At 72.9% G+C, this 56907-nt stretch carries 50 protein-coding genes, 1 pseudogene and 3 riboswitches (1 of these 54 only partly in view); of the genes and pseudogenes, 24 read left to right on the forward strand and 27 right to left on the reverse strand.

Features of this window, described 5'->3' with window-relative positions:
- Positions 1–365, forward strand: a 365-nt coding sequence (locus DMH12_RS10955) for a C40 family peptidase (protein WP_185832247.1), incomplete at its 5' end; no start/stop codon positions are given.
- Positions 366–369: 4 nt separating this feature from the next.
- Positions 370–1281, forward strand: coding sequence for a hypothetical protein (locus DMH12_RS10960; protein ID WP_125491377.1), 912 nt, complete (start codon positions 370–372; stop codon positions 1279–1281).
- On the opposite strand, the gene DMH12_RS10965 is transcribed toward DMH12_RS10960, so the two are convergent.
- Complete coding sequence (locus DMH12_RS10965) at positions 1270–2694, reverse strand: cation:dicarboxylate symporter family transporter (RefSeq protein WP_125491378.1); 1425 nt, start codon at positions 2692–2694, stop codon at positions 1270–1272. The two genes, DMH12_RS10960 and DMH12_RS10965, sit on opposite strands and share 12 nt — an antisense overlap.
- A 247-nt stretch (positions 2695–2941) precedes the next feature.
- On the opposite strand from DMH12_RS10965, the gene DMH12_RS10970 reads away from it, so the two are divergent.
- Positions 2942–4357 carry a M1 family metallopeptidase gene (locus DMH12_RS10970; protein WP_125491379.1) on the forward strand — a complete coding sequence of 472 codons (1416 nt, stop codon included), beginning with the start codon at positions 2942–2944 and terminating at the stop codon, positions 4355–4357.
- 15 nt (positions 4358–4372) lie between these two features.
- Here the strand turns inward: DMH12_RS10970 and DMH12_RS10975 are convergent, their stop codons facing one another.
- Positions 4373–5824 (reverse strand): aromatic amino acid ammonia-lyase, encoded by a 1452-nt coding sequence (locus DMH12_RS10975; protein WP_125491380.1) that lies wholly within the window; start codon positions 5822–5824, stop codon positions 4373–4375.
- A gap of 52 nt (positions 5825–5876) precedes the next feature.
- Between DMH12_RS10975 and DMH12_RS10980 the strand changes: the two genes are divergently transcribed.
- The 4 genes from DMH12_RS10980 (at position 5877) to DMH12_RS10995 (ending at position 11756) form a co-directional block, all read left to right on the forward strand.
- Positions 5877–6734, forward strand: coding sequence for a MurR/RpiR family transcriptional regulator (locus DMH12_RS10980; RefSeq protein WP_221763123.1), 858 nt, complete (start codon positions 5877–5879; stop codon positions 6732–6734).
- A complete protein-coding gene (locus tag DMH12_RS10985) occupies positions 6700–8070 on the forward strand; it encodes an MFS transporter (protein ID WP_125491381.1) in 1371 nt (456 codons plus the stop codon). Before DMH12_RS10980 ends, DMH12_RS10985 begins: the two co-directional genes overlap by 35 nt.
- A 148-nt stretch (positions 8071–8218) precedes the next feature.
- Positions 8219–9724 carry a peptide MFS transporter gene (locus DMH12_RS10990; protein WP_125491382.1) on the forward strand — a complete coding sequence of 502 codons (1506 nt, stop codon included), beginning with the start codon at positions 8219–8221 and terminating at the stop codon, positions 9722–9724.
- Positions 9725–9752: 28 nt separating this feature from the next.
- Positions 9753–11756 carry a CocE/NonD family hydrolase gene (locus DMH12_RS10995; protein WP_125491383.1) on the forward strand — a complete coding sequence of 668 codons (2004 nt, stop codon included), beginning with the start codon at positions 9753–9755 and terminating at the stop codon, positions 11754–11756.
- 33 nt (positions 11757–11789) lie between these two features.
- On the opposite strand, the gene DMH12_RS11000 is transcribed toward DMH12_RS10995, so the two are convergent.
- From DMH12_RS11000 to DMH12_RS11010, 3 genes are all read right to left on the reverse strand, one after another.
- Positions 11790–13154 (reverse strand): APC family permease, encoded by a 1365-nt coding sequence (locus DMH12_RS11000; protein ID WP_125491384.1) that lies wholly within the window; start codon positions 13152–13154, stop codon positions 11790–11792.
- 95 nt (positions 13155–13249) lie between these two features.
- The gene (locus DMH12_RS11005) at positions 13250–13474 is read right to left on the reverse strand and encodes an MbtH family protein (protein WP_125491385.1); all 225 of its coding nucleotides are present in this window, start codon (positions 13472–13474) and stop codon (positions 13250–13252) included.
- Positions 13475–13596: 122 nt separating this feature from the next.
- Positions 13597–15447 carry an RICIN domain-containing protein gene (locus DMH12_RS11010; RefSeq protein WP_260474175.1) on the reverse strand — a complete coding sequence of 617 codons (1851 nt, stop codon included), beginning with the start codon at positions 15445–15447 and terminating at the stop codon, positions 13597–13599.
- Positions 15448–15734: 287 nt separating this feature from the next.
- On the opposite strand from DMH12_RS11010, the gene DMH12_RS11015 reads away from it, so the two are divergent.
- The gene (locus tag DMH12_RS11015) at positions 15735–16388 is read left to right on the forward strand and encodes a TetR/AcrR family transcriptional regulator (RefSeq protein ID WP_125491387.1); all 654 of its coding nucleotides are present in this window, start codon (positions 15735–15737) and stop codon (positions 16386–16388) included.
- Between the two features lie 47 nt (positions 16389–16435).
- Here DMH12_RS11015 and DMH12_RS11020 read toward each other — a convergent pair whose 3' ends face one another.
- Entirely contained in the window at positions 16436–16831 is a 396-nt protein-coding gene (locus DMH12_RS11020) for a RidA family protein (protein ID WP_125491423.1), read from the reverse strand.
- A gap of 135 nt (positions 16832–16966) precedes the next feature.
- On the opposite strand from DMH12_RS11020, the gene DMH12_RS11025 reads away from it, so the two are divergent.
- Positions 16967–17938 (forward strand): YafY family protein, encoded by a 972-nt coding sequence (locus DMH12_RS11025; protein ID WP_125491388.1) that lies wholly within the window; start codon positions 16967–16969, stop codon positions 17936–17938.
- Positions 17939–17960: 22 nt separating this feature from the next.
- On the opposite strand, the gene DMH12_RS11030 is transcribed toward DMH12_RS11025, so the two are convergent.
- Both DMH12_RS11030 and DMH12_RS11035 read right to left on the reverse strand, forming a co-directional pair.
- Positions 17961–18494, reverse strand: coding sequence for a GNAT family N-acetyltransferase (locus DMH12_RS11030; protein WP_125491389.1), 534 nt, complete (start codon positions 18492–18494; stop codon positions 17961–17963).
- 67 nt (positions 18495–18561) lie between these two features.
- A complete protein-coding gene (locus tag DMH12_RS11035) occupies positions 18562–19248 on the reverse strand; it encodes an SDR family NAD(P)-dependent oxidoreductase (protein ID WP_125491390.1) in 687 nt (228 codons plus the stop codon).
- Between the two features lie 99 nt (positions 19249–19347).
- Here DMH12_RS11035 and DMH12_RS11040 point away from each other — a divergent pair, with 99 nt between their 5' ends.
- Positions 19348–19956 (forward strand): TetR/AcrR family transcriptional regulator, encoded by a 609-nt coding sequence (locus tag DMH12_RS11040; RefSeq protein ID WP_125491391.1) that lies wholly within the window; start codon positions 19348–19350, stop codon positions 19954–19956.
- A 33-nt stretch (positions 19957–19989) separates the two neighbouring features.
- Here the strand turns inward: DMH12_RS11040 and DMH12_RS11045 are convergent, their stop codons facing one another.
- A complete protein-coding gene (locus tag DMH12_RS11045) occupies positions 19990–20418 on the reverse strand; it encodes a pyridoxamine 5'-phosphate oxidase family protein (RefSeq protein ID WP_125491392.1) in 429 nt (142 codons plus the stop codon).
- A complete protein-coding gene (locus tag DMH12_RS11050; RefSeq protein ID WP_125491393.1) occupies positions 20418–21056 on the reverse strand; it encodes a TetR/AcrR family transcriptional regulator in 639 nt (212 codons plus the stop codon). The genes DMH12_RS11045 and DMH12_RS11050 overlap by 1 nt, the downstream gene beginning before the upstream one ends.
- Positions 21057–21182: 126 nt before the next feature.
- Here DMH12_RS11050 and DMH12_RS11055 point away from each other — a divergent pair, with 126 nt between their 5' ends.
- Positions 21183–22646 (forward strand): amidase, encoded by a 1464-nt coding sequence (locus DMH12_RS11055; RefSeq protein ID WP_125491394.1) that lies wholly within the window; start codon positions 21183–21185, stop codon positions 22644–22646.
- An 18-nt stretch (positions 22647–22664) separates the two neighbouring features.
- Here the strand turns inward: DMH12_RS11055 and DMH12_RS11060 are convergent, their stop codons facing one another.
- The gene (locus tag DMH12_RS11060) at positions 22665–23276 is read right to left on the reverse strand and encodes a DUF998 domain-containing protein (RefSeq protein WP_125491395.1); all 612 of its coding nucleotides are present in this window, start codon (positions 23274–23276) and stop codon (positions 22665–22667) included.
- Between the two features lie 29 nt (positions 23277–23305).
- Between DMH12_RS11060 and DMH12_RS11065 the strand changes: the two genes are divergently transcribed.
- Positions 23306–23515, forward strand: coding sequence for a hypothetical protein (locus DMH12_RS11065; RefSeq protein WP_122617925.1), 210 nt, complete (start codon positions 23306–23308; stop codon positions 23513–23515).
- A 45-nt stretch (positions 23516–23560) separates the two neighbouring features.
- The gene (locus tag DMH12_RS11070) at positions 23561–24160 is read left to right on the forward strand and encodes a dihydrofolate reductase family protein (protein WP_399187046.1); all 600 of its coding nucleotides are present in this window, start codon (positions 23561–23563) and stop codon (positions 24158–24160) included.
- Positions 24161–24221: 61 nt separating this feature from the next.
- On the opposite strand, the gene DMH12_RS11075 is transcribed toward DMH12_RS11070, so the two are convergent.
- Positions 24222–24863, reverse strand: a complete 642-nt coding sequence (locus DMH12_RS11075) for a superoxide dismutase (protein ID WP_125491424.1) — start codon at positions 24861–24863, stop codon at positions 24222–24224.
- A 298-nt stretch (positions 24864–25161) separates the two neighbouring features.
- On the reverse strand, positions 25162–28803 hold the full coding sequence (gene cobN / locus DMH12_RS11085; protein ID WP_125491397.1) for a cobaltochelatase subunit CobN: 3642 nt from the start codon (positions 28801–28803) through the stop codon (positions 25162–25164).
- A 29-nt stretch (positions 28804–28832) separates the two neighbouring features.
- Positions 28833–28981: riboswitch (cobalamin riboswitch) on the reverse strand.
- Between the two features lie 55 nt (positions 28982–29036).
- On the opposite strand from cobN, the gene cobG reads away from it, so the two are divergent.
- Genes cobG through DMH12_RS11100 form a run of 3 tightly spaced genes read left to right on the forward strand, consistent with a single transcriptional unit; the run spans position 29037 to position 32505 of the window.
- On the forward strand, positions 29037–30344 hold the full coding sequence (gene cobG / locus DMH12_RS11090) for a precorrin-3B synthase (protein WP_185832251.1): 1308 nt from the start codon (positions 29037–29039) through the stop codon (positions 30342–30344).
- A complete protein-coding gene (locus tag DMH12_RS11095; RefSeq protein WP_125491399.1) occupies positions 30341–31012 on the forward strand; it encodes a precorrin-8X methylmutase in 672 nt (223 codons plus the stop codon). Before cobG ends, DMH12_RS11095 begins: the two co-directional genes overlap by 4 nt.
- On the forward strand, positions 31009–32505 hold the full coding sequence (locus tag DMH12_RS11100; protein ID WP_125491400.1) for a precorrin-2 C(20)-methyltransferase: 1497 nt from the start codon (positions 31009–31011) through the stop codon (positions 32503–32505). Before DMH12_RS11095 ends, DMH12_RS11100 begins: the two co-directional genes overlap by 4 nt.
- Here the strand turns inward: DMH12_RS11100 and DMH12_RS11105 are convergent.
- Entirely contained in the window at positions 32490–33272 is a 783-nt protein-coding gene (locus DMH12_RS11105) for a cobalt-precorrin-6A reductase (RefSeq protein ID WP_125491401.1), read from the reverse strand. The two genes, DMH12_RS11100 and DMH12_RS11105, sit on opposite strands and share 16 nt — an antisense overlap.
- Before the next feature lie 59 nt (positions 33273–33331).
- Between DMH12_RS11105 and DMH12_RS11110 the strand changes: the two genes are divergently transcribed.
- Positions 33332–34450, forward strand: a complete 1119-nt coding sequence (locus DMH12_RS11110; RefSeq protein WP_125491402.1) for a cobalt-precorrin-5B (C(1))-methyltransferase — start codon at positions 33332–33334, stop codon at positions 34448–34450.
- Positions 34451–34466: 16 nt separating this feature from the next.
- Here DMH12_RS11110 and DMH12_RS11115 read toward each other — a convergent pair whose 3' ends face one another.
- From DMH12_RS11115 to cbiE, 3 genes are read right to left on the reverse strand one after another with little or no spacing between them, the layout of a single operon-like run.
- On the reverse strand, positions 34467–34841 hold the full coding sequence (locus DMH12_RS11115) for a glyoxalase superfamily protein (protein ID WP_125491403.1): 375 nt from the start codon (positions 34839–34841) through the stop codon (positions 34467–34469).
- The gene (gene cobM, locus DMH12_RS11120; RefSeq protein WP_125491404.1) at positions 34831–35580 is read right to left on the reverse strand and encodes a precorrin-4 C(11)-methyltransferase; all 750 of its coding nucleotides are present in this window, start codon (positions 35578–35580) and stop codon (positions 34831–34833) included. The genes DMH12_RS11115 and cobM overlap by 11 nt, the downstream gene beginning before the upstream one ends.
- Positions 35577–36833 (reverse strand): precorrin-6y C5,15-methyltransferase (decarboxylating) subunit CbiE, encoded by a 1257-nt coding sequence (gene cbiE, locus DMH12_RS11125; RefSeq protein WP_125491405.1) that lies wholly within the window; start codon positions 36831–36833, stop codon positions 35577–35579. Before cbiE ends, cobM begins: the two co-directional genes overlap by 4 nt.
- A 280-nt stretch (positions 36834–37113) precedes the next feature.
- Here cbiE and DMH12_RS11130 point away from each other — a divergent pair, with 280 nt between their 5' ends.
- Both DMH12_RS11130 and DMH12_RS11135 read left to right on the forward strand, forming a co-directional pair.
- The gene (locus DMH12_RS11130) at positions 37114–37686 is read left to right on the forward strand and encodes a GNAT family N-acetyltransferase (protein WP_125491406.1); all 573 of its coding nucleotides are present in this window, start codon (positions 37114–37116) and stop codon (positions 37684–37686) included.
- A 72-nt stretch (positions 37687–37758) separates the two neighbouring features.
- The gene (locus DMH12_RS11135; protein ID WP_260474177.1) at positions 37759–40407 is read left to right on the forward strand and encodes a SpoIIE family protein phosphatase/ATP-binding protein; all 2649 of its coding nucleotides are present in this window, start codon (positions 37759–37761) and stop codon (positions 40405–40407) included.
- Positions 40408–40416: 9 nt separating this feature from the next.
- Here DMH12_RS11135 and DMH12_RS11140 read toward each other — a convergent pair whose 3' ends face one another.
- Complete coding sequence (locus tag DMH12_RS11140) at positions 40417–41103, reverse strand: (2Fe-2S)-binding protein (RefSeq protein WP_125491408.1); 687 nt, start codon at positions 41101–41103, stop codon at positions 40417–40419.
- Between the two features lie 24 nt (positions 41104–41127).
- Positions 41128–41523 (reverse strand): (2Fe-2S) ferredoxin domain-containing protein, encoded by a 396-nt coding sequence (locus DMH12_RS11145; protein ID WP_185832248.1) that lies wholly within the window; start codon positions 41521–41523, stop codon positions 41128–41130.
- Between the two features lie 62 nt (positions 41524–41585).
- Positions 41586–41710, reverse strand: a riboswitch (cobalamin riboswitch).
- A 123-nt stretch (positions 41711–41833) separates the two neighbouring features.
- Positions 41834–42013, forward strand: a riboswitch (cobalamin riboswitch).
- Positions 42014–42050: 37 nt separating this feature from the next.
- On the opposite strand from DMH12_RS11145, the gene DMH12_RS11150 reads away from it, so the two are divergent.
- The 3 genes from DMH12_RS11150 to DMH12_RS11160 are packed head-to-tail and all read left to right on the forward strand — an operon-like array spanning position 42051 to position 44991.
- Positions 42051–43076, forward strand: a complete 1026-nt coding sequence (locus tag DMH12_RS11150) for an ABC transporter substrate-binding protein (RefSeq protein ID WP_185832252.1) — start codon at positions 42051–42053, stop codon at positions 43074–43076.
- A complete protein-coding gene (locus DMH12_RS11155) occupies positions 43073–44182 on the forward strand; it encodes an iron ABC transporter permease (protein WP_260474178.1) in 1110 nt (369 codons plus the stop codon). Before DMH12_RS11150 ends, DMH12_RS11155 begins: the two co-directional genes overlap by 4 nt.
- Entirely contained in the window at positions 44179–44991 is an 813-nt protein-coding gene (locus tag DMH12_RS11160; protein WP_125491410.1) for an ABC transporter ATP-binding protein, read from the forward strand. The genes DMH12_RS11155 and DMH12_RS11160 overlap by 4 nt, the downstream gene beginning before the upstream one ends.
- A 30-nt stretch (positions 44992–45021) precedes the next feature.
- Here the strand turns inward: DMH12_RS11160 and DMH12_RS11165 are convergent, their stop codons facing one another.
- Positions 45022–45435, reverse strand: a complete 414-nt coding sequence (locus DMH12_RS11165) for a DUF4190 domain-containing protein (protein WP_125491411.1) — start codon at positions 45433–45435, stop codon at positions 45022–45024.
- Between the two features lie 347 nt (positions 45436–45782).
- Between DMH12_RS11165 and sigK the strand changes: the two genes are divergently transcribed.
- Positions 45783–46370, forward strand: coding sequence for an ECF RNA polymerase sigma factor SigK (gene sigK, locus DMH12_RS11170; protein ID WP_125491412.1), 588 nt, complete (start codon positions 45783–45785; stop codon positions 46368–46370).
- Positions 46367–47140, forward strand: coding sequence for an anti-sigma factor (locus DMH12_RS11175; protein WP_125491413.1), 774 nt, complete (start codon positions 46367–46369; stop codon positions 47138–47140). The genes sigK and DMH12_RS11175 overlap by 4 nt, the downstream gene beginning before the upstream one ends.
- Here the strand turns inward: DMH12_RS11175 and sbnA are convergent.
- The 7 genes and pseudogenes from sbnA to DMH12_RS11205 all read right to left on the reverse strand — a co-directional run.
- Entirely contained in the window at positions 47121–48110 is a 990-nt protein-coding gene (sbnA, locus tag DMH12_RS11180; protein WP_125491414.1) for a 2,3-diaminopropionate biosynthesis protein SbnA, read from the reverse strand. The two genes, DMH12_RS11175 and sbnA, sit on opposite strands and share 20 nt — an antisense overlap.
- 42 nt (positions 48111–48152) lie before the next feature.
- Positions 48153–49223 (reverse strand): 2,3-diaminopropionate biosynthesis protein SbnB, encoded by a 1071-nt coding sequence (gene sbnB / locus DMH12_RS11185; RefSeq protein WP_125491415.1) that lies wholly within the window; start codon positions 49221–49223, stop codon positions 48153–48155.
- Entirely contained in the window at positions 49220–50251 is a 1032-nt protein-coding gene (locus tag DMH12_RS11190) for a TauD/TfdA family dioxygenase (RefSeq protein WP_125491416.1), read from the reverse strand. The genes sbnB and DMH12_RS11190 overlap by 4 nt, the downstream gene beginning before the upstream one ends.
- A 23-nt stretch (positions 50252–50274) precedes the next feature.
- Positions 50275–52743 carry an amino acid adenylation domain-containing protein gene (locus DMH12_RS11195; protein WP_125491417.1) on the reverse strand — a complete coding sequence of 823 codons (2469 nt, stop codon included), beginning with the start codon at positions 52741–52743 and terminating at the stop codon, positions 50275–50277.
- Positions 52743–55265: a Pls/PosA family non-ribosomal peptide synthetase gene (locus DMH12_RS11200; RefSeq protein ID WP_125491418.1), complete on the reverse strand. Its 2523-nt coding sequence runs from the start codon at positions 55263–55265 to the stop codon at positions 52743–52745. Before DMH12_RS11200 ends, DMH12_RS11195 begins: the two co-directional genes overlap by 1 nt.
- Positions 55266–55397: 132 nt before the next feature.
- Positions 55398–55841, reverse strand: coding sequence for an AbfB domain-containing protein (locus DMH12_RS40460; protein WP_399187058.1), 444 nt, complete (start codon positions 55839–55841; stop codon positions 55398–55400).
- Positions 55842–55895: 54 nt separating this feature from the next.
- A pseudogene (locus tag DMH12_RS11205) lies at positions 55896–56907 on the reverse strand (AbfB domain-containing protein) (its annotated part continues 1319 nt past the right edge of the window); the annotation flags it as partial.

A 56907-nucleotide genomic window follows, 5' to 3' on the forward strand; every position in this document is an offset into this window, starting at 1 on the left:
GGGCGAGCGTGAGCGGGGCGGCCGGGAAAGCGGTGGGCTTCGCGATGGCCCAGATCGGCAAACCGTACGTATGGGGAGCCGTGGGCCCTTCGTCGTACGACTGCTCGGGACTCACCTCCGCCGCGTGGGCGGCCGCCGGGCACCCCATTCCGCGTACCTCGCAGGCGCAGTGGCAGGGCCTGACCCGGGTCGGCCTCTCGTCCGCGCGCCCCGGTGACCTGATCATCTACTACAACGACGCCACGCACGTGGGCATGTACATCGGAGGCGGACAGATGGTCCACGCCCCACGGCCCGGACGCTCGATCACGACCGCGCCCGCCGCCTCCATGCCCATCCTCGGTGTGGTCCGACCCGGAGTCTGAGCGTATGCCCCACTCGCCGACACCCCGTGACAAGGGGAACCTGCCCGTCCTCAGCGCACCGCCGCTGATCCGACTCGACGCGTACGTCGCCGAGGACGGGTCGACGGTGGTCAACGGCCATCTGCTGGAGATGGGCGGCATGCGTCCGGCCAACGAGGCGATCCTCGACGCCATCGCCATGTTCGCCCGGACCCTGGGGGCCCCGGTGGCGGCGACCGTCATCGACCGCCCCGCCCAGCAGGTGGCGCGCCTGCGGGTCTACCCGGACGGCTCCAGCCGGACCATCGCCGAGGAGGAGGACCTGCCGCCCGGCCGCGAGCGCACCGCCGCGGAGGAGGAGGCGTTCCCCCCGCTCGCCCGCGTCGAGCGCATCATCCAGCACACGCAGCGCGAGGAGCTGCACGCCGCGTTCGTCCTCGCCAGCGCGCTGCGCGAGCACCTGTCGCTGCGACGGGGCGCGGAGGACGAACTCTCCCTGGAGGCACGGGCGATAGAGGCGTACATCGCCTACCTGCGGGGCGACTACATGATCTCCACCGTGCTCGCGCTGACCGTCGCGCGGATCCGCTGCCGCACCGACCTGAACCGGGCCGCACCCGAGGTCGCCCGGGCCACCGCGGCGTGGCAGCGGCTGTGGGACGAGGGCCAGGTCGCGACCCGGGGGCAGGAACTGCTCCGCATGTGGGAGCGGTTGTCGGCGGAGGGCCTGCTGCACGATCCGTCCCACCACGCCATGGCCCAGGCGGTCCGGACCCGGCTCGAACGGGGCAGCCGGTACGTGGAGAGCCCGGCCCCCGCCACGGCGGCGGCGCTGCCGGCGGCACCGTCTCCGGCCGCCCCCGAGGACAGGCCCCTCAAGCCCACCCGCCGGGGGCTGCGCCGCTTCACTCGCCGCCCCGGCCGCTCAGCCGGCTGAACCACCGCCTGCCGCGGGAGGCACCGGGGTGTCCTTGCCCGACGCGACGGTGGCCGGGGCGGGAGCCTCGCCGGTCACCGCCGCGGGCCGGGCGGGGCCCGCGTCCCGCTCCTCGACGAACTCGTGCTCGCCGTCGAGGACTTCGCGTGCGCGGGTGCGGTCCAGGGCACCCTCCCACTTGGACACGGCGAACACGGCGACGCAGTTGCCGAGCAGGTTGGTGGCCACGCGCATCGTGTCCATGATGCGGTCGACCCCGAGGAGCAGGGCCACGGCGCCCGCCGGGATGACCCCGAGCGCCGAGGCCGTCGCGGACAGGGCGAGGAAGGCCGAACCGGGCACCCCCGCCATCCCCTTGCTGGTGAGCATCAGGACGAGGACGACGGTGACCTGCTGGCCGAGCGTCAGGTCGACGCCGACGGCCTGGGCGATGAACAGGGTCGCGATCGAGAGGTAGATGGACGCGCCGTCGAGGTTGAAGGAGTAGCCGGTGGGCAGCACGAGGCCGACGGCGTCGTCGCGGCAGCCCGCGTGCCGGAGCTTCTGCATCATGCGGGGCATGACCGTCTCGCTGGAAGCGGTGCCCAGGGCCAGCAGCAGTTCCTCACGGGTGTAGCGCACGAACTTCCACAGGCTCACGCCGGTGAACAGCTTGAGCGCGAAGCCCAGCAGAAGCAGGAAGACCAGCGCGACGGCGTAGCAGACGCCGATCAGCTTGCCGTAGGTGGACAGGGCACCCAGGCCGTACTCCCCGACGAGGTGCGCGGTGGCGCCGAAAACGGCCAGCGGGGCGAGTTTCATGACGAAGCCGACGATCGCGAAGACGACTTCCTGCGCCTGCTCCACCGCCGGGAGGATGGCGGGCACCTTGGTGTGGCCCAGGTGCAGCACGGCGGCGCCGGCGAGGCAGGCGAGGACGAGTACCTGGAGGAGGGAGTTCTCGGCGAAGGCGCCGACGGCGCTGTCCGGCAGGGAGTGCAGCAGGAACTCGCTGGTGGACGGCAGTTCACCGCCGCCGGTCTCGGCGTCGACGGCCGAGGCGTCCAGCGATCCCGGGTCGACGTTCATTCCGCTGCCGGGGCGTACGAGGTTCCCGGCCACCAGTCCGACCGCGAGGGCGACCGTGGTGGCGACCTCGAACCAGATGAGCGCCTTCAGCCCGATGCGGCCGAAGGCCTTGAGATCCCCGGCCTTGGCGATGCCGGTGACCACCACGCAGAAGACCAGCGGGGCGATCATCGCCTTGATCAGCCGGATGAATCCGTCACCGAGCGGCTGGACGCTGCTGCCCACCTGTGGCCACAGGCCTCCGACGAGGACACCGGCGACCAGGGCACAGGCCACCTGTACGAACAGTGACGCCCGCAGAAAACGGCCGAGGCGACGCGCCAGGGACGGACTGGCATTCGACACGGAGCACACTCCCTTCCATGCAATTCCATCATGTGGAATCAAACTTTCACCGCGAGCCACTATCGAGGGCGTTCGGCCATCAGAGAAGGGTCCGAACCGCAGGTCGCCGGGACTTTGGCACAAGATCCAAACCCCAAGCGGGAGCAAGGGCCGCACTCACCGACACGGGCGGTCGAAACGGACAGCGCGGGATCGAAGCGCGCCAACCCGGTTCCCATGCGGCCGTGTTGTGGCACCATTCGCTGCCATGTCGCCGATAGCCGCGTGGTCGCACAGGTCCGGTCGTCCTCCGTTCGCTGTGCCGCCCGTGCTCGTCGTGTTCCTCGTGCTGTTCGCGCTGGTGGGTGCCGGCGGGACGAGCGCCGGCGCGGCGGACCGGACGGGGATGTCCGGAGATGCCGCGACGCCGGACCGGGCACGCTACGACGTGGACCTGCGCGCCGACGCCGACGGCGGTCACTGGACCGGGCGGCAGCGGGTGTCGTTCCAAAACGGGTCCGAACGACCGCTGCGCGAGGTGTACCTGCGCCTGTGGGGCAACGGCGAGGACGGGTGCGGCAGGGCCGGTGCGCCGTCGCCCGTCAGGGTCTCGGACGTGCGGGGCGGTTCGGCCGCGGGTCTCTCCGTGGACTGCACGGCCCTGCGCGTCACCCTGCCGAAGCCCCTCGTGCGCGGCGCGCGTGCCTCGCTCGGCTTCGACGTCTCCCTCACCGTCCCCGGCCGCAACGCCCGCTTCGGCCGCGAGGACGCCCACCGCTTCCTCGGCAACGCCCTGCCCGTGCTCGCCGTGCACGACGCCGAGGGGTGGCACCTCGACCCCTATGTGGCCGTCGGCGAGAGCTTCTACGCCCTGGCGAGCGACTTCCGGGTGCGTCTCGACCACCCGTCGGGCCTGAAGGTGCCGACGACCGGCCGCACCCGGACCGTGCCCTCGGGCGACCCCGGCCGGACGGTCACCCTCGCCGTCGCCGACCGGGTGCGCGACTTCGCCTGGGCGGCCGGGCCCTTCCGGACGGCCACGGACATCTCGCCGGGGGGCGTGCGCGTCACGTCGTACTGGGCCGAGGGCACCCCCGCCGCCGGCGTGCGCCTCACCCGCGAGGACGCCCTCGCGGCGATCGACCGGTTCGGCGAGGAGTTCGGCCGGTATCCGTACGGCGAGATCGACCTGGTGATGACCCCCGGATTCGGCGGCGGCATGGAGTACCCGGGGCTCGTCCTGCTCGGCACGACCGAGGAGGGCGGCGCCGTCGTCCACGAGCTGGCGCACCAGTGGTGGTACGGCGTCGTCGGCAACGACGAGTACGCCTCCCCCTGGCTGGACGAGAGCTTCGCCCAGTACGCCAACGCCCGGTTCTACGGCTGGGAGACCCGGGACTGCTGGGCCGAGGTGTACTGGCCGGACGAGGACGCCGCGTTGACGTCCTCGATGGACTACTGGTCGACGCACCCGGGTTCCTACCACCTCGTCTACACGGCCGGGCCCTGCGCGCTGGCCGACCTGGAGCGCACCCTCGGTGCCGGCTCCATGGCACGGCTCCTCAAGCGGTACGCCCAGGACCACTGGTACGGCGTCTCCACCACCGCCGGCTTCAAGAAGGCCGCCCAGGCCGTGACGGACCAGGACCTCGGCCCCTTCTGGGAGGCCCACCGCATCAGGTGACGGTGGGCGCGGACCTCACAGGGCCGCGAAGCGGTCCAGGAGCCGCTCCGCCTGCCGGATCTCGGAGCTGAGGGGGTGGTCCTCGGCGATGTGCGGCAGCGCGGACGTGGCCAGCCGGTACGCCTCGCGCAGCGGGGTGTCGGGCAGTTCGGCATCCGCCATCCGCAACGCGCGTACCGCGCCGAGCAGTTCACAGGCCAGGACGGTGCGGTACGCGGCCGTCGCGGTGACCGTGCTGCGTACCGCGTGGGTCGAGAAGCTGGCGTGGTCCTCCAGGCCCCGGGAGATCACCGCGGTGCCCAGCGTCACCGGTGAGGCGGCGTGCCGCAGGGTGCCGAGCGCGTCGTGGGACACGTACTCGAGGATCATGATGCCCGAGCTGCCGGCGGGCCCGTCCGCGAGGAACGGCGGTAGTCCGCTCAGGTCCGGTTCCACCAGGTCGCTCAGCCGGGCGGCGGACAACTCGGCGATGTGGTGCAGCGCGGCTCGGAGGTAGTCGAAGGCGAGCGCCAACTGGGCCGTGGAGAACTGGCCGTGGTGGTAGGCCTGGTGGGTCTCCGCGTCGATCAGCGGGTTCTCCGCGGCGGCGTTGACGTCGACCTCCAGCACCTCCCCCACCCGGGCGGCCGCGTCGAGTGCCGCCCCCTGCACCTGGGGGAAGGCCCGCAGTCCGAACGGGTCCTGCAGCCGCCGCCCGGGAACCGGGTCGCCGGAGCCGGTGAGCAGCCGGCGCAGGTCCGCGGCGCAGCGCACCGAGCCGGGGTGGGGGCGGGCGGCGTGGACGCGTTCGTCGTAGGCCTCGGCCGAGCCGCCCAGGGCGCGGAAGGTCAGCGCGGTCACGACGTGGCTCGCGGCCAGCAGGCGGTTCAGGTCGTGCCAGGCCAGGACGGCCTCGCCGAGCGTGGCGGCGTTGCTGGAGATGAACGCCAGCGCGTCCCCCGGGCTGATCGGCACCGGTTCGATTCCGCCGGACGCCCAGGGCAGCTCTCCGGCGAGCGTCAGCGCGATCTCCGCCAGGGCCGTCAGGTCGCCGGTGCCGATCGCGCCACGGGTGTGCACGAGGGGCAGCGCGCCGACCCGCAGGGCCTGCTCCAGCGCCCGCAGCAGACGGGGGTGGACGCCGCTGCCGGCGGCGGCGAGCTGGTTGAGGCGGATCACCATCACGGCCCGCACCGCGTCGTCGGAGAGGGGCTCCCCGGAACCCCCGGCGTGGCTGCGCAGCAGGCGCAGCCCGTGCAGGTCCGCCGCTCCCGGGTCGACGACGATGTGGCGGTTGGCCCCGACCCCGGTGGTCCTGCCGTAGACGGCTCCCTTGGCGCCCAGCTCGACGGCCAGTTCGTAACTCTGCTCGGCCCTGGTCAGGGCGTCGGGGGTCAGCTCCGTCCACGCGCTGCGCCGGGCCGCGCGGACCACGTCGGTGCAGCGGAGCCCGGCGCCGCTGATCTCGATCCGGCTGGTATCGATCATCACCCCTCCTCTTGACAAGTCTTCATTCATTCCTGCGAATAGCATGTAACTCTTGATTCGTCGGACTGGCAAGAAGGAGATCCCGGTGCCCCGGTCGCTGCACGAGTTGCTCACTGCCCACCGGCTCACACCGGCGCAGCGCCGCATCGCCAGTTACCTCGCCGAGCGCCCGGTCGACGCCGCCGCGCTCACCAGCGCCGAGCTCGCCGAGCGCGCCCAGGTCAGCCAGCCGTCCGTGACCCGGTTCGTCGCGCTGCTGGGCTTCGACGGGTACGGGGAGTTCCGCCGCTACCTCCGCACGGCGACGGCCGTGCCCGAGGTGCGGCGCGAGGGCAACAAGTTCCAGGCCGCCATCGACGCGGACCTGCGCAACATCGCCGCCCTGCGCGCCGAGCTGTCGGACGACACCCGGCTGCGCGCGCTCGCCGCGCGGCTGATGGAATCGACGCCGCTGGTCGTCGCGGGCTACCGCGTGTCGGCGGCACAGGCGGCGTCCTTCGCCTACCTGGCCACCAAGATCCACCCGGACGTCCGGCTGCTGACCGACTCCGGCAGCGTGTTCGGGGACCAGCTGCGGCACGCCCACCGGAGCGGTGCCCGCACCCTCGTCCTGGTCGCGCTCCCCCGCTACCCGCGGGAGAGCGCGGCTGCTCTCGACCAGGCCCGGGAGCTGGGCCTGCACACTCTTCTGATCACGGACCGGCTCGTCTCGGCGCTCACCCCCCTCGCCGACGACGTGCTGAGCGCGGGTGTCGCCTCCGAGTTCGTGTTCGACTCCCACGCCGCGGTGGTCTCGCTGTCCGTGGCACTGGTGGAGGCGATGGCCGACGCGGCCGGCGCCCTCGCCCGGCAACGACTGGAAGGTTTCGAAGACTATGCCGCAGAGCACGACCTCTTCCTCCGGGAGTGACTCGGCCGTCCCCGTCGGAGGCGAGGCGGCGGCCACCGCGTTCGACGACGCCCCCCTCAACCGGTTCCACCTGCGCATCACGTCCCTGACGTTCTGCGCCAACGCCTCCGACGGCTACGAGCTGGGCATCATCAGCATCGCCCTGCCGCTGATCGCCTCGCAGCTGGGCTTCGGCACGGTCTGGGAGGGTCTGCTGGGCGCGTCGGCCCTGATCGGCATCTTCCTCGGCAGCGTGATCGTCGGCTGGGCCGCCGACCGGATCGGCCGCCAGCGGCTGTACACGTGGAACTTCGTGCTGATAGCCGTGGCGTCCGCGGCCGAGTTCTTCGTGACCGGACCGGCCCAGCTGTTCGTGCTGCGGCTGCTCATCGGCATCGGGATCGGCGCGGACTACGCGCTGGGGCCGACGCTCGTCGCCGAGTTCGTGCCCCGCAGGTACCGCGGAGGGCTGCTCGCCTCGCTGACCGTCCTGTGGACGGTGGGCTACGTCATCGCCTTCTTCCTGGGCAACTACGTGGTCTCGCTGGGCGACGACGCCTGGCGCTGGCTGCTCGCCTCCAGCTGTGTGCCGGCGGTGGCCGTGGTGCTGCTCCGCATCGGCGTGCCCGAGTCGCCGCGGTGGCTGCTGGCCAAGGGCCGGGTCGAGCAGGCCCGCGCGGTCGTCCACCGGCTCGGCGGTGACACGGAGGCGTTCGCCTCGCTGGTGCGGACCACCCAGGCCGCGGGCGGTGCGGCGAAGGCGCGCTACCGGGACCTGTTCGGCCGTGACCACTGGCGGCACACCGCCTTCGGCGCTGTCTTCTACAACGCCCAGGTGGTGCCGTACTTCGCGATCTACACCTTCCTGCCGCTGGTCCTGCTGAAGATGGGGGTCGGCGAGGAGGACACCACCAGCGACGGCTGGCTGAACGTGTTCCTGCTGGCAGGCAGCGTCGCGGGGCTCTGGTTCGTGGCCAAGGCCTCCCGCCGCTCCCTGACCATCTGGTCCTTCGTCGTCCTCATCGCCTCGCTCGCGCCGATGGCGATCTGGCCGGACGCCCCCACCGCGGTGCTCTTCCCGCTGTTCCTGGTCTTCACCTTCACGATGTCGGCCGCGGTCAACCTGGACCAGGTCTACCCGGCCGAACTCTTCCCCACCGACCTGCGCAGCTCCGGCGTGGGCCTGCTCAACGGGCTCAGCCGGGTGGGTTCGGCCATCGGTACGTTCCTGCTCCCGCTGAGCCTGGACCACCTCGGCTTCTCCCCCACCATGCTGGTGCTGACCCTGGTCCTGGCCGCGGGGCTGGCCGCGTCGGTCGTCTGGGCCCCGGAGACCAAGAACATGGCGCTCCACTAGCCTCCGCACCCCTGCGTACGCCCTCGGCCTGGGCGTATGCAGTTGCGAACCAGGGGTGATCCCTGATCTCCTGACCAGCAACGTGGGACTTCCGGCCGGTTCGCCGTGCGGCGGTCCCAGCCCCCATCCCCGACCGGCGACAGGACCCATGACAGACCGTGCCCAGCCCGTGACGGCCGACGACGAACAGCCGCCCACGGGGGACGACCGTACCTTCTTCGGACAGCCGAAGGGTCTGCTCACCCTGTCGGGCCTGGAGGTCTGGGAGCGTTTCTCGTTCCTGGGCATGCAGGCGATCCTCGTGCTGTACTTCGCCGACTCGGTGGCGAACGAGGGCCTGGGCATGGACGCGGGCACCGCCGCGTCGGTGTCGGCCGCCTACGGCACCCTCGTCTACCTGGTCTCCGTCGGCGGCGGCTGGCTCGCCGACCGCATCCTCGGCTCCTACCGGGCGGTGCTGTGGGGCGGCGTCCTCATCGCCCTCGGCCACTACTCCATGGCCGTGCCCACCGCCACCATGACCTGGGTCGGCCTCGGCCTCATCAGTCTGGGCACCGGTCTGCTCAAGCCCAACGTGGCCGCCATGGTCGGCAAGCTCTACCGCACCGACGACGACCGCCGCGACGCCGGCTTCGCCCTGTACTACATGGGCATCAACATCGGCGCCTTCGCCGGTCCGCTGATCACCGGCTGGCTCGGCGAGCATCAGGGCTGGCACTGGGGCTTCTCGGCGGCCGCCTTCGGCATGACCCTGGGGCTGATCCAGTACGTCGCGGGGCGGCGGCACCTGGCCGGGCGCAAGCACGCCGCCGAGTTCGCTCTGGCCCCGGCGGCCATGCGGCGGGCCGTGTGGCTGATGGTGGGCGGGACCGTGGCCTTCGCCGCGCTGTGCGGGCTGCTCGCGGGCGTGGGCTGGCTGACCATGGACCGCTTCGTCGACGTGCTCACCCTCGCCTCGGTGGTCGCGCCGGCCGTCTACTTCTGGGTCATGTTCACCAGCCCCCGGGTCACCGCCGAGGAGCGCGGCCGGCTGCGGCCCTACATCGTGCTCTTCCTGGCCTCGGTGGTCTTCAACTTCATCCTCTTCCAGGCGTACTCGACGATGATGCTGCTCGCGTCGACGAACGCCAACACCAACATCCTCGGCTTCGACTTCCCCTCCAGCTGGTACGCCTCCGCACTGGGTGCCTTCGAGGTGGCGCTGGCCCCCGTGGTCGCCGCCGTCTGGGTGCGGATGGGCCGCCGCCAGCCGCACGCCTCCAACAAGATCGCGATCGGGGTGATCCTCGGCGGCCTGTCGTTCCTGCTCATGGTGGTGCCGACCGCGGGCCACGAGGGCACCGACTACCGGATGGCCGCCTGGTGGATCGTCGGCTCCTACCTGCTGCTCGGCCTCGGCGACGTCCTCCTGGAGACCTCGGGCCTCTCGGCCAGCAGCAAGCTGGCGCCGAAGGCGTTCTCCAGCCAGACCATGGCCCTGTGGTTCCTGTCGCTGGCCCTCGCCAACGGGATCCAGGCCCAGGTCGTGAAGATCTACGACGACGTGTCCCACCCCGTGTACTTCGGCGTCAACGGCGGCATCGCGGTCGTCCTCGGCCTGGTCGTCGTCGCCCTCGCGCCGTGGCTGCGGCGCACCATGCACCCCGTCCACTGAGCACCGGCACGCCGGAAGGTACCGCCCCATGCGCATCCGCACGGACTTCCCCCACGAGACGACCCACGAAGACATCCGCATCCCGCTGCCGGACGGCACCCGGCTCTACGCGCGGGTCTGGCGGCCGGTCACCGAGGAGCCGGTCCCGGCCCTGCTGGAGTACCTGCCGTACCGCCTCAGCGACTGGACGGCGCCCCGCGACAGCCAGCGCCACCCCTGGTACGCCGGCCACGGCTACGCCTCCGTGCGCGTCGACGTGCGCGGGCACGGCAACAGCGAGGGCCTGCCCGGCGACGAGTACGACGCCACGGAGCTGGCCGACGGCGTGGCGGTCGTCGAGTGGCTGGCCGCGCAGCCCTGGTGCAGCGGCAAGGTGGGCATGTTCGGGATCTCCTGGGGCGGCTTCAACGCGCTCCAGATCGCCGCGCTCGCCCCCGAGCCGCTGAAGGCCGTCGTCACCGTCTGCTCGGCGGACGACCGGTACGACAACGACGTGCACTACATGGGCGGCTCCGTCCTCGGCGTCGACATGCACGCCTGGGCCGCCACGATGCTCGCCTTCGTCTGCCGCCCGCCGGACCCGGAGTACGCGGGCGAGCAGTGGCGGGAGATGTGGCTGCGGCGGCTGGAGGCCGTCGACCCGTTCATCCACACGTGGCTGGCCCACCAGCTGCGCGACGACTACTGGAAGCACGGCAGCGTCTGCGAGGACTACTCCGCGATCGACGCCGCCGTCCTCGCCGTCGGCGGCTGGCACGACCCGTACCGCGACACCGTGCTCCGGCTCGTCGAGCACCTGCCCGAGGACCGGGTGCGGGGGCTGATCGGCCCGTGGTCGCACCAGTACCCGGACCGCGGTCTGCCGCCGGGCCCGCCGATCGGCTTCCTCCAGGAGACGCTGCGCTGGTGGGACCAGCACCTGAAGGGCGAGGACACCGGCGTCATGGACGAGCCCCGGCTGCGCTCCTGGATCAGCGAGTCGCACCGGCCGGCCACCGTCTACCCCGAGCTGCCGGGCCGCTGGGCCGGCGATCCGGCCTGGCCGTCCCCGTACGTCACCCCCACCACCCATGCCCTCGGCGGCGGTCCGGTCGTCGTACGGTCCCCCCAGCACACCGGCGTGGACGCCGGGCGGTTCTTCCCCTTCGGCAACGACGCAGACCTGCCGCCCGACCAGCGGGAGGAGGACGGCCGCTCGGTGTGCTTCGAGTTCCCCGTCACCGACGCCCCCGTCGAGATCCTCGGGCGCCCCGAGGTCACCCTGCGCCTGCGGATGGACGTGCCGTACGGGCAGGCCGTCGCCCGGCTCTGCGACGTCGCGCCGGACGGGTCGTCGACCCTGGTGACCCGCGGCGCGCTCAACCTCGCGGCGCGCGAGGGCCGGGACCGCAACGTGCCCTGGACGCCGGGGGCCACGGAGACGGTGACCTTCGCGCTCAACGGCATCGGTCACACCTTCCCCGCCGGACACCGCATCCGGCTCGCCGTCTCCTCGGCGTACTGGCCGTGGATCTGGCCGCAGGCCGGCTCCGACGGCTTCGTCCTGGAGCCGGCCGGCTCGGCGCTCGAACTCCCCGTGCGGGACCCCGGGGAGCACCCGGAGGACACCGGCATCCGCTTCGAGGCCCCCGAGCAGTCCGAGCCCTTGCAGGTGGTGTCACCGGCGACGCTGGAGGAGGAGCGCCCGGAGCGGCTGGTCGTGCGGGACGTGGCCAAGGGCGAGTGGCGGCTGGAGGTCGATCCCCGCTACGGCGGTACGCGCGTGTACCCGGACGGTCTCGAGTTCGCCGAGGACGCCCTGGAGACCTACACCGTCCGGGAGGACGACCCGCTGTCGGCGCGGGCGCGGTCTCAGTGGACCGTGCGGCTGCACCGGCCGGAGCTGGGCTGGGACGCGCGGGTGGAGACCCGCTCGGAGATCACGTGCGACGCGGGCGACTTCGTCACGTCCAACGAGGTGGTGTGCCGGGAGGGCGACGAGGTCGTCTTCCACCGCACCTGGGAGCGGCGCATCCCCCGCGTCGCCCGCTGAGCCCCGGACCTCCGGGCGGCCCGGGGCGGCGGCTCACTCCTCGCCCCGGGCCTTCATCACCGTCTTGTTCAGCGCCCACAGCCCGATGCCGATGGCCACCAGCACGCCCGCCCGGATGTACACGTCCGCGGGCCGGTCGGCGAGCGGGCTGGCCAGGGCCAGCGAGGCGATCGCGCCGAGCACCGGCAGGACGGTGGGCGTGCGGAAGTGCTTGTGCTCCACCGGGTCGCGGCGCAGGACCAGGACGGCGACGTTGACGACCGCGAAGACGCACAGCAGCAGGAAGGCCGTGGTGTCGCCGAGGCCCGCGATCTCGCCGGTGGAGACCAGGCCGATGGCGAGCAGCGAGACGAAGACGATGCCGACGACCGGTGTGCGCCGCCGGGGCAGGACGCGGCCGAGGGCGCGGGGCAGGATGCGTTCGTTCGCCATGCCGTAGCAGAGGCGGGACGCCATCATGATGTTGATCAGCGCCGAGTTGGTGACCGCGAACAGGGCGATCAGCGCGAACAGCTTCGGCGGGAAGTCGAGTCCGCCGGCCTTGACGACCTCCAGCAGCGGTCCGCTGGAGTCCTCCAGCACGCGGTAGTCGACGAGGAGCGAGGAGATCAGGGCGACCAGGACGTAGATGGTGCCGGTGACGGTGACGCCGATGAAGATGGCGCGCGGGAAGGTGCGCGCGGGGTCCACGGTCTCCTCGGCCATGTTGACGGAGTCCTCGAAGCCGACGAAGGCGAAGAAGCCCAGCGCCGTCGCGCCGAGCACGCTGGTGACCAGCGCGTAGCCGGAGCCCCCGGCCTGGAACTCGCCGAGCCGGGAGGGTTCGCCGTCCCCGGTGAGGACCGCCCAGGCGCCGACGGCGAGGATCACGAAGAGGCCGGTCAGTTCGACCAGGGTGAGGACGACGTTGGTCTTCACCGACTCGGAGACGCCGCGCAGGTTGAGGGCGGCGAGGGCGAGGATGAACAGGATCGCGATGAGCGTGGGCGGGAAGAAGTCCGTGAACTCGGAGAGGTAGTCGCCGCTGAAGGCGCGGGCCGCCGCGCTGGCCGAGGACAGGCCCGAGCACATCACCATGAAGGCGACGATGAAGGTGAGGAACGGGACCTGGAACGCCTTCTGCGTGTACAGCGCGGCCCCGGCCGCCTTCGGGTACTTGCCGACCAGCTCGACGTACGAGGCCGCCGTCAGGATGGCCACCACGAATCCGATGACGAACGGCAGCCACAGCGCGCCGCCGACCTTGCCCGCGACCTGGCCGGTGGTGGCGTAGATGCCGGTGCCGAGGATGTCGCCGATGACGAAGAGGATCAGCAGCTTGGGGCCGATGGCCCGCTTCAGGGGGGTGTCGTCCGCTCCTCCCGGCGAGGCGGCGGCGTCGCTTCCGGCTGTCGTCACGAGGTTCCCCCTGGGGCGGCTGACACGGACAGGTGTCGACTGCCCTGCCGATCACCGAGTCATGCCACCGCGTACTCCAGGCGGCAGCATGCGCGCTACCCCACCGGCGTTTCGGAGGCCATGCTCTCGATCAGGCTCTTGGGCCGGAGATCGGTCCAGTGCTTCTCCACGTAGGCGAGGCACGCTGCGCGGGTGTCCTCGCCGTGGACGACGGTCCAACCGGCCGGCACCTCCACGAAGGAGGGCCAGAGGGAGTGCTGCCCTTCGTCGTTGACGAGTACCAGGTACACGCCGTTCTCGTCGTCGAACGGGTTGGTCACGACTCCTCCTTCAGCTGAACTTAGGCGAGGCTAGCCTTAGTTACCCGTGGAGGGCAACACCACACGGCCGGCGGCAGGCCCGGATACCCGGGGCCTGTCCGCCGGCCGCGCGGTCGCGCAGGTCAGCCGGTCAGCGTGAAGGCCTGGGCGGTCGACTGGGAGCAGGGCTGCTGGGAGAGGCGGGCTCCGTTGGCGGTGGAGGCGTTGTCGACGGTCAGGCACTTGGCGCTGTGGCGGGCGACGAAGCGGTACCGGTTCGCGGGGCCGACGGGTTCGGGGCGCCACTGCTGGTTGGTGGAGCCCACGTAGTCCCACAGGTGGACGCGGGTGCCGTCCGCGGTGGCGCCGGAGCCGCCGTCCACGTCCCACGCCTTGCCGTTGTGGCGGTTGACGGCCTGGTAGTACCCGTCTCCGGTGGGACGGAACTGCCAGGACTGGTTGGCGCCTCCGCCGCAGGCCCACTGCTGCACGGCGGTGCCGTTGGCGGTCCCCCAGTCGGCGGCGTCGAGGCACGCTCCGCTGCCGGCGTTCACGACGCGGTACCAGGAGGCGGGGTCGATCGGACCGGTCGGCTCGCCGCCGGTGCCGCTCCACACGAAGGTGGCGACGGCTCCGGCCGGCAGGGTGTAGGCCAGCGATTTCCCGCCGTCGGTGAGGGAGAAGCGCTGGGACGACGAGGCTGTGTTGACGACGTAGGCGACGCGGGAGCCGTCGGGGTTCTGGAAGGCGACGTTCTGCACGCCGCCCGCGCCCTGGCTGCCGGAACCGATGCGGGTGGCTCCGGGTGCGACGAACTTGCTCACGTGACCGAGCACGTAGTACTCGGCGTTGCGGGTCACGTTGCCGCCCGCGATCTCGACCACGCCGTTGCACCGGTTGGTGCAGTGGCCCTGGTGGGGGCCGCCGTTCCGGTCCAGGGCGAGGTTCCAGGTGAGCACCGTCTCGCCGCCGTGGCGGAAGTTCTGGACGACGAGGTTCTCGGCGTGCCAGCGCAGGGTGTCGGCGAACGTCCTGCTCGTGTCGGAGCTGTCGGTGCCGGAGCACTCGGTGAAGAAGACGCGCTTGCCGGCGTCGACGACCTGCTGCTGCGCGGAGACCTGTCCGCCGTAGCAGTGGAAGGCGGCGCCGATGACGCGGTTGATGCCCGCCGTGCGGGAGAACACGTCGAGCGGATAGTTCGGGTGGTCCCAGTTGTGGTCGTAGGCCAGGATGTTGGTCGGCAGCCCGGCCGCCGTGAGTTTCGGGTCGAGGACCTTGAGGAAGTCGGCCTGCTGTGCCGACGTCATCGACATCGAGGGGTAACTGGTGGCGAACTCGGGCTCGTTCTGCACCGTGAGGTCGGTGAGTGCGATCCCCTCCTGCTGGTACGCCCTGATCGCCTTGACCAGGTAGTCGGCGTACGCCGGGTAGTTCTCCGGCTTGAGGCTGCCGCCGTTGAGGGAGTTGCCGCTCTTCATCCACGCGGGCGGGGACCAGGGCGAACCCATGAAGCGGATCTGCGGGTTCACGGCCGTGGCCTGCTTGAGGACGGGGATGATCTCGGCCCGGTCCCGGTCGACGGAGAAGCTGCCGGGGGTGTCCTCGTAGGAGTAGGGGCTGTTCGTCGCGTCGAAGTCGGTGCTGCCCAGCGGCTGGCGCAGGTAGTTCAGTCCGATGCCGTCACCGGCGGTGGAGAACAGCGACCGCATCAACTCACCGCGCCTGTCCTGCGGGAGGCTCTGGATCAGGCGGGCGGAGGCGCCCGTGACGGACGCGCCCGCGCCCGTGAACCGCTGGCCCCTGCTGCCGGCGTCGACGCGGATGTCGACGGACTGGGGCGTGCCGGTGAAGGGGACGCTTCCCTCGGCCGCGAGCCTCTTGGCGCCGTCCGGTGTGGTGACCCACACCTGGGCGACGGGGTCGGCGGCCTGCGCGGTGCCGGACCCTGTGAGGCCCGTCCCGAGACCGGCGAGGGCCAGGGCGAGGGCGGCCAAGGCACGGGAGCGGGACCGGGGTCTCGGAAGGCGGGTTCTCGTACTGGTCGACACGGTGCGGATCTCCTTCGCTTCGGTGGGGAGCGGGGCGTACCGGCGGCCCGGAACGGCGGTGCGGAGAAGCGGCCCAGCCGGTCGGCACCCGGCGCGGAGAGCGGAGCCTCAGCTGAACGACGGCGCCATGAAAGCACACCTACTAAGTACTTAGTAAGTGGTGTGCATCACACTCGCGCGACCCGATCGAAGACCACCGATCGGGCCGCCCGACGGAACGTAGGCTGTCGCACGTGAGCGACCAATCAGTGGGCAGGCCCACGCGCAGACCCAAGAGCGGGCCCCGCACACCACGCAGCCCCGAGGCCCGGCGGCGCCAGCAGGACATCCTGGAAATCGCCACCGACACCTTCGCCGCCCGCGGCTACAACAACGCCTCCCTGGCGGAGATCGCGGACCGCGCCGGACTGACCCAGGCCGGCGTCCTGCACTACTTCCGCTCCAAGGCGCTGCTGCTCACCAGCGTCCTCGAACGGCGCGACCAGGGAGACATCGAGCAACTGGGCCCCGAGCGCCCACACGGCCTCGCCTTTCTGCGCCACCTCGTCGACACCGCCCTGCGCAACGCCGAAAGGGAGGGTCTCGTCCGGCTCTACGCGGTCCTCTCCGCGGAGTCCGTCACCGAACAGCACCCCGCGCAGGCCTACTTCCGCGACCGCTACACCGGACTGCGCGCCTTCGTCACCGACGCGCTGACCGAGGCCTGCGGCCTGGCGGAGTCGGACGCGGCCCGTGTGCACGACGCGGCGAACGCGATCATCGCCGTCATGGACGGACTCCAGGTCCAGTGGCTGCTCGACCCCGACTCCGTCGAGATGGCCGCCTCGACGGACCTGGTGATCCGCTCCCTGCTGACCACGCTGGCTCCGGAGCGCTTCTCCACCTGAGTCCGGCGTCCGGCGCGGCCGGCAGGGGCGCGCGCGGCGAGGTCACGTCACGCGACGGCGGTTCCCTCCAGTTCGACCAGCTGGCCGGGGACCGCCAGCCGGGAGACCCCCAGCATCGTGGAGGCGGGCGCCACCCCTGCGGCGCCCAACCGCGCTGCCAGCACGCCGTAGTGCGGGAGCAGGAGATCGACGTCGGTCGTGTAGACGTTGAGCCGGACCAGGTTCGCGAGGGACATGCCCGCCTCGCCGAGCACCCCCTCCAGGTTGTCGACGCTCAGCGCCAACTGCGCGGCCATGTCGCCGTCGTGCTGGGGCTCGCCGTCGCCGTTCATCGCGGTCTGGCCCGAGATGTACAGGGTCCGGGTGTGCCCGGAGACGACCTCCCCCTGGTGGAATCCCAGTTCCTTCGACCAGGTCACCGGGTTGACCGCGGTGCGTTCCACTGTCACGTCAGCTCCATTCGGTTCATCGGGGGTACGGAGACCGTCGGCCGGGCTGTCGCCGGCTTCGACGTCGTGCCGGCCAGCGTGCCAGCGAATCACGACACCGATGGTCATGTATTCGGATAGAGTTCCCGCGTGCGCGCCGACCGGTTGGTCTCACTGGTGCTCCTGCTGCGTCAGCGCGGTCGGTTGACGGCGGACACGCTCGCTCGCGAGCTGGAGGTGTCCACCCGCACCGTGCTGCGCGACATCGAGGCGCTGTCCACGGCCGGCGTCCCGGTCTACGCCGAACGCGGCCGTCATGGCGGTTTCGCGCTGGCGCCCGGCTTCCGGACCGAGCTCACCGGCCTCAATCACGACGAGACCCTCGCCCTGCTGACCACCGGATCGAGCCGCGGCGAGCCGGTGTTCGGCCTCGGTCCGGCGCTCGCTTCGGCCCTGCGCAAGGTGGTCGACTCGCTGCCCGAGAACCACCGGACCACCGCGAGCGACGCGGCACAGAGGTTCCTCGTCGACCCGGAGACCGACCTGCTCTCCCGCCGGCTGCCGACCGAGCGGGTGTCCGGCACCACGATGACCGAGGTCCGGCGCGCGGTGCTCGCCGGACACAAGCTGCGTATCCACTACGCGGCGGTGGACCAGAGCCCGAAGTGGCGCACGGTGGACCCGATCGGCCTGGTCACCGTGCGCGGCCAGGGCTATCTGCTGGCCACGAGATCGGGCGCGGACCGCACCTACCGGCTGTCGCGGATGCAGGCCGCCGAGGAACTCGCCGAAACCGCGGAGCGGCCGGACCGGGTCGATCTGGACCGGATCTGGCGGGAACGCTCCGCGCGGTTCCTCTCCAGCGGCGACCACGTCACCGTGCCGGTACGGGTGAGCCCGTCGCGGCGCGAGGAACTGCTGGACACCGCGCTGGCCGTGCGCGCGGAAGAACCCGACGCGGACGGCCGGCTGCGGCTGGAGGTGACGTTCCAGGACACCCGGCACGCCGAGTGGGCGCTGTGGCAGCTCGGTACGGACGCGGAGGCCCTCGCCCCGCGGTCCTTGCGGACCGCCCTGCGGGACCGCGCCGCCGCGATCGTCGCCCGTTACGAGGACACGTGAGCCGGAGGACCGGGGGGGTTCCTCAGCCGTCGCGAGCGATGCGGAACAGCACGTTCGGACGCAGAGGGCCCTCGGGCGCCTCCGGGTCGTCGAAGTCGTCGGCCGCGTCCCGGGTCATGCCGATCCTGCGCATCACCGCCTGGGAGCGGACGTTGGCGGCCGTGGTCACAGCGAGGATCTCGGGGAGCGCCAGGGTGTCGAAGCCGTGGACCAGTACCGCCCGTGCGGCCTCCGTGGCGTAACCCCGGCCCCAGGCCGACCGGGCGAGCCGCCAGCCGATCTCCACGCCGGTGAACGGCAGCCCGTCGTCCACTTCGTCCAGCCCCGCGAAACCGATGAACTCGCCCGTGTCCCGGACCTCGACGGCCCACCACCCGTAGCCCCGCCGCTCGAAGTCGGCCCGGAAGGCGGCGACGGAGGCGTCGCTCTGTTCACGGGTGAGCGGGTCGCCCAGGTGCTCTCGCACCTCGGGATCCGCGTTCATCGCCGCCCACGGCGCGAGGTCGGAGTCGCGCCAGTGGCGGAGGACGAGGCGATCGGTACGCAGTTCGGTCATGCGCTCAGCCAAGCCAGCCGCGTCGTGCCGCGCAATCGCATTTGCCGGGGCCGCCGCCGAGGGGCGTCTACCAGGCCAGCTCCCCGTTCTCGTCCTGGAGGGTACCCGTCGGGCCGTCCGGGCCGAGGGTCGCGAGCCGCACGATGGTCCGGGCGCTCTCCTGCGGCGTCCGCCCGCCCTCGAATCCCGCCGTCATGTCGGTGGCGGTGAAGCCGGGCTCGACCGCGTTGAACCTGATCCCCGGCTCGGACTTGGCGTACTGCACCGTCAGCATGGTGGCCGCTGCCTTGGAAGCTGAGTAGAGCGTGGTCGGCAGGTGGTACTCCGGCCGGTCCGGGTTGTTCACCGCCCAGAAGGATCCCGCGCTGCTGGAGACAGTGACCACGGTGGGGTTGGACGACCTGCGCAGCAGCGGCAGTGCCGCTTCGGTGACGCGTACGACGCCCACCGCGTTGGTGTCGAACGCCCGCAGGGCGGTGGGACCGTCGGGGGTTCCGCTCGGCAGGATGCCCGCGTTGTGCACCAGCACGTCGAGCCGGCCCTCGGCCGCGTCGATCGCCGCCAGCGCGCCGCTCACCGAGGCGTCGTCGGTCACGTCCAGGTGCACGAACCGCGCCCCGAGCTCCGCTGCGGCCTTCTCCCCCCGTTCGGCGTCGCGCGCGCCGGCGTAGACGACGTGCCCCAGGGCCAGGAGCTGCTTGGCTGTCTCGAAGCCGAGGCCCTTGTTGGCTCCGGTGATGAGTGTGACGGTCATGGGCTTTCCCCTCGCAGGGCCGACTTCCGCATCGATCGATGCGGAAATTGAACCGTAGCACTTCTGAAGTGATCGATGCGGAAGCGGTAGGCTGGGGTCGTGGAGACGAAACAGAGCTGCCCCGTCGGCCGTCCGCGGGGATTCGACACGGACCAGGCTCTCGAGCGGGCCATGGTGGTCTTCTGGGAGCACGGCTACGAGGGCGCCAGCCTGACCTGCCTCACCCGCGCCATGGGCATCTCCACCACCAGCATGTACGCGGCCTTCGGCAACAAGGAGGAGCTGTTCCGCAAGGTCCTGGAGCGCTACAGCGAGGGCCCGAGCGCCTACTTCACCCGGGCCCTGGAGGAGCAGACGGCGCTCGACGTCGCGACCGGCGTCCTGACCGGCACCATCCGCGCCACCACGCGCCCCTCCCACCCGCAGGGGTGCCTGGGCGTGCAGGGCGCCCTGACGGCGAGCGACGGCGGGCGCGAGGTCCGCGACCTGCTGGCCGCCTGGCGAAACGACAGCCACACGTCGATCCGGGACCGCTTCCGGCGGGCCGTCGACGAGGGCGACCTGCCGCCCCGGACGGATCCGGACGTGCTGGCGCGCTGCCTCACTACGTTCGCCTTCGGCATCGCCGTGCAGGCCGCGAGCGGTGTCTGCCGCGACGAGCTGCAGGAGGCGGCCAACGCCTTCCTGCGCGGTTGGCCGCAGGCCTGACGCACCGAGGCGCCGGCGAAGCCCGACGCCGGCTCAGTTCGTGAAGCGGCTCACCTTCTCCGGGTGGATGACCAGGCGCACCTGTTCCACCGCCAGCATCCCGGCGAGGTCCTCGGCCCGGCCCGGGTCGTCCAGGTCCCAGTAGCGGGCGGCCAGCCGGGCCGCCAACTCGTGGGCTCCACCCGTCTCCAGCGTGGTGCGTCCGGCGACCGAGACCCAGCGCTCGCGCTCGCCGACCGGGGAGGCGACGAGGAGGGAGGCCCGGGAATCCCGGCCCAGGCGCCGCACCTTGACCGTCTCCGGGCCCGTGAACAGCTGGACGGTGCCCTCGTCGGTGGCCTCGAACCACACCGGGCGCGGCTGGGGCGGGACCGGGCCGGCGGCCACAGTGAGGAACCCGTACAGGGGGCGCCGGAGGAAGTCGAGGTCCTCGGGGGTCAGCAGACCGGTGCCGGTGCTCATCACTGTCCTGTCGGCCGGTCGCGGCCATCGCGGCCGAGGGCGGGCGACGCGTGCGATGCCACGATGCCCTCGACGATGCTCAACAGCCGTTCCCCCACCTGGTCGATGCTTCCGTTCTGCGTGCTGACCTGGGCGCCTTCCAGGAGGAAGGTGATCTGGGCCGCGGCCTGTTCGGGGTCCGTCATACCGGCCTCGACACACATGGCGGTCAGCCTGCGCGTCTGGCGGGCCTTGTGCTCCTCGATCACCTGCCGTGCGGGGTGGGCGCGGTCGGGGAGTTCGGCGAGGGAGTTGATGAAGGGGCAGCCCCGGTGCGAGATCGCCGGCAGCCCGTCGGCGATGAAGCGGGCCAGGCCCATGATCTGCTCCTTCGGCCGGCCGGGATGGTCGGCCTCGACCCGGTCGAAGGCGGCCTGGTAGTCGGCGGCGACGATCCGCAGCCACTCCGCCACCAGGGCGTCCTTGGTCGCGAAGTGCCGGTAGACCGCCATCTTGGTGGTCTCGGCCTTGTCGGCGATGGCCTGGACGCTCACGCGCCGGATCCCCTCGCTCTGGAAGAGCTCCTCGGCCGCGTCGAGGATGCGCTCGCGAGGGGGCAGCTTCGCCACCCTGCTCGGCCTTCTGACGGTCGATGTCATGAATCCTCCGCGGCGTCCGTTCGACTGGGACCCTCTCACCTCCTGCTACGGTACCAGTCCGTCCCGGACGATACCGTTGGGTATCATCCGGGACTGTCCGGTACCGATCTCTCCTGTGGAGTGACGATGAAAGTGAACGAGTACGTGCGTCGCGATGCGGTCGGCCTCGCGCGGATGGTGGCCCGGGGCGAGGTGACCCCCGCCGAACTCGAGGGGGCCGCCCGCGAGGCCACGCGCGAGGTCAACGGGCGGGTCAACGCCGTCGTGGAGACCTGGCCCACCGACGACGAGCCGGTTCCGGGCGGTACACCGCTGGCCGGGGTGCCCTTCCTGATCAAGGACATCGGAGTCACCATGGCCGGGAGGCGCTCGGAGCTGGGCAGCCGCCTCGCGGCCGGGAACGTCGCCCCCGCCGACTCCTTCCTGATGCGGCGCCTGCGCCGCGCCGGGCTCGTGACGTTCGGCCGCACCGCGACGCCTGAACTGGCCTACAGCATCACCACGGAGCCCGTGCTGCACGGTCCGACCCGCAATCCGTGGGACCTGGAGCGCAGCGCGGGCGGCTCCAGCGGGGGTGCGGGCGCGGCCGTCGCCGCCGGGATCGTGCCGCTCGCCCACGCCACCGACGCCGCCGGCTCGCTGCGGATTCCCGCCGCCTGCAACGGGCTCTTCGGCCTGAAGCCCACCCGCGGCCGCGTCTCCCTGGGCCCCGACGCCGACGAGACCTTCAACGGCCTCGCCGTGCAGGGCGGCGTGAGCCGGACCGTCCGTGACAGCGCGGCGCTGCTCGACCGCATCCTCGGGCCGGAACCCGGCGACCCCTACACCGCCCGACAGGCTTCCCGCCCCTACCTGGAGGAAGTGACCCGCGCGCCGGGTGTGCTGCGGATCGGCGTCCTCACCCAGGCCTGGGGCGGCCGTCGCACCGCCCCGCCGGTGACCGACGCGCTCACCCGCACGGTGCGACTGCTCGAATCGCTCGGCCACACGGTGGAGGAGGCCACGGTCGGTCTCGGAGCGGACTGGGAGGAGTTCCTGTCGGCCACCGCGCGGCTGTTCACGGCCAACCTCGCCGCCACGGTCGACGCCGTGGCCACCGCCTTCGGACGCCCGGCCGACGCCTCCACCCTCGAGCCGGCCACCCTCACGGGCTACCACTACGGACAGCGCGTCAGCGGCCACGAATTCGTCGCCGCCCTCGCGATACGCAACGCGGTCGCGCGGAGCCTGGGGCAGTACTTCGCCACCCACGACGTCCTCCTCACCCCCACCCTCCCGGAGCTTCCGATGCCGCTGGGCACCTACACCGAGGACGCGTCGGCGCTGGACGGAGCCGGCTGGATCGACCGGCTCAACGACCGGTCGCCGTTCACCCTGGCGTTCAACGTGGCCGGCAACCCGGCCATGTCCGTGCCGCTGACCGCCGACCCCGGGACGGGACTGCCGATCGGCATGCAGTTCGCCGCCGATCACGGACGCGAGGACCTGCTCTTCCGCCTCGCGGGCCAACTCGAACGGGCCCAGCCGTGGGCGGACCGCACCCCCGCGGTCCGGGCCGGAAGCCATCCCGGCGGCGACACCTTCCTGTGACCCCGACCGCCGCGCGGGCTACGGGCGGCCCGGGGCCCGCCGCACCCGGTTCCCGGCATGGCGGAGGCAGGAGGCGGCCACGACCAACGGCCACAGTGACTGGACACCGGTCACGACCCGCTCCGCGACGCCGACGTCGCCCTGCCGGTGCATCTCGATCAGGAACCACGCCCCACCGACCGCCATCAGGGCCGTCACCGTGATCGAGGGCGTCAGCCGTAACGCCCAGGGGGCGGCCGAACCACCGTTGGCGGCGAGGACCGGCCACACCGCCAGCAGGGTGAATCCGACGACCGCCACCGCGCCGTGGCGCAGCGACCCCCCGCTGCTCGGTGCGGGGAGCGCCACCACGGCCAGGGCGGCGAGACCACCGCCGGCCAGTGCCACCCGCCCGGCGGTGGCGGCGGCCCGCAGCCCCCAGGCGGTCAGCAGATGGCAGGCGCCCAGCGCGAGGAACGCCGCCGACATCACCCAGAATCCCGGGGCTCCGTAGGCTCCCAGGACGCTGATCGTCTGGGAGACGGGGTCGTAGGCAGGTCCTTCGTACAGCGCCGCGCCCGTCCAGCCTCCGATCAGCAGGAGGGGCGCGCACCCTGAGGTGAGCAGGACCCATCTGGGGACAACTCGCATCAAACAAGATTAAAGCGGAACCTGGAGGCATGGCCAGGCGTCCCGTGGTGGTGGGCCGGCCGTCGCCCAGCGGCGGTCGGCGGGTCCGTGCGGACGGCGAGATCCTCGGCCTGGCGTACGGCGTGCGGGATGTCGAGGAGTTCCTGCGGCGGGCCGGTCTGGAGGACGTCGACGTGGAGACCTCGGACCTGATCGAATGGCGCGGCGGTGGTCCGGAGGTCTGGTCGGTACGGACGTAGCGACCCTCACGACGAGGAGGAGCCATCTCCACACACGCGGGCACGGTGATCTGCGACATCACGGTCACGGCCGACGGGTACTCGGCCGGGCACGGCCAGAGTGAGGCACGCCCGTTCGGTGACGACGGCGGGGACGGCACGGGCGACAAGCTGCATGCCTGGATGTTCGACACGCCCGACGAGAACAGGGCCGAGCTGGACCGGATGGCCGCCGCCAAGGCGTTCATCATGGGACGCAACATGTTCGGACCGGTGCGGGGTGAGTGGGACCGGCCGTGGAACGGCTGGTGGGGCGACGATCCGCCGTTCCACGCCCCGGTGTTCGTCCTCACCCACCACGCGCGCGAGCCGCAGGCGATGGCCGGGGGCACGACGTACCACTTCGTCACCGACGGGATCGAGTCGGCGCTGGCCCAGGCGCGGGCGGCGGCAGGGGGCGGCGACGTGCAGGTCCAGGGCGGGGCCACCACCGTCAACCAGTACCTCGCGGCCGGCCTGATCGAGGAGCTGAGGCTGCACGTCGTGCCGTTCACGCTCGGCGCCGGTACCCGGCTCTTCGAAGGTGTCCCGCCGCTCGGGCTGGAGCAGGTGGCCTCACGCGCGGCGACCCAGGTCACGCACGTGACCTACCGCATGCGCTCCTGACGCGGAGGGCCGCCGGCCGGGTGGAGTTCCCGGCCGGCGGCCCCGCGTCCGAGCGGTGGGGTCACGGAGTGAGCAGGAGGCTGTCGCCGCGTTCCCTGGCGGCGGCGTAGCGCTTGGCCACGTCCTGCCAGTTGACGACGGCCCACATGGCGTCGATGAAGTCGACCTTCTGGTTCTTGTACTGGAGGTAGAAGGCGTGCTCCCAGGCGTCGAAGACCAGGATCGGCGTGGAGCCCTGGCCGACGTTGCCCTGGTGGTCGTAGACCTGCTCGACGACGAGACGGCCGCTCAGCGGCTCGTACGCCAGCACGCCCCAGCCGGAGCCCTGCGTGGTCGCGGCGGCCTTGGTGAGCTGCGCCTTGAAACCGGCGAAGGAGCCGAACGACTCGGTGATGGCGTCGGCGAGGTCGCCCACGCCGTCGGCGGCCAGCGGCTCGCCACCGCCGTCACCGGTCATGTTGTGCCAGTAGATGGAGTGCAGGATGTGCCCGGAGAGGTGGAAGGCCAGGTTCTTCTCCAGGCCGTTGATCGACGCCCACTGCTCCTTGTCCCGCGCCTCGGCGAGCTGCTCCAGGGTGTCGTTGGCGCCCTTCACGTAGGCCGCGTGGTGTTTGTCGTGGTGCAGCTCGATGATCTGCGGATTGATGACCGGCTCGAGCTCCGAGTAGTCGTAGGGAAGCTCCGGGAGCGAGTACACCGCCATGTCCAACATCCTCCGACGTTATTGCCAATGATGTGCAGTTGCACGCTAACAGCGTCAGTGGTGGTTGTTGATCAGCCGTTGGTCCTAGGTCCTGTCGTCAAACTCCCGTCGTCCGCCCGGAGGGCGGGCCCGGCGGCTTCAGGTGCGTGCTCTCGGCGCGCGGGGCCCTGATCCTCGTACTGGATGTACTTGGGTCAGGGCCCCGTGCGGCGAGAGTGCGTGCATGGCGCCGCCGGGCAGACGGGAGTTTGACGACAGGGCCTAGGTCCGGCGTCGTGCACCCGCCCCCGACGGGGCGTCAGTCCTCCCCCTCCAGATCGCCCTCGGTCTCCAGGTACACCTGCCGCAGGGCTTCCAGGACGGCGGGGTCGGGCTTCTCCCACATTCCGCGCGACTCCGCCTCCAGCAGGCGCTCGGCGATGCCGTGCAGGGCCCATGGGTTGGCCTGCTGGAGGAACTCGCGGTTGGCGGGGTCCAGGACGTATGCCTCGGTGAGCTTGTCGTACATCCAGTCCGCGACCACGCCCGTGGTCGCGTCGTAGCCGAAGAGGTAGTCGACGGTGGCGGCGAGTTCGAAGGCGCCCTTGTAACCGTGGCGGCGCATCGCCTCGATCCACTTGGGGTTGACCACACGGGCGCGGAAGACGCGGGAGGTCTCCTCCACCAGGGTGCGGGTGCGGACCGTCTCCGGGCGGGTGGAGTCGCCGATGTACGCCTCGGGCGCGGTGCCGCGCAGGGCGCGGACGGTGGCGACCATGCCGCCGTGGTACTGGAAGTAGTCGTCGGAGTCCGCGATGTCGTGCTCGCGGGTGTCCGTGTTCTTGGCCGCCACCGCGATCCGCTTGTACGCCGTCTCCATCTCGTCGCGCGCCGGGCGGCCGTCGAGTTCGCGGCCGTAGGCGTAGCCGCCCCAGACGCTGTAGACCTCGGCGAGGTCGGCGTCGGTGCGCCAGTCGCGGGAGTCGATGAGCTGGAGCAGCCCTGCCCCGTAGGTGCCGGGGCGGGAGCCGAAGATGCGGGTGGTGGCGCGGCGTTCGTCGCCGTGTTCGGCGAGGTCGGCCTGGACGTGGGCGCGGACGTGGTTGGCCTCGGCCGGTTCCTCCAGGGAGGCGGCGAGGCGTACCGCGTCGTCGAGGAGGCCCACGGTGTGCGGGAACGCGTCGCGGAAGAAGCCGGAGATGCGCAGGGTGACGTCGATGCGCGGGCGGCCCAGCTCCTCGTGGGGGATGGCTTCGAGGCCGGTGACGCGGCGGGAGGCGTCGTCCCAGACGGGGCGCACGCCGAGCAGCGCGAGGACCTCGGCGACGTCGTCGCCGGCGGTGCGCATGGCGCTGGTGCCCCACAGCGAGAGGCCGACGGAGGTGGGCCATTCGCCGTTGTCGGTGCGGTAGCGCTCCAGGAGGCTGTCCGCGAGGGCCTGGCCGGTCTCCCACGCGAGGCGGGAGGGTACGGCCTTGGGGTCGACGGAGTAGAAGTTGCGGCCGGTCGGCAGGACGTTGACCAGGCCGCGCAAGGGGGAGCCGGACGGCCCCGCGGGGACGAAGCCGCCGTTCAGCGCGTGCACGGCGTGGTCGATCTCGGCGGTGGTGGCGGCGAGCCGGGGGACGACCTCGCGGGCGGCGAACTCCAGTACCGCGGCGACCTGTTCGCCGTGCTCGGACGGTACGGCGGCGGGGTCCCAGCCCGCGTCGTCCATGGCCTGCACCAGTGCGCGGGCCCGCTCCTCGGCGGCGTCGGCCGTGGTGCGGGTGGCTGCGGACTCGTCGAGGCCGAGGGCTTCGCGCAGGCCGGGCAGAGCGGTGGTGCCGCCCCAGATCTGGCGGGCGCGCAGGATGGCGAGGACGAGGTTGACCCGGTCGGCACCGGCCGGCGGATTGCCGAGGACGTGCAGGCCGTCGCGGATCTGGGCGTCCTTGACCTCGCAGAGCCAGCCGTCGACGTGCAGCAGGAAGTCGTCGAAGCCGTCGTCGTCCGGGCGGTCCTGCAGGCCGAGGTCGTGGTCGAGCTTGGCGGCCTGGATCAGGGTCCAGATCTGGGCGCGGATCGCCGGGAGCTTCGCCGGGTCCATGGACGCGATCTGCGCGTACTCGTCGAGGAGTTGCTCCAGGCGCGCGATGTCGCCGTAGGAGTCGGCGCGGGCCATCGGCGGCACGAGGTGGTCGACGAGGGTGGCGTGCACGCGGCGCTTGGCCTGGGTGCCCTCGCCGGGGTCGTTGACGAGGAAGGGGTAGATCAGCGGCAGGTCGCCGAGGGCGGCGTCGGGGCCGCAGGCGGCGGACAGGCCGGCGTTCTTGCCGGGCAGCCACTCCAGGTTGCCGTGCTTGCCCAGGTGGATCATCGCGTCGGCGCCGAAGCCGCCGTCCTCGGCCCGCGCGGCGATCCAGCGGTAGGCGGCGAGGTAGTGGTGGGAGGGCGGCAGGTCGGGGTCGTGGTAGATGGCGATGGGGTTCTCGCCGAAGCCGCGCGGTGGCTGGATGAGGATCAGCAGGTTGCCGCGGCGCAGGGCGGCGAGGACGATGTCGCCCTCCGGGTTGCGGCTGCGGTCGACGAACATCTCGCCCGGGGCCGGGCCCCAGTGCTCCTCGACGGCCGTGCGCAGCTCCCCGGGCAGGGTCGCGTACCAGCGCTTGTAGTCGGCGGCCGGGATGCGGACCGGGTTGCGGGCCAGCTGTTCCTCGGTGAGCCAGTCCTGGTCGTGGCCGCCGGCCTCGATGAGCGCGCGGATCAGTTCGTCGCCGTCGCCCGACGCGAGGCCCGGAACCTCGGCGTCGGTGCCGGTGCCGGTGCCGAAGTCGTAGCCCTCCTCGCGCAGTCGGCGCAGCAGGGCGACGGCGCTGGCGGGGGTGTCCAGGCCGACGGCGTTGCCGATGCGGGAGTGCTTGGTCGGGTAGGCGGACAGGACCAGGGCCAGGCGCTTGTCGGCGGCCGGGATGTGCCGCAGGCGCGCGTGGCGCACGGCGATGCCGGCGACGCGGGCGGCGCGCTCGGGGTCGGCGACGTAGGCGGGGAGGCCGTCCGCGTCGATCTCCTTGAAGGAGAACGGCACGGTGATCAGGCGGCCGTCGAACTCGGGCACGGCTATCTGGCTGGCGGCGTCCAGCGGGGAGACGCCCTCGTCGTTGCCCTCCCAGTCGGCGCGGGAGCCGGTCAGGCACAGGGCCTGGAGGATGGGGACGTCGAGGGTGGTGAGGGCGCCGGCGTCCCAGGACTCGTCGTCACCGCCGGCGGACGCCTCGGCGGGCTTGGTGCCGCCGGCCGCGAGGACGGTGGTGACGATCGCGTCGGCCGCCCGCAGGTCCTCGATCAGTTCGGGCTCGGGGGCGCGCAGGGAGGCCACGTAGCGGGGCAGCGGCCGTCCGCCCGCGTTCTCCACGGCGTCGCACAGGGCGTGCACGAAGTCCGTGTTGCCGCTCATGTGGTGGGCGCGGTAGTAGAGCACGGCCACGGTCGGGCCGTCCGCGTCCGGGCGCGGCGCACGCTCCAGCGGGCCCCAGGTGGGGGCGGGCGTCGGCGGGTCGAAGCCGTGGCCGGTGAGCAGCACGGTGTCGGAGAGGAACCGGGCGAGCTGCTCCAGGTTGGCGGGGCCGCCGTGGGCGAGGTAGGCGTGGGCCTCCGCGGCGAGGCCGACGGGGACGGTGGAGGTCTCCATCAGCTGGGCGTCGGGCGCCTGTTCGCCGCTGAGCACGACGACGGGCCGGCCGTCGGCGAGGAGCAGGTCGAGACCCTCGCGCCAGGCACGCACTCCGCCGAGGAGGCGTACGACGACCAGTCCGACGCCGTCCAGCAGGGCGGGCAGGTCGTCGAGCGGGAGGCGGGCGGGGTTGGCGAACCGGTAGGTGACCGGACCGGTGGCGGCGCGGGCGCTCAGCAGGTCGGTGTCGGACGTCGACAGGAGCAGGATGCTGGGGTGCGCGGCGCGCTCCCCGGACGAATGCGGCATGCGGCGTCTGCCCTTCCTCGGGGTCCGCGCCCCGGGCGGTGAGAGACGGCGGGAGTTCCTGACTCGTCCGGCCCCTCAGGGTGGCCGGACTCACAGTGGCGGGACCGCGCCGGATTCACACCGGCTTCCTCCCCTGTCGCCGTCTGGCGGTGGGCGGACCGGCTGATCCACCCAGGAGCATAGTAAGGGTCCCGCCGAGAAGGGCGGGGGGTGCCACCGGTGTGACGGTCGGTATGCTCGCCGCCATGTCCTCGGCGCTCCCTTCCATATCCTCCCAGGCCACAGCGGTCTCACGGGACCGTGGTGACGCCTGCCCGGGGACGCTGAGGCTGCACGCCGCCGACGACGGCGCCCTCGCCCGGGTACGGATACCGGGCGGGGTCCTGGGCGTCGTCCAGGCCGAGGCGCTGGCGGACGCGGCCCGGCGGCTGGGCGACGGGGACCTTCATCTGACGTCCCGGGGCAACGTGCAACTGCGGGGGCTGCGCGACGGCTGCGGCGGGGAACTCGCCGGGCTGCTGGCCGCGGCCGGGCTGCTGCCCTCACGGGGGCACGAACGGGTGCGCAACATCGTCGCCTCACCGCTGTCCGGCCTCGACGGGCGCGGTCTTCGGGACGTCCGGCCCTGGCTGTCGGCCCTGGACGCCGCGTTGTGCGCAAGCGAACGGGCGCGGGAGTTGTCGGGCCGGTTCCTGTTCGCGCTCGACGACGGGCGCGGGGACGTGACCGGGCTCGGCGCCGACGTCACCGTGCGAGCGGCCGGCGACGACCATGCGCTGGTCTCGCTGGGCTCGACGGACGACGCCTGGCGGGTGGCCGCGGGCGAGGCGTCCCGGGCGGCGCTGCTGGCGGCCGAGGCCTTCCTCGACGTCGCGCGCGAGTCCGGGGCGCGGGTGTGGCGGGTGGACGAACTCGCCGTGCCGGCCCGTGTCCTGACGCGGGCGGTGGACCGCCGTCTGTCCGGGGCGGGAGTCGCCCACGTCACGGAGCGGACGCACACGTCCCGTACGGACGGGCCTCCTCCCGGGCTCGTCGGGAACGCCCTGTGCGTGCACGTCCCGCTGGGCCGTCTCACCGGCCCGCAATGGCGGGAGTTGGCCCGCGTCGCCGCCCCGACGCGGGACGCCGAACTGCGGTTGACGCCGTGGCGCGGTGTCGTCGTACCCGTCCGGGGCCTGGGCGCGACGGACACCGCCGACGCCCTCGGCCGCCTCTCCGCCGCCGGCCTCGTCACCGACGCCGCCTCCCCCTGGCCGCGCGTCGGTGCCTGCATCGGCCGCCCGGGATGCGGGAAGTCACACGCCGACGTGCGGGCGGACGCGGCCGGCGGCCTGTCCGCCGCGGGCCGGTCCCCGCTCCCCCTGTACTGGTCCGGCTGCGAACGCCGTTGCGGACACCCGCGGGGCGAGCGGATCGACCTGGTCGCCGTCCCCGAGGGCGGCTACCGCCTCACCGTCGGCGCGCCCGGCGCACCGACACGCACCACGGTCCTGACGGACCCCTCCCATCTCGCCGCCGCACTGGCGGCGATCACCCCATGAGCCGTACGACGACCGAGAGCAGCGGGAAGAGCACCGTGACCACGCACGCATACGAGAAGGACGGAGCGGCCATCTACCGCCAGTCCTTCGCCACGATCCGGGCGGAGGCGGACCTCACGGGCCTGCCCGCCGACGTCAGCCGGGTCGCCGTCCGGATGATCCACGCCTGCGGCATGGTCGACCTCGTGCGCGACATCGGCCACACGCCCACGGTGGTGGCCCGCGCCCGCGAGGCCCTGCTGGCCGGTGCGCCGATCCTCTGCGACGTGCAGATGGTGGCCAGCGGTGTGACCCGCAAGCGGCTGCCCGCGGACAACGAGGTGCTGTGCACCCTCTCCGACCCGGCCGTCCCGAAGCTGGCCGCGGAGCTGGGCACCACGCGCAGCGCCGCCGCCCTGGAGTTGTGGCGCGACCGCCTGGAGGGCTCCGTGGTCGCCGTCGGCAACGCGCCCACCGCCCTCTTCCGGCTCCTGGAGATGATCGAGGAGGGGGCGCCGAGGCCCGCGGCCGTCATCGGCGTGCCCGTCGGCTTCATCGGCGCCGCCGAGTCCAAGGACGCCCTTGCCGCCCACCCCTCGGGCCTGGAGCACCTGGTCGTCCGGGGCCGTCGCGGAGGCAGCGCCATCGCCGCCGCCGCACTCAACGCGATCGCGAGCGAGGAAGAATGAGCGGCAAGCTGTACGGGGTCGGGCTCGGTCCCGGCGACCCGTCCCTGATGACCGTGCGCGCGGTCGAGGCCATCGCCGAGGCGGACGTGATCGCGTATCACAGCGCCCGGCACGGACGCTCCATCGCCCGCTCGATCGCGGAGCGGCACCTGCGCGCCGACCACGTCGAGGAACGGCTGGTCTACCCGCTCACCGTCGAGACCACCGACCACCCGGGCGGCTACCAGGGCGCCATGGACGACTTCTACGCCGAGGCCTCGGCGCGGCTCGCCGCCCACCTCGACGCGGGCCGCACGGTCGCCGTCCTCGCGGAGGGCGACCCGCTCTTCTACGGCTCCTACATGCACATGCACAAGCGGCTCGCCGACCGGTACGAGACCGAGGTGATCCCCGGTGTGACGTCCGTGTCCGCCGCCGCGGCCCGGCTGGGCACGCCGCTCGTCGAGGGCGAGGAGGTGCTGACCATCCTGCCGGGCACGTTGCCCGAGGAGGAGCTGACGGCCCGGCTCGCCTCGACGGACTCGGCCGTGGTGATGAAGCTGGGCCGCACCTTCTCCAAGGTGCGCCGCGCGCTGGAGGGGTCGGGTCGGCTGGACGAGGCGCGGTACGTGGAGCGGGCCACGATGCCGGGAGAGCGCCTCGCGGAGCTGGCGGACGTCGAGGCCGAGTCGGTGCCCTACTTCTCGGTGGCGGTGCTGCCGAGCCAGGTGGACGCCGAGCCGCCGGCGCCGCAGCCTGGTGCCGTCGGGGAGGTCGTGGTCGTGGGGACCGGGCCGGCCGGCCCGTTGTGGCTGACGCCCGAGACGCGGGGCGCGCTCGCCGCCGCCGACGACCTGGTCGGCTACACCACCTACCTGGACCGTGTGCCGGTCCGGGCAGGTCAGCGGCGCCACGGATCGGACAACAAGGTGGAGGCCGAGCGCGCGGAGTTCGCGCTGGGGCTGGCCCGGCGGGGGCGCCGGGTCGCCGTCGTGTCCGGCGGCGACCCCGGGGTGTTCGCCATGGCCACGGCCGTGCTGGAGGCCGCCTCGGCCGAGGAGCACGCGGACGTTCCGGTGCGGGTGCTGCCCGGGGTGACCGCGGCCAACGCCGCCGCCGCCCGTGCGGGGGCGGCGCTCGGGCACGACTACGCCGCCCTCTCGCTGTCCGACCGGCTCAAGCCGTGGGAGGTCATCGCCGAGCGGCTGCGGGCCGCGGCCGGCGCCGACCTGGTGCTGGCGCTGTACAACCCGGGCTCCGGCAGCCGGACCTGGCAGGTCGGCAAGGCCCGCGAGCTGCTCCTCGAGCACCGGGCGCCGGACACGCCCGTCGTGGTCGCGCGGGACGTGGGCGGTTCCGGCGAGCGGGTGCGGATCGTGCGACTGGCGGAGCTGGACCCGGCCGAGGTCGACATGCGCACGATCCTGCTGGTCGGCTCCTCCCAGACGCGCGTGGTGCGGCGCGGCGACGGCGAAGAGGTCGTGTGGACGCCCCGCCGCTACCCGGAGACGTGAGGGGCGCCCGGCGGCCGGCGCCTCGCGTGTGCCTCCCGGACCCACCGCGCCGCCTCCCCGGGCCCGCTGACGACCGGCACGCCGTCGGGCACCGGCGGCCTGCGCACCACGACCACCGGCACCCCGGCCTCACGGGCGGCCGCCAGCTTCGGCGCGGTGGCCTCTCCCCCGCTGTCCTTGGTCACCAGGACGTCGATCCGGTGCCTGCGCAGCAGCTCGCGTTCGCCGTCGAGGGTGAACGGGCCGCGGTCGAGCAGTACCTCCATGCGGGGCGGACACGGTGCGCCGGGCGCGTCGACCGACCGCACGAGGAACCACAGGTCGCGCAGACCGGCGAAGGCGGCGAGACCCGTGCGGCCGGTGGTGAGGAAGACCCTGTCGCCGAGCGCGGGGAGCCGCGCGGCGGCCTCCGCGAGGGAGCCGGCCTCGTGCCAGTCGTCCCCGGCCACCGGCGACCAGCCGGGGCGGCGCAGGGCGAGCAGGGGAACCCCGGCGGTGGCGGCGGCCCGCGCGGCGTTGAAGCTGATGGTGCCCGCGAACGGGTGGGTGGCGTCGACGAGCAGGTCGACGGTGTGCTCGCCGAGCCAGACGGCGAGCCCTTCGGCTCCGCCGAAGCCGCCGACGCGCACCTCGCCGGGCGGCATCCGGGGCGCGGTCACCCGTCCGGCAAGGGAGTTCGTCACCCGGAGCCCCGGCAGGTGTTCGGCCGCCAGGAGTTCGGCGAGCCCACGGGCCTCCGTGGTGCCGCCGAGGATCAGTACGTGCACGGCAGGGTCGTTCCCTTTCTGCGGTTTCGTCCCTCTGGTGGGACTCGAGTGAGCGGGACATGAGCGGCGAGGCCAGGGGCGGTCGCGGCGCCCAACTCAAGCACACCGGTCTGCGGCCCGGCTGGACCACGGGTGCCTGCGCGACGGCGGCGACGACCGCCGCGTACACGGCGCTGCTGGCGGGCGACTTCCCCGACCCGGTGACGATCACGCTGCCCAGGGGCCAGACGCCGTCCTTCGCGCTCGCGGCCGAGGAGCTGTCGGACGGCTGCGCGATGGCGGGGATCGTGAAGGACGCGGGCGATGATCCGGACGTCACGCACGGGGCGCTGGTCCGGGCGACGGTGCGGCATCTGCCCGCCGGGTCCGGGGTCGTCTTCCGCGCCGGACCGGGCGTGGGCACGGTCACCCGACCCGGCCTGCCGCTGCCGGTCGGCGCACCCGCCGTCAACCCCGTGCCCCGGCAGATGATGCGCGACCACGTCGCACGCGTCGCCGAGCGGTACGGCGCAGGCGGCGACGTCGAGATCACCGTCTCCGTCGACGACGGCGAGGAGATCGCCCGCTCCACCTGGAACCCCCGGCTGGGCATCCTCGGCGGCCTCTCCGTCCTGGGCACCACCGGGATCGTCGTGCCGTACTCGTGCTCGGCGTGGATCGACTCGATCCGGCGCGGGGTGGACGTGGCCCGTGCGGCGGGGCGTACGCATGTCGCGGGGTGCACCGGCTCCACCTCGGAGCGGACCGTCGTCGAGGAGTACGGGCTGCCCGAGGACGCGCTGCTGGACATGGGCGACTTCGCGGGCGCGGTACTGAAGTACGTCCGCCGTCATCCCGTGGACCGGCTGACGGTGTGCGGCGGTTTCGCGAAGCTCTCCAAGCTCGCCGCCGGCCACCTCGATCTGCACTCCGGGCGCTCCCAGGTCGACCAGGGCTTCCTCGCCGGGCTGGCCCGGCGAGGCGGCGCCGACGAGGCCCTGGCCGCCGAGGTGGCGGGGGCCAACACGGGGCTCGCCGCCCTCCAGCTGTGCCTGGCGGCCGGGGTTCCGCTGGGCGACCTGGTGGCGCGAGCGGCCCGCGACCAGTCGCTGGCCGTGCTGCGCGGGGCGCCGGTCGCGGTCGACGTGATCTGCGTCGACCGCGCGGGGACGGTGGTGGGCCGCAGCGGGGTGGCCTGAGCGCGGGACCGGGGGACTAGCCGTCCGCGTGGCCGGTCTCGTCCCGCACCGGGCCGACCCGCAGGCGGTTGCCGTCCGGGTCCCGGAGGCCGAGTTCCCGCCCCCAGGGCTGCTCCTCGGGCACGGCGCCGAACTCGGCGGCGACCGCGTCGAGGTCGGCGACCCGCAGGTACATCAGGGTGTCCGGGCGCGCGTCGCCCTCGTGCTCCGACAGATGGAGCCGGACCCGCCCGCGGGCGACCTCCGTGTACACGGGGAATCCCGGTTCGAAGCGGTGCTCCCACTGCTGGACGAAGCCCAGCCGGGCGTACCAGCGCACCGCCGCCGCGGCGTCGCGCACCCGCAGGACCGGGATGACCTCTTCGGAGGGTGCCGCGGACTCAGCAGACATGCCGGTCCCGCTCCGTCGAGTACAGGTGGCTGTCGCGGAACTGCTCCGCGCCGAGCGTCCGCCCGACCATGATGACGGCCGTGCGCAGCACCCCCGCGTCCTTCACCTTCCCGGCGATCTCGTCGAGCGTGCCGCGCAGGACCAGCTCGTCGGGGCGGGAGGCGTAGGCGACGACGGCGGCGGGGCAGTCGGCACCGTAGTGCGGCAGCAGCTCGTCCACCACGCGGTCCACGTACCGGGCGGCGAGGTGCAGCACGATCAGCGCGCCGCTGCGGCCCAGGGTGGCGAGGTCCTCGCCCTCGGGCATGGCGGTGGCCTGCTGGGCGACGCGGGTCAGGATGACCGTCTGCCCGACCGTGGGCACGGTCAGCTCCCGCTTCAGGGCGGCCGCCGCCGCGGCGAAGGCCGGAACGCCCGGGACCACCTCGTACGGCACCCCGGCCGCGTCCAGCCGCCGCATCTGCTCCGCGACCGCGCTGAACACGGAGGGGTCCCCGGAGTGCAGCCGGGCGACGTCGTGGCCCTCCTCGTGCGCGCGGACCAGTTCGGCCGTGATCTCGTCCAGGGTGAGCTGCGCGGTGTCCACCAGCCGCGCGTCCGCGGGGCGCTCCGCGAGCAGTTCGCGCGGCACCAGGCTGCCCGCGTACAGGCAGACCCGGCAGGCGGCGAGGGTCCGGGCGCCGCGCACCGTGATCAGGTCGGCGGCGCCGGGGCCGGCGCCGATGAAGTACACGGTCATATGTCTGCTCCTGCGGATGGTTCGACGGTCTTCTCCACGGCCCACTGGGTGACCGGCATCGCCTGCCGCCACCCGGTGAAGCCGCCCACGGGGACGGCGTGCGCCACGGCCAGGCGGACCAGTTCGCCGCCGTGGCGGCGGTGGGCGTCGGCGAGCAGCGCCTCGGATTCCAGCGTCACGGTGTTGGCCACCATGCGGCCGGCGTCCGGCAGCGCGTCCCAGCAGGCGGCCAGCAGGCCGGGCGTGGTGAGGCCGCCGCCGACGAACACCGCGTCCGGCCGGGGCAGCCCGGCCAACGCCTCGGGGGCGGCTCCGGTGACCACTTGGAGACCCGGCACGCCGAGCCGTTCGGCGTTGCGGGTGATGCGCTCGGCGCGGGCCGGGTCCCGTTCGACGGTGATCGCCCGGCAGGCGGGATGCGCACGCATCCACTCGACGGCGATCGAGCCGGAGCCGCCGCCGACGTCCCACAGGAGCTCGCCGGGTGCGGGGGCCAGCGCGCCGAGCGTGGCGGCGCGGATGTGCCGTTTGGTGAGCTGCCCGTCGTGCTCGTAGGCCGCGTCCGGCAGGCCCGGCACCGCGCCCAGGCGCAGGGCGTCCGGGGCCCGGCGGCACTCGACGGCGACGATGTTGAGGGGGTCGCCCGGTGGGTGCGGCGGCCAGTCCTCGGCGGTGGCCGGTGTCGTCGTGCGCTCCCGCGCGCCGCCGAGCTGTTCCAGCACCCGCATCCGGCTCGGGCCGAAGCCGCGGTCCCTGAGCAGGGCGGCGACCTCGTCGGGGGTGGTGGAGTCCGCGCTGAGCACGAGGAGGCGCCGGCCGTCGTGCAGGGCGGCGGCGAGGCGGGCCGCGGGCCGTCCCACGAGCGTGACGACCTCGACGTCCTCCAGGGGCCAGCCGAGGCGGGCGCAGGCGTGGGAGACGGACGAGGGGTGCGGCAGGACGCGCACCGCGCCGGGCCCGAGTTCTTCGGTGAGGGCGCGGCCGATGCCGTAGAACATGGGGTCGCCGCTGGCCAGGACGGCGATGCGGCGGCCGGCGTGCGCGGCGAGGAGGCCGGGGACCGCGGGCCGCAGCGGGGAGGGCCAGGCGACCCGTTCCCCGGTGCACTCCGGGGGCAGCAGATCGAGTTGGCGTGCGCCGCCGATCAGGACGTCCGCGTCGAGCAGGGTCCCTCGGGCGGCGTCCGCGAGCCCTTCCCATCCGTCGGCGCCGATCCCGACGACGGCCGGTGCGGGGGTCTGGGCGGTGGTCACTGCTGAGTACCTCGGGGTCCGGGAGAGGCGGCAGACGCGCTCTGCCGAAGAGGCACTCTACGGGGCGCCCACCTGCGCCGGGCCGCGCGGGTGCCCATCACCCGTGCACATCGGCGCCTTCTTATTGCACACTGTTCGCAACAGCTTGTGCAGCGCAGGAAGGGGTGGGTGCCGTGCTCGTTCCCATGCGTGCCGGCCGGGTGCCGGCCATCGACCGGGCGGCGCGAGCGGGGGATCCTCGCGCCGCCCTCCTCCCCCCTCCACCGCCGGTGACCGCCCGATGACCTCCGGCATCCGTGTCCACCGCGGACCCGGCGTGCTCGCGCACACCGAAGCGCTCCGTTCGGTGTACGTCGACGCGTTCTGCGCGCCGCCCTGGAACGAGGACGAGGAGAGGGCGACGGAGTTCGTGGCGCGGCTTCGGGAGGACGTGGACCGGCCCGGGTTCACCGCGGCGACCGCCGTGCGGGACGGGGAGGTCGTCGGTTTCGCCACCGCGTGGACGACCCCGGCGCCCTTCCCCACCGACCGCTGCCACCCGCAGGCCGCCGCGGGCCTGGGTGCCTGCCGCACCACCGACTGGCTGTGCGGCGCCCGGGGGATCGACGAACTGGCCGTCCGCCGAGCGGACCGCGGCTCCGGTCTCGCGGGCGGCCTGCTGGACGCGGTGACCGAGGACGCGCCAGGGGGACGCGCCTGGCTGCTGACGTCGGTCCGCGGCGGACGGGCCCTCGCCTTCTACCGCCGCCGCGGCTGGACCCAGGTGACCCACCCCTCCCCCGACGGCCGAGGCGTCGTCGTGCTCCTCGGCCCGCACCATCCGGCCCGTTTCTCGGCACCGCTTCCCCTCTGAGCCGTCCGGTCACGCGTCGGTCCCGGCGCGGCCTGACTGGTCGCACCCGCGTGAGTGATGAAAACTGACGCTATGGACCGCTTGCCACGGCGGAGCATCGCCGGCCAGGTCTTTCTGCTGCAGGTCGGCACAGCGGTGCTGCTCATCGTCACCGCGGTGGTGCTCCTGCTGTTCCAGGCGCAGCGCGACAGCACCGACGACGCCCGCCGCACGGCCCTGGGCGTCGCCGAGTCCTTCGCCAAGGCTCCCGGCACGGCCACGGCGGTCACGGGAGCCGACCCGACCGCGGTGCTCCAGCCCCGGGCCGAGGCCGTCGGCAAGGCCACCGACGTCGACTACGTCGTGGTGTTCGACGACGCGGGGCTCCGCTTGACACACCCCGACCCGGCGCTGATCGGCAAGCGCGTCATCAGCCCGGACGGGCTGCTGGAGGAGGTCCTCGGCGGCCGGTCGGTCACCCGGACGTTCGACACGAGCGTCGGCCCGACGGTGAACGCCGACGCCCCCGTGCGGACCGCCGACGGCCGCGTGGTCGGCGGTGTGGCCGTCGGCATCACGATCACCAACGTCAACGAGTCCGCCCAGCGCCAACTGCCCGCCCTGCTGGTCGCGGGCGCCGCCTCGCTCGCGCTGGCCCTGGGCGCCGCCGCCCTGGTGAGCCGCCGGCTGAGGCGGCAGACGCACGGCCTCGGACCGGTCGAGATCACCCGCATGTACGAGCACCACGACGCAGTGCTGCACACCATCCGGGAAGGTGTGCTGATCGTCGACGGCGATCGCCTGGTGCTCGCCAACGACGAGGCGCGGCGCCTCCTCGCGCTGCCCGAGCGGTGCGACGGGATCCCCCTCGGCAGCCTCGGGCTGGACCCGGGCATCGTAGAACTGCTCGCCTCGGGCGACACCCGCACGGACGAGATGCACACCGCCGGGGACCGGCTCCTGGCGGTCAGCCTGCGCCGGCTGGACCGGGACGACACGACCAGGGGCGCGGTGGCCACCCTGCGGGACACCACCGAGCTGCACCGGGAACGGAGCAGGGCGGAGCGCGCCCGCAAGCGGCTGGAACTGCTCTACGACGCCAGTGCCCGGATCGGCACCACGCTGGACGTGGTGCGGACCGCCGAGGAACTCGCCGAGGCGTCGACGCCCAGCTGCGCCGACTTCGTCACGGTCGAACTGCTGGACGCGGTCCGGCGCGGCGAGGAGGCCGCCCCGGACGACCTGGTGATGCACCGCGTGGTCCTGCACGGCGTCCGCGACGACGCACCGCTGATCCCGGTCGGCGAGGCGATGACCATCCGGCCCGGTACTCCCGCGACAACGGGTCTCGCCTCCGGACACGCCGTTCTCGTCGCGGACCTGAGCGCGGAGCCCGGCTGGCAGCTACAGGATCCCGACCGCGCGCCCAGGGTCCTCGCCTACGGCATCCACTCACTGGTCTCCGTTCCCCTGCGCGCCCGGGGCGTCGCGCTCGGCGTGGCCAACTTCTGGCGCGGTGCGGACTCCGAGCCGTTCACCCGGGAGGACCTGTCCATCACCGAGGAACTGGCGTCGCGGGCCGCGGTCGCCATCGACAACGCGAGGCGCTACCACCGCGAGCACACCGTCGCGGTGGCTCTGCAGCGCAGCCTGCTGCCGCACGGAGTGCCGGTGCAGAACGCCCTCGACATCGCCTACCGCTACCTGCCGGCGCAGGCGGGCGTGGGCGGCGACTGGTTCGACGTGATCCCGCTGTCCGGCGCGCGGGTCGCCCTCGTGGTGGGCGACGTCGCCGGCCACGGTCTGCACGCCGCGGCCACCATGGGCCGGCTGCGGACCGCCGTGCAGAACTTCGCCGGTCTGGACATGGCTCCCGACGAACTCCTCGGCCACCTCGACGAACTGGTGACCGGCCTCGACCGGGACCGCGCCGAGACGAGCGGCGGTTCGGACATCGTCGGTGCCACCTGTCTCTACGCCGTGTACGACCCGGTCTCCGGTGACTGCACCATGGCCCGCGCCGGGCACCCGCCGCCGGCCGTCGTCCTCCCGGACGGCAGCGTGGACTTCCCCGAGCTGCAGCCCGGCCCTCCGCTGGGCCTCGGCGGCCTGCCCTTCACCCCGGCGGAGTTCCGGCTCCCCGAGGGCAGTCGGCTGGTCCTGTTCACCAACGGGCTGGTGACTGGCCGGGGCCGGGACATCGAGGCGGGCCTCGACCTGCTCCGCAGGCGGCTCGCCGGCGCGGACCGGACGCCGGACGAGACCTGTGCCGTGCTGCTGGACGCGCTGCTCCCCGACCGCCCCGACGACGACGTCGTCCTTTTGGTGGCCCGGACCCGGGCCTTCCCCGCCGACCGGGTCGCCGAGTGGCACGTGCCGCGTGACCCGGCGGCCGTCGCCGGCGTTCGGGCCGACGCGACGCGCCGACTCACCGAGTGGGGCCTCGAGGAGACGGCGTTCACCACCGAGCTGATCCTCAGCGAGCTGGTCACCAACGCCATCCGGCACGCGGCCGAACCGGTGCGCGTCCGGCTGCTGCTCGACCGCAGCCTGATCTGCGAGGTCTCCGACGGCAGCAGCACGGCACCCCACCTGCGCATGGCCGCCACCACCGACGAGGGAGGCCGTGGCCTGTTCCTCGTCGCCCAGTGCGCCACGCGCTGGGGCACCCGGTACCACGCGCAGGGCAAGGTCATCTGGACCGAACAGTCCCTGAACGCGCCGGACACCCAGGGCCCGTGACCGCGCCCGCTATCCCGCCAGACAGCAGTCGCCGCACTTCGAGCCGTTCGGCGCGCGGTAGTAGAGGCAGCAACTGCGGCGCCGGAACGTGAGATCCGGTCCGGTGATCTCTCCGGTACCCACGAGCCGTCCGGTGTTCAGCAGTTCGGTGGTGAGGCCGGTGAGCGGCTCGCGCAGTTCGGGATGCGCCGCCAGCAGGGCGCGGGCCGCCTCGACGAGCGCCGAGGCGGCATTGCCGTCCAGCAGCCGCGGGGCGACCTTCACGCGGAGTCCTTGGGCCAGCGCCTCCAGGTGGGCCGTCACCTGTCCGTAGAGGGCGAGGGCGGGAGACGGAGGTGCCCCGACGCGCAGACCGGCGGGGTGCGGCATGCGCAGGGCCGGGCCGTCGTCGGCGCGCTCCAGCCGGCTCAGGTCGAGGACGATGCCGTGCAGGAGTACGCAGGCCAGAGCGGGCGACCAGAGACGCGCGACGTGGCCGAGGTGGGCGATGGACACGCCGATCCTCGCTTCGGGCGCGCGGTGGCGGTGCGCGACGGTCTCGGCGAGGTCGGTGAAACCCCGCGCGTAGGAGAGGCCGACCGGATGCCAGCCCGTATCTCCACCCCCGGCGCGCAGCACGAAGAAGCCCCCGAGGGCGGCCACGTCGTGCAGCGCGGCGGTGACGTCGGCGGGCGCCGCCTGAAGGTTTCCGGGCACCGGTTCCTCCTCGTGTGCGCCGAGTCAGGAGGCCGGGCCGCGTCGCGGGGGCGTGATGGCGTACAGGTCGAGGACGTCGGGCCGCGGTGCGACGCCGGGGCCGCCGGCGCGGACCCAGTCGGCGATGTCCTCGGTGGCGTCGGGGTCGTTGACCAGTCCGAGCCAGACGGGACGGGCGCCGGCGGCGCGGCCCGCCGCGGAGGGCTGCACGACGATCACGTTGGCCTGTTCGCACACGTCGAGGCAGTCCGACACCCGCACGGGCACCCGGGCCCGCAGACGCGCCGTCTGCGCCGCGTGGTCGACGCCGATGATCTTCGGGGTGCCACAACAGCAGTCCCGGCAGACGACGACGCGTGAGGGCGTCGGGTCTGCGGGTGCGCCGGGCGTCGTTCCGGCCGGGCCGGCGGGTGCGGGCATACGGCATCGTCCCTCTCCCCGGGGAGATCCGCCCCGGTGGTCCGTCGAGGAGGCGACCGCGTGAGTCTCCTGGCTCTCGGGTCGTCGCCCGCCCCACCCCTTCCCACCCGGTGCGGGCAGTGGTCGTGTGGGGGCTCGCTCGCCGATCACAGTGGCGGGACCGCGCCGGATTCGCACCGGCTTCCTCGGGCCGCCGTCGCCCAATTGCTCCGGGCATCCTCGCATCCCGTCCCCGGAGCTGTCAGCGGGGCCCCGCCCGTGTACGAGCCTTGCGTGCCCTCTGAACACCCACGCTTTGCTCCCGGTCCAAAGGAACGTAATATCGCCAGGTCATAGCCGCGACGGGAGACAGGAAGCCGGTGCGAATCCGGCACGGTCCCGCCACTGTGACCGGGCGTCACGCCCTCGACCTGCCCCGCGCCCATCGGCCGGGCAGCCGGGGGCCGAAGGCCCGGGAGTCAGGACACTGACCTGTCGCGGGCCCGATCCGAGGAGCGCGGACTCCCCAGGAGGCTTACGTGTCAGCCCTGTTCTCCCCTGCCCGACGCCGCCGGAGCCTGCGCGGCACGGCCGCGGCGTTCGCCCTGTCGGCGGCCCTGGCGACCACCGGATGCGGCTCGTCCGGCGGGACCGACGACGCCGGCCAGGGCGGTCCGGCAGCGGCGTCGTCCCTCGCGGGCTTCCCCGTCACCATCGACAACTGCGGTGTGAAGACGACCTACGACAAGCCGCCGTCCCGGGTGGTCACCATCCATCAGCACCCCGCGGAGCTGATGCTCGCGCTCGGTCTGAAGGACCGCATGGTCGGCACCGCCTTCCCCGACTCGGCCGTCCTGCCGGAGCTGCGGAAGGACTACGAGGCGATTCCCGAACTCGCCGAGCGGGAACCGTCGTTCGAGAAGATCCTCGACACCGAGCCCGACCTCGTCTACGGCGGCTACGGCAGCGCCTTCGCCGAGAACGAGGGCCGCTCCCGCAAGGCGTTCGCCGACGCGGGCATCGACACCTACCTCAACCGCGAGTACTGCGGTGAGAAGAGGGTGACGATGAAGGACACCTACGCCGAGATCCGTACCGTCGCGAGCATCTTCGGCGTCCCCGACCGGGCCGACGCGCTGACCGCCGACCTGCAGAGCCGTGTCGCCAAGGCGTCCGCCGCCGTGAAGGGCGAACCGGAGGTGCCGGTCTTCGTCTACGACAGCGGCGACAAGAGCGCCTTCACCGCGGGCGGCAAGGGCCTGGGCACCGACCTCATCCGGCTGGCCGGCGGCAAGAACGTCTTCGGCGACCTCGACGAGGTGTTCGGCGACGTCTCCTGGGAACAGGTCGTCGAGCGCAGGCCCGAGGTCATCGCGATCTACGACTACGCCGGAGCCGGCAGCGTCGAGCAGAAGAAGAAGTTCCTGCTCTCCCAGCCGGCCCTCGCCGACGTCCCCGCCGTCAGGAACAAGCGGTTCGTCGTCCTGCCGCTGACCGCGACCCTGGTCGGCATCCGGTCGGCCTACGCGGTCGGTGACCTCGCCCGCGGACTGCACCCCGCGAGCTTCCGGTGACGGGCACCGCCACCAAGGCGGTAGCCGAACCGGACTCGTCGGCCGCCCGGTCGCGCCGGGCGGGGCGTACGACGATGGCGGGGACGTCGCTCGCGCTGGCGGCCCTGCTGGTGGCCTCCGTGACGGCCGGTCTGGCCATCGGCTCGGTCCAGGTGCCGCCCGGCCAGGTCTGGGGAATCGTGACGCACGCCCTGGGCGCCGACCTCACCCAACCGGACTGGTCCCGCGCGCGGGAGACCATCGTCCTCGACGTACGGGCGCCGCGCGTCCTGCTGGGAGCGGTGACCGGTGCGGGTCTCGCGGTGGTCGGCACCGCCCTTCAGGCGCTGGTCCGCAACCCGCTCGCCGAGCCGTACCTGCTCGGCGTCTCCTCCGGCGCCTCCCTCGGCGCGGTCTCGGTCATCGTCTTCGGCGTCGGCTTCCTCGGACCCCTGTCGCTGTCCGCCGCCGCGTTCGCCGGCGCCCTCGGCGCGCTGGTGATCGTGTACGCCACCGCCCGCACCGGCGGACGCATCACCTCGACGCGTCTGGTCCTGTCCGGGGTGGCGGTCGCGGCGGTGCTCACGGCCGTCCTCGACCTGCTGCTGCTCACCACCGACCGCGGCAACGAGGCCCGGGCGGTGCTCGCCTGGACCCTGGGCGGTCTCGGCGGCGTCAACTGGCAGACCCTGTGGCTGCCGGGAGTGGCGGTGCTGCTGGGCATCGTCGTGCTCCTGGTGCAGGCCCGCAACCTCAACCTGCTGCTGGCCGGTGAGGAGGCGGCGACGACGATGGGCCTGGACGTCGCCCGTTTCCGGGCCCGCATGTTCGTGCTGCTGTCCCTGGTCACCGGCGTACTCGTCGCGGCGTCCGGCCCGATCGGCTTCGTCGGCCTGATCCTCCCGCACGTGGTACGGCTGTTCGTCGGCGGCGACCACCGCAGGGTGCTGCCCATGGCCGCGCTCGCCGGAGCGGTCTTCCTGATCTGGGCCGACATCGCCGCACGCACCGTCGCCGCGCCCATGGAGATCCCGGTCGGCGTGCTCACCGCGCTGTGCGGCGGGCCGTTCTTCCTGTGGCTGATGCGCCGGGACGCCCGGCGCGGCACCGACCGAGGAGGGGCATGAGCGCCGCGACCGACCTGTCCGTCGAGGGCGTCACCCTCACCGCCGGAGCACGCCACCTGGTGCGCGACGTTTCGCTGACCGCCTCGGCGGGCGAGGTGATCGGCCTGGTCGGTCCGAACGGCAGCGGCAAGTCCAGCCTCCTGAGAGCCGTCTACCGCGTCCTGCGCCCGGACACCGGCACGGTCCGCGTCGACGGCGCCGACACCTGGTCGATGACCGCGCGGCGACTCGCGCGCACGGTGGCGGCCGTGGTGCAGGACTCGGCCGCGGACTTCGACCTCGCCGTCCGGGAGGTCGTGGCCATGGGCCGCACGCCGCACAAACGGTTGCTGGCCGGCGACACGGCTGAGGACGCCGCCGTCATCGACGACGCCCTCGCCGCGGTGGACGCCGTCCGGCTGGCCGACCGCCCCTTCGACCGGCTCTCCGGCGGCGAACGCCAGCGGGTCCTCATCGCCCGCGCCCTCGCCCAGCGGCCCGCCCTGCTGGTCCTCGACGAGCCGACCAACCACCTCGACATCCGCCATCAGCTGGAGGTCCTCGACGTACTGCGGCGGCTGCCGGCGACCGTGCTCCTCGCCCTGCACGACCTCAACCTGGCCGCGTACTACTGCGACCGCCTCCACGTCCTGCGCGAGGGGGAGGTCGTGGCGTCCGGACCGCCGGCCGAGGTGCTCACGCCGGCGCTGCTCGCCGACGTGTACGGGGTCGTGGGAGAGGTGAGCGTGCATCCCCGTACGGGCGCGCCCCAGGTGACGTTCGTGCCCGGCGAGCGTCCGAGCGACCTCCCGGCCGAGCGGCCGCTCTGACGCGCCGGGCCTCGTCGCGAGCGGGCCACGTCAGTTGTTCACGTCCTGCTCGAAGTCGTCGGCGCAGGCGTCCCGTTCGCTCTGCGAATCGGCGTGCCGGACGCAGTCGTCGAAGTCCTTGAACTCGTCCGAGTTGAGGATGGACGCACCGATCGCGATGATCACCACGGAGGCGATCAGACCGAGCCCGCCCAGTACGGCACCGACTATGGACATCCCACGGCGCGGCGCCCGTCCGCCGCGCGCCCTGCGCGCGCCGATGATGCCGAAGATCAGGGCCAGCAGGCCGAGCAGGGCCCCGCCGACGACGGTCCAGAAGAGCAGGACGGCCAGGATGCCGAGGACGAGGGCGGCGACCGCCATGCCGTTGGAGCGCCTCATGCCGGCGTCGTGGTGCGTCTGGTGGGCGTGACCGGAAGATGCGGGGTGTTCGGGAAACGACACGTCGTCACTCTCATCTCTGTTTCCGTCCGGTTGAGTTGCCGTACGTGCCGGATGCCCCGATGTCGGTGACGGATGCGTGGGAGGCCGGGTCCGGTGCGGGTCGGCAGGCGCGGCGCACGCGGCGCCGGACGAGCGGGGCCGGCCGGGCGGTCGCGTGGGCCGGGCTCCGACCGCCCGGGTCGACCGGCATCCAAGGGGGCGGCGGCTACGAACCATGAGTGAGGGTTGTGCGGCCTTCACGTCTCCCGTCGTCCCGCAAGGAGGTGAACGCGTCAGGCGGACGGCTCCCGACCGCGTGCGCTCCCCGCTGGGATGCCCCAGTGTCGAGCAGAGCACGGAGGAGCGGAATGGACGACGGAGCCGAAACGGGCGCGGAACGGTCATCCGGTGAGAGCCGGGTGGACGAGTTGCTCACCCGTGCCGCCGCCGGCGACGAACAGGCGTTCGCCGGGGTCTACGACGCCCTGGCGCCGTCGGTGACGGGTCTGGCCTTCCGGGTTCTGAGGGACGAGGCGCAGGCGGAGGAGGTGACCCAGGACGTGATGGTGGAGGTGTGGCGCACCGCCGACCGGTTCCGCCCGGAACGGGGCGCCGCCCGGAACTGGGTGCTGACCGTCGCGCACCGGCGGGCCGTGGACCGGGTGCGGTCCGTGGTCTCGGGCCGCGCCCGTGAGCTGCGCACCGGCGCCGCGGAACTCGACCGGCCCTTCGACGCCGTCGCCGAGGAGGTCGAGGAGCGGGAGGAGCACCGCACGGTCTTCCGCTGCCTGGCGGAGCTGTCCCGGAAGCTGCGGCTGCCCCTGGTGCTGGCCTACTACGAGGGCCTGACCTACGCGGAGGTGGCCGATTCCCTCGCCGCCCCCGCGGGCACCATCAAGTCACGGATGCGTGAGGGGCTGCGGCGCCTGCGCGAGTGTGTGGAGACCGGAACATGACCGCGGGCGGCGGCGACCCGCACCTCGACGTCGGTGCCTACACACTGCGCGCCCTGCCTCCCGACGAGGAAGCCGACTTCGAGAACCACCTGGCGAGCTGCCCGGCCTGCCGGGAGGAGGCCGACGAACTGGCGGCGACGGTGGCACTGCTGGCCGCGGCGGAGTACCGCGCCCCCTCCCCGGAGGTGCGGCGGCGAGTGCTCGCGCAGATCGGGACCGTACGTCAGGAACGCCGCGTCGCCCCCGACCGTGACCTGGAGGCCGCAGCTCTTGCGGCGCGGCGGCGACGCAGGGGCCGACGTGCGCTGGGGTTCGCCCTCGCAGTGTCCGTCGCGGCGGCCGCGGCCCTCGGGGGGATCGCCTGGTGGCAGCACTCGGAAGCGGACACGGCCCGGGCAGAGGTCCACGAGGCCCGGGCCGGCGCCGAGGCGCTCGCCAGTGTGCTGGCCGCTTCCGACGCCACCATCAGCACCACGACACTGTCGGACGGCGCGACAGCGAGCGTGGTGACCTCGCGTGCCGAGGGCGAGGCCGCGTTCATCGCGGCCGGTCTCCCGCCGCTCAGCGGCGACCAGGTCTACGAACTCTGGTACGCAAGGGGCGACGAGCACTGGCCCGCCGGGCTGCTGCCCGGCACGGGCGGGGACTTGGCGCACGTGATGGAGGGGCCGCTCCGGCAGGCGACCACGGTCGGTATCACGGTGGAACCCGCCGGCGGCTCACCCCAGCCCACCACCAAGCCTCTCGGCGTCATCGCCCTCCCCGCGTGATCCGCGTGACCCCTTCCGGGCCGAGGGCGTCGTCGCCGTAGAGGGCCTGTACCCAGTTGCTCTGGTAGACGGTGTCGAGGTAGCGCTCACCGAGGTCCGGTGCGATGGCCACGGGGGTGACGCCGGGCGTCCCGTGCCGGGCCAGCCAGTTCGCCGCGCCGCTGACCACGGTGCCGGTTGAACCGCCGAAGAGGAAACCGCGCCGCGCCAGACTCCGGCAGGTGCGGATCGTGTCGACCTCGTCGACGCGCACCGCTTCGTCCACGTACGCCTCGTCGAGGAGCGGCGGCCGGGTGCTCATGCCCAGGCCCGGGATCATCCGGCGGCCCGGCGGGTCCCCGAATATGGCGGAGCCGACACTGTCCACGGCGACGATCCGCACCGGCCGGTGCCAGGAGCGGAACCAGCGGGCGCATCCCATCAGGGTGCCGGTGGTCCCGACGCCGATGAAGAGCACGTCCAGACGCGGGAACCGGCGGGCGATCGCGGGAGCGGTCCGGAAGTAGTGGGCCCGCCAGTTGTCGGCGTTGGTGTACTGGCTCAGCCAGACATAGTGCGCGTCCGCGGCGCACAGGGCCCGCACGTGGGCCAGCCGCGCGCCCAGCAGGCCACCGGTGGCGTGCTCGTCGGAGACGACGTGCACCTGGCTGCCCAGGGCTTCCATCATCAGCCGGGTGGTCAGGTTGCAGCGGGAGTCCGTCACACAGACGAAGCGGTATCCCTTGCTCGCCGCGATCATGCTCAGCGCCACACCGAGATTGCCGGAGGAGGACTCCACCAGGACGGAGTCCGGACAGAGCGTTCCGCTGCGTTCGGCGGACTCCACCATCTCGGTGGCCGCCTTCAGCTTGATGGAGCCGGCGAAATTGAAGCCTTCGCACTTGAGGAAGAGCCGGTGCCCGAGCATCGGGGCGAGGTCGACGTAGAGGTCTTCCTCGTTGAAGGACTGAGGGGTGGTGATGACTGGCACGATGCTCTCCTCGGATAAGTCCGGTGGCCCGGCGGGACGGTCTCAGCCGTGCCGCCTCAGTTCGTGGAAGAAGTCGTCGATGATCCGCAGCTCCCCGGACCGCGCCACCTCGTCGTAGACGAACTTGCCTACGGCCAGGTCGAGCACGCCGAGGCCGAACGGCGAGAAGACCACCGGCCGGTCTGCCGGAACGGTGACCCGGCCGGCCATCACGTCGTCGAGCGTGCCGTGCAGGAAGGCGCGGCTGCCGGTGAGACGTTCGGTCAGGTGGGGCGAGGTCGAGGCCCGGAGGCAGTGGTCGATGTCGTCGACGACGTTGGTGGCGGACAGGAGCACCTGGGGGGCCAGGTCGCGCAGGGACACGTGCAGCACCACCGGGTTGTGGCGGAACCAGGACGGCTCGTCGATGTGCGGCCGATCGGCGACGGTGGCGAAGACGATCAGGTCGCTGTTGCGGACCAGTTCCTCGGCGCCGCGGTGCACCGTGACCCGGCCGGCGGCCCCGGACTGCTCCAGGTAGGTCCGGAAGCCGGCGGCGCTCTCGGCCGACACGTCGTGCACGCCGACGGCGTCGAACGACCAGCCGGTGGCCGCGAGGTAGGTGTGGATGTACCGGGCGATGAGGCCCGCTCCGACGTAGCCCACCCGGGCGGGGCGGACCCGCCCCCGGCTCAGCCGGTCGGCGGCCGACGCGGCGGACGCGGCGGTCCGCGAGGCGCTGATGATGGAGCTCTCCAGACAGGCCAAGGGGTAACCGGTGTCGTGGTCGTTGAGCACGAGGACGGCCGACGCCCTGGGGAAGCCGGAGGGGACGTTGGTGGGGAAGCTCGATATCCACTTGATGCCGTCCACGCCGTGGTCGCCGCCCAGGGATGCGGGCAGCGCGATGATCCGTGCGGTGGGCCGGTCGGTGAAACGGAGGAAGGAGGACGGCGGGTTGACGGTGCGGCCGGCGCCGTGCAGGCGGTAGGTCTCCTCCACGACGTCCACCACGGCCTTCTCCTGTCCCCGCAGGGCCTCCTGGACCTGACTGCCGGGGATGACGGCGAAGGGCGGCACGGACGGTGTGTCCGCGAGCGCGGTCGCGGCTGTGCCGGGTCGTACGGTGGTCATGTCGCCGTCCCTTCGGATCCTTGAGCGTGCGGCGGTACGGGGTCGCCCATCGCCACCAGCACCTCGCGCGGTCCCTCGTACGCCTCCCGGCTGTGCGCGGTACGGATGTTGTCCACGATCATCAGGTCCCCGGCCTGCCAGGGCCGGCGTACCGTGTGCGCCTCGTAGGTCTTGTTGATCTGCTCCACGACGTCCGGGGACACCGGGTCGCCGTTGCCGTACAGGGTGTTGAAGGGGAGTCCGCCGGACCCGTACTCCTCCACGAGGAACTCCCGGACATCGGGGGCCATGGTCCACTCGTTGAGGAACGCGATCTGGTTGAACCAGCAGCGCAGACCGGAGACCGGGTGGCGGACCACGGCGCCGCGGTGCTGCCGGGTGCGCAGCGAGCCGTCCGGCTGCCAGGACCAGTCGATGGCGTGGGCGCGGCAGTACGCCTCGACCCCGGCCCGGTCGCCGGTGCCGAAGGACTGCTCGGGCGAGGTGCCGATCTCGTCGTGGTAGGCCCGGGTGAGCATCCAGCCCTCGCGCTCGAACCGGTCGGCGACCTCGCGGGGCAGCGACCGCAGTACGGCGGCCGAGTCGGCCACGGCGGTGGCGCCGCCCGCGGTGGGCGGCCGGAGGCAGGCGAACAGCAGGAGACCGGGGCAGCGGATCGCGTAGCTCATCTCGTGGTGCATGCACATCGGTTGGTTCTGCGGCCATGCCGACGACGAGTAGACGCCCTCCGCGTGGCGGTCGCGGGCGGCGAAGCCCTCCCGTTCGGTCATCGGAGTGGCGGCCAGCCGGTCGAGGACCGCCCCGACACCGGCCGGGTCGCGCAGGCCGAGACCGCGGACGGTGAGCGCGCCGTGCTCGGCGACGAGGCCGCGCAGGGTGTCCCGGTGCTCGGCCACCCAGGCCGCGGGGTCGGCGGGGGCCGGGGTCTGAAGGACCGGCGGTGCGTCGCTGTCCGGCACCGGGACGATCGCGGTGGGCGGGGCCTGCGCCGGGGCGGCGGGGTGCTTGCGGAACAGTGCGGACAGCATGGGGTCCTCCTTCGGAGGTGTCTTTAGGTCCCGGCCGCCGGTGGGGCGGATCCGGCGCCGGTCCGGGTGTCGAGCAGGCGGGCCAGATCGGCGAGTGCCGGGTGGCGGGTGAGGTCGTGCAGGGAGACCGCCCGGTCGAGGGCGACGGCGAGCCGCACCGCGGACAGGGAGGTACCGCCGAGCGCGAAGAAGTCGTCGCACCGGCCGATCCGGTCGGGTGGCAGGCCGAGTACGTTCGCCCAGGCCGACGCGAGCCGTTCCTCGGTGGGTGTGCGCGGGGTCCGGTCGTCGTGGCCCGGGGCGGCGGGTTCCTCGGCGAGGGCGGCCAGCGCCTTCCGGTCGGTCTTGCCGTTGGGGGTGAGCGGCAGGCTCTCCACCAGGTGGAAGGAGGCCGGGACCATGTACGCGGGCAGCAGGTTCGCGAGCCGCTCGCGCAGTTCGCCGGCGGACACGCGCCGGTCGCCGGCGCAGAAGGCGGCCAGTTGCCGGCCGTGCCCCTGGGCGCCGGTCACGACGACGGCGCAGTCCCGGACCCCGGCGACCCGCAGCAGCGCGTTCTCCACCTCGCCGGGTTCGACGCGGAATCCGCGGATCTTCACCTGCGCGTCCGTACGGCCGAGGAATTCCAGCTTTCCGTCGGGCCGCCAGCGGCCGATGTCACCGCCCAGGTAGAGGCGTTCACCCCGCCGGTGCGGGTCGGGCAGGTAGGCGGCGCGGGTGCGTTCCGGGTCGTTGACGTAGCCGCGGCCGACGCACACGCCGGAGAAGGCGATGGTGCCCGGGGCTCCGAGCGGGACGGGGTCGAGGTGGTCGTCGACGACGTAGACGCGCACGTTCTGGACGGGGCGGCCCAGTGGGGTCCGGCCGGTGGCGGGCGGCCCGTCCATCACCTCGTGGTTGGTGTCGTCCGACGTCTCGGTCAGTCCGTAGGCGTTGACCAGGCGGACGCCGGGCCCGGAGCCGAACCACCGCCGGACGAGTCCGCCCTTCAGCTCCTCGCCGGTGACCGACACGCACCGCAGGTCGGGCAGTTCGCGGGGGCGGCGTTCCAGCGCGCTCAGCACGACGTCGAGGTAGGAGGGGACGAGCTGGAGGACGCCGACCCGGCCCTCGGTGATCGTGTCGAGGAAGCGGTCGGCGTCCAGGATCGCGTCCTGGCCGATCAGCAGGGTGCGTCCGCCGGTCAGCAGACCGGCCAGCAGTTGCCACAGGGAGATGTCGAAGCACTGCGACGCCGTCTGCGCCACCACCGTGCCCTCGTCGATGCCCAGGTCGTCGATCTTGGCGTGCAGATGGTTGAGCAGGCCCGCGTGCTCGCACATCGCGCCCTTGGGTTCCCCGGTGGAGCCCGACGTGAAGAAGACGTAGGCGAGCCCGTCGGCCGGTACGCGCAGGGCGGGGGCGGTCCCGTCGGCGGGCCGTTCGGTGACGTCCGGGACGAGCAGGGCGCGGGTGCCGGGCAGGGCGGTAAGGGCCCGGTCCAGGTTGGCCGTGCTGTCCGGTTCGGTGAGGACGAGGTGGCAGCCGGCGCGGCCGAGCATGGTGGTCATGCGGTCGGGCGGGTAGTGCGGGTCGACGGGCAGGTAGGCGGCCCCGGCCTTGAGGACGGCGAGGACGGCGGCGGTCCAGTTCAGGTCGCGCTCGGTCGCCACCGCGACCACGTCCTCGGGGCGCACCCCCTCCGTGAGCAGGGCGCGCGCCAGCCGGTTGGCGCGGGTGTCCAGCTCCCGGTACGTCCAGTGCCGGTCCCGGTGTACGACGGCGACGGCCTCGGGGTGGATCCGGACGCGCTCCTCGAACAGTTCGTGGACGCGGCGGTCGGGCAGGTCCCTGCGCGGTCCCGCGAGTCCGTCGAGCTGGCGGCGGACCTCGTCCGGGGAGAGCAGGGTCCGCCGGTCGTGGTGGGCGCCGGGGTCGGCGGCGATCTGTCGGAGGGCGGCCAGGTGGTAGCCGCCGATCCGGGCGGCGCAGTCCGCGTCCAGGGCGTCGGTGCGGTACCGCAGGCGCAGTACGCGCCGGCCGTCCCGCTCCCCCGCCGTGACGGCGAGGACGGTGCCGTCGGGGAGCGCCGTGGACGCGTCGCCGGCCGGGTCGAGGACGGCCTCGAAGCCTGGCGCGGGCGTCGGTCGGGTGGTGGGCGTCGGCGCCGCCCGCCGGGCCGCGTGCACGAGGTCGCCCCAGGTGCCGGGGCGGATCGTCAGTTCCCAGGGCAGCGGTCCGGAGCCGGACGTTCGGTGCCCGGCACGGACGGTGCGGTCGCCGGAGAGCAGCGACAGCACCTTGGCGTGCGCGGCCAGCACGATCGCGCTGAGCGGTACGCCGAGTTCACCGGCCCGCCGGTGCAGGACCGCCGTCAGTGCGTCGGGGAGGGTGACGGTGTGCTCGGCCGTGCCGGGCACGGGCGTGCGCGTCCAGCGCGGTACGGCCGTTCCGCCGGTGCCGGCCGGTGCCTCGGGTACGGGGGCGTGCCGTTCGGTCGTCGCGGTCGCCATCACGATTCGCCTCCGTCGCCGTGGGACACGGGGCGGGCCGGATTGCCCGTCCAGTGGGCGCGGGCGGGGACGGTCTCGCCCTTCATCAGGAACACGTCCGCCGCCAGTTCGGCCCCGTCGCCGACCGTCACGCCGTAGTGCACGAAGGCGCCGACGCCCAGGGTGCAGCCCGAACCGATCGCGCTGCGGTCCGACTTGAAGGTGCCGTCCTCCTGCGAGTGGCACTGCACGACGCTCCCCGCGTTGAGGGTGCAGTCGTCGCCGATGGTGACCATCTGGCGCTCGGTCAGGCTGCAGCCGTCGTCGAAGACCCGAGCGCCGACCCGGACGCCGAGCATGCGCCACAGGACGCTCTTGAACGGGGTGCCGTTGAGGATCCGGAAGTACGTCTCCGAGGGAATCTTCCAGTAGCGTTCGCGCAGCCAGAACCGGGGGTCGTAGATCGAGCAGAACAGCGGTCCCGGGGGATGCAGGGCGACGACGGCCCGCTCCACCAGGACGAAGTACGCGAGGGCGAAAGGCAGCAGGACGGCGTTGGCCAGCGCGATGACCGCCGTGCCCCACTGCGGGTACAGGCTCGCCGCCGAGGCGTAGAGCAGGCTGACGCAGAAGAAGAACAGCCAGCCCGTGAACAGGTGACAGGCCATCGTCGTCGCGTTGTGGCGGTTCTTGGCCGCCAGACGGCGGCGCAGCCCGTCGCCCTCCTTCAGCTCGTCGAAGGTGCTGTCCCGCGGCACCGAACGCGGGATCTCGAAGGAGGGGGAGCCGAGCAGGCCGACGTCGTGCCGCAGCGGCCCGTCGAGGGGGATGTTCACCTTGGTCGCCAGCAGGCAGTTGTCGCCGGTCCTGCCGTCCGGCGGGTAGGCGATGCGGTTGCCGAGGAAGTTGTGCGCGCCGACGGCGGTCCGCCTCAGCCGGAACGAGGAGCCGGAGTACTCGGCGTTCATCAGCGAGAGGCCGTCGGCGACCATGGTGCCGGTGCCGACCACGCTGACGAAGGGGCTCTCGTGCTTGACCTGGGTTCCGAAGTTCGAGCCGGTCTGCTCGATCCGGCACAGGTCGTACCCGATCCACCGCAGGTAGTGCACGATGCTCGTGCTGTCGCCGAACAGCCGGGTGAGTGACCTCCGGTTGCTGATCAGGGCCGTCGCCCGGTGCAGGCCGTGGTGCAGGCCGTAGAGCGGGTACGTCCGGCCGGGGACGACCCACCGGCTCATCAGACGCGGGACGGTCCCCACTACCAGGATGGCGAGGAGCACGGCACCGAAGAAGGCCGCGGACGTGACCACCAGCAGGTCGGCGTAGAACACCCAGTTGACCGGTGTCACGGGTCCCTGGCCCGGCACCGAGGCACCCTCCAGGACGCGGGAGCCCAGTACGTCGACCAGCCCCACCGCGACCGGCAGGTAGACCAGCAGCGCCGTCAGGAGGAGGACGGTTCCGTAGCCGGCGCGCCGTGCGGTGCCGCAGCGGGCGGGCTCCACCCGGCGGAAGTCCGGTCCGCCGGGCTGCGCGGGCGACCCGTACCAGCGCTCGCCGTCCGGGACCGCCTGGCCGGTGTGGAGCGAGGAGGCGTGGCCCAGCTGGGAGCCGCGCCCGAGTGAGGTGCCGATGTCCAGCACGGTCGCCTCACCGACGACCGCGTCGGGGCCGAGGGCGACGGGGCCCGTCTCGATCACTCCGTCGGTGGCGCGGTAGCAGCTGAGCAGCGAGTCCTTGCGGACGACCGCGCCGGCGCCGATCGTCAGCAGATCGGTGCACACGGGCAGGCCGCGCGAAAGGAACGTCACTCCTCGGCCGACGCGCGCCCCCAGCGCCCTCAGGTACAGGGGGAACAGCGGTGTTCCGGCGAACAGGGCGAGGGGGCTCGTCCGGATCAGCGTCCTGACCAGCCAGAAGCGGACGTAGACGAGGCTCCAGACCCGGAACCGGGTCGGCGTCCACCGGCCGACGAGCAGCCACTTCGCGATCACCGGGAGGGCGGACAGGACGACGAGGAGCACGGCGCCGAACCCGACGGACCTCAGATACGTGTCGAGCAGGCCGCTTCCGGCGGAGATCCAGTCGTAGCCCAGGGCGGTGACGACGGCGAGAAGCCCCGCGTAGCCGAAGTAGCTCAGGACTTGCAGTACGCCGCAGAGCAGGTGGTGGGGCCGGCCGGCCGGCGACTCCGGTGCCACCGGCGCCCGGGCCACGATCGTCGCCGGCTCGGGAGCCGGCGTCGGCGGATGCGCGAGCGCCGCGGTCAGGGCACCGACGCTCGGATGCCGGTAGATGTCGCGCATCGACACGGACGGCAGGTCCGGCCGCTTCCTGACCCGGGCGCAGAAGTGTGCCATCACCAGGGAGTCGGCGCCGAGGTCGTTGAAGAAGTGACTGTCCGGGTGCACCTGCTCCACGTGGACCACGTCGGCGAGCAGCCTGGCGAACGTCTCCTGCGTATGGCCGGCCGGGGAATCCGCGGACTCTCCGGGAAGGTGGGCGGGGGCTGTCTCCCGTACCTCTAGCCGCTGTCCCGTCATGAGGGCTCCCTGGGCCGCTGCCTGTCGGACGTCTTGCCGTCTGTCAGGTATTCGTCGCCGGGAGGGAGAGGTATGAGGGGAGCGCGGGTTTTCTTGCCCGGAGAGGTCCGCGGTCGCTCGGTGCGCGTTCGGTCAGGGTGCCCAGGGCGCCGCGATGCTCCACGTCGCGTCGGCCGTGAGGGTCTGCGGGCGGTTGTAGGCGTCTGGGGCGCCGCTTCCGGAGGCGATGTACACCGCGGACTCGAAGTGCCGCAGATAGGAGCCCGGGATGTTGATCGATTCGAAGGTGACGCCCGGACCGCCGATTCCGGGGCGGGCGCAGAAGGTGGCGTCCTGCCTGAAGAGGGCCGAGCCGTCGTCGGTCGCCGTGCGGACCCGGCTGTCGGCGTGGCGCAGGAACCGGCCCGGGTAGTTCACCGACTCGAAGGAGTAGCACGACGAGTCCGCGAGCCCGCGCCGCAGGGTCCAGGTGGCGTCCTGCTTGAGCAGGCCGGAGCTGTTCGCGTCGACGGTCTCCGTGTGGGCGAGGCTGTCGGCGTGCCGCAGGTACCGGTTGGTGTGACCCCACGTGGTCACCCGCAGGGACTGGCGCCGGTCGGTGGGCAGCAGGACGGAGCTGCGCCACAGTGCCGGCTCCCCGGCGTTCCAGGTGGCGTCCGCGGCGAAGGACGTGCTGGTGTCCCACGGGTTCGGGCCGCCGCCGCGGGCCAGGTACACCTGGTCGGCGTAGTGGCGCAGGTAGCTGCCCGGCTGGTTGGACGCCTCGAAGGAGACGCCGCCCGCGGCCAGGCCCGGCCGGGAGCACCAGGTGGCGTCGGCGGCGAACGGGCCGCCGGTGTCGGAGTCGATGCGGACCCTGCTGTCGGCGTGCCGCAGATAGCGGCCCGGCTGGTTGACCGACTCGAAGGAGAAGCAGCGCGGGTCGGCCAGTCCCGCGACGGTGCGGAAGGAGGCGTCCTGGCGCGCGCCGTCCGCGGAACCGGTGCTCAGTACGTCGGTGCGGGCCGCCGAGTCGGCGTGCCGCAGGTAGCGGTCGGTGTGCCCGGCCGTTGTCACCCTGAACGAGCGGACGTGTCCGAGGGTGAGGCCGGCCGGGGCGTTGAGGTTGCGGGAGGCGTCGAGGAGCGCCGTGTGGGCCTGGCGTACCTGCTCGGTGTCGACCTTCTGCACGCGCCGGTCGTAGGTGAGCAGGCCGTTGTACTCGCCCTCCACGTCGGTGATCTCGGTGTAGACGTACGCGGACAGCCCCTTGGCCGTCATGAGCTGCCGGACGTCGCGCACCATGCCGGTGTAGCGGTCGTTCAGCTGCTCGCGGCTGGTGACCTGCTCGTAGGCGAAGAACTGGCCGTTGGGGCTGTACTCGTGGCCGGGCGTGCGCAGTCCGACGCCGCCGAACTCGCCGAGCACGGAGACGCGGGTGTCGGAGGGGCGCGGTGCGTCGGGGCCGGTGTAGACGTGCCAGTCGATGATGTCGCCGGTGCCCGGGTCGCCCCTGGAGTCGCAGCAGTTGTAGCCGCTGTGCGGGTTCATCAGCCGCGTCGGGTCCTGGTTCTCCAGAGCGGTGGTGACGCGCCGGGTGGCGGCGAGGTCCCATTCGCCCCAGCCCTCGTTGAACGGGACGTAGGTGACGACGGCCGGTGAG

This window comes from Streptomyces sp. WAC 04229, assembly GCF_003947455.1.
Taxonomy (GTDB): Bacteria; Actinomycetota; Actinomycetes; order Streptomycetales; family Streptomycetaceae; genus Streptomyces.

Bases quoted from the DNA above. Each gene is read 5' to 3' on its own strand.
- DMH12_RS10960 (WP_125491377.1), top strand. From the start codon at position 370: ATGCCCCACTCGCCGACACCCCGTGACAAGGGGAACCTGCCCGTCCTC.
- DMH12_RS10970 (WP_125491379.1), top strand. From the start codon at position 2,942: ATGTCGCCGATAGCCGCGTGGTCGCACAGGTCCGGTCGTCCTCCGTTC.
- DMH12_RS10975 (WP_125491380.1), bottom strand. From the start codon at position 5,824: ATGATCGATACCAGCCGGATCGAGATCAGCGGCGCCGGGCTCCGCTGC.
- DMH12_RS10985 (WP_125491381.1), top strand. From the start codon at position 6,700: ATGCCGCAGAGCACGACCTCTTCCTCCGGGAGTGACTCGGCCGTCCCC.
- DMH12_RS10990 (WP_125491382.1), top strand. From the start codon at position 8,219: ATGACAGACCGTGCCCAGCCCGTGACGGCCGACGACGAACAGCCGCCC.
- DMH12_RS10995 (WP_125491383.1), top strand. From the start codon at position 9,753: ATGCGCATCCGCACGGACTTCCCCCACGAGACGACCCACGAAGACATC.
- DMH12_RS11030 (WP_125491389.1), bottom strand. From the start codon at position 18,494: ATGACCGAACTGCGTACCGATCGCCTCGTCCTCCGCCACTGGCGCGAC.
- DMH12_RS11035 (WP_125491390.1), bottom strand. From the start codon at position 19,248: ATGACCGTCACACTCATCACCGGAGCCAACAAGGGCCTCGGCTTCGAG.
- DMH12_RS11045 (WP_125491392.1), bottom strand. From the start codon at position 20,418: ATGAGCACCGGCACCGGTCTGCTGACCCCCGAGGACCTCGACTTCCTC.
- DMH12_RS11050 (WP_125491393.1), bottom strand. From the start codon at position 21,056: ATGACATCGACCGTCAGAAGGCCGAGCAGGGTGGCGAAGCTGCCCCCT.
- DMH12_RS11055 (WP_125491394.1), top strand. From the start codon at position 21,183: ATGAAAGTGAACGAGTACGTGCGTCGCGATGCGGTCGGCCTCGCGCGG.
- DMH12_RS11060 (WP_125491395.1), bottom strand. From the start codon at position 23,276: ATGCGAGTTGTCCCCAGATGGGTCCTGCTCACCTCAGGGTGCGCGCCC.
- DMH12_RS11065 (WP_122617925.1), top strand. From the start codon at position 23,306: ATGGCCAGGCGTCCCGTGGTGGTGGGCCGGCCGTCGCCCAGCGGCGGT.
- DMH12_RS11075 (WP_125491424.1), bottom strand. From the start codon at position 24,863: ATGGCGGTGTACTCGCTCCCGGAGCTTCCCTACGACTACTCGGAGCTC.
- cobN (WP_125491397.1), bottom strand. From the start codon at position 28,803: ATGCCGCATTCGTCCGGGGAGCGCGCCGCGCACCCCAGCATCCTGCTC.
- cobG (WP_185832251.1), top strand. From the start codon at position 29,037: ATGCTCGCCGCCATGTCCTCGGCGCTCCCTTCCATATCCTCCCAGGCC.
- DMH12_RS11095 (WP_125491399.1), top strand. From the start codon at position 30,341: ATGAGCCGTACGACGACCGAGAGCAGCGGGAAGAGCACCGTGACCACG.
- DMH12_RS11100 (WP_125491400.1), top strand. From the start codon at position 31,009: ATGAGCGGCAAGCTGTACGGGGTCGGGCTCGGTCCCGGCGACCCGTCC.
- DMH12_RS11110 (WP_125491402.1), top strand. From the start codon at position 33,332: ATGAGCGGCGAGGCCAGGGGCGGTCGCGGCGCCCAACTCAAGCACACC.
- DMH12_RS11115 (WP_125491403.1), bottom strand. From the start codon at position 34,841: ATGTCTGCTGAGTCCGCGGCACCCTCCGAAGAGGTCATCCCGGTCCTG.
- cobM (WP_125491404.1), bottom strand. From the start codon at position 35,580: ATGACCGTGTACTTCATCGGCGCCGGCCCCGGCGCCGCCGACCTGATC.
- DMH12_RS11130 (WP_125491406.1), top strand. From the start codon at position 37,114: ATGACCTCCGGCATCCGTGTCCACCGCGGACCCGGCGTGCTCGCGCAC.
- DMH12_RS11135 (WP_260474177.1), top strand. From the start codon at position 37,759: ATGGACCGCTTGCCACGGCGGAGCATCGCCGGCCAGGTCTTTCTGCTG.
- DMH12_RS11145 (WP_185832248.1), bottom strand. From the start codon at position 41,523: ATGCCCGCACCCGCCGGCCCGGCCGGAACGACGCCCGGCGCACCCGCA.
- DMH12_RS11160 (WP_125491410.1), top strand. From the start codon at position 44,179: ATGAGCGCCGCGACCGACCTGTCCGTCGAGGGCGTCACCCTCACCGCC.
- sigK (WP_125491412.1), top strand. From the start codon at position 45,783: ATGGACGACGGAGCCGAAACGGGCGCGGAACGGTCATCCGGTGAGAGC.
- DMH12_RS11175 (WP_125491413.1), top strand. From the start codon at position 46,367: ATGACCGCGGGCGGCGGCGACCCGCACCTCGACGTCGGTGCCTACACA.
- sbnB (WP_125491415.1), bottom strand. From the start codon at position 49,223: ATGACCACCGTACGACCCGGCACAGCCGCGACCGCGCTCGCGGACACA.
- DMH12_RS11190 (WP_125491416.1), bottom strand. From the start codon at position 50,251: ATGCTGTCCGCACTGTTCCGCAAGCACCCCGCCGCCCCGGCGCAGGCC.
- DMH12_RS11195 (WP_125491417.1), bottom strand. From the start codon at position 52,743: ATGGCGACCGCGACGACCGAACGGCACGCCCCCGTACCCGAGGCACCG.
- DMH12_RS11200 (WP_125491418.1), bottom strand. From the start codon at position 55,265: ATGACGGGACAGCGGCTAGAGGTACGGGAGACAGCCCCCGCCCACCTT.